Annotated in this window: 53 protein-coding genes and 1 tRNA gene (2 of these 54 running past the window's edge); 16 read left to right on the forward strand and 38 right to left on the reverse strand. The window is 67.3% G+C overall.

The annotated features are described in order from the left end of the window. The 22 genes from C1876_RS08270 to C1876_RS08370 form a co-directional block, all read right to left on the reverse strand. Positions 1–1,100, reverse strand: the 5' portion of a protein-coding gene (locus tag C1876_RS08270) for a helix-turn-helix domain-containing protein (protein ID WP_114546251.1). 337 nt of this gene lie to the left of the window's left edge; 1,100 of the gene's 1,437 nt are visible here — the first part of the coding sequence; its start codon is at positions 1,098–1,100; the stop codon falls past the left edge of the window. 181 nt (positions 1,101–1,281) lie between these two features. After that, positions 1,282–2,538, reverse strand: coding sequence for an MFS transporter (locus C1876_RS08275; RefSeq protein WP_114546252.1), 1,257 nt, complete (start codon positions 2,536–2,538; stop codon positions 1,282–1,284). A gap of 174 nt (positions 2,539–2,712) precedes the next feature. Beyond that, positions 2,713–3,186, reverse strand: a complete 474-nt coding sequence (locus tag C1876_RS08280; RefSeq protein WP_114546253.1) for a MarR family transcriptional regulator — start codon at positions 3,184–3,186, stop codon at positions 2,713–2,715. Positions 3,187–3,198: 12 nt separating this feature from the next. Then, complete coding sequence (gene gluQRS / locus C1876_RS08285; RefSeq protein WP_114546254.1) at positions 3,199–4,137, reverse strand: tRNA glutamyl-Q(34) synthetase GluQRS; 939 nt, start codon at positions 4,135–4,137, stop codon at positions 3,199–3,201. 20 nt (positions 4,138–4,157) lie between these two features. Then, the gene (locus C1876_RS08290; RefSeq protein WP_114546255.1) at positions 4,158–5,528 is read right to left on the reverse strand and encodes a phenylacetate--CoA ligase family protein; all 1,371 of its coding nucleotides are present in this window, start codon (positions 5,526–5,528) and stop codon (positions 4,158–4,160) included. Between the two features lie 5 nt (positions 5,529–5,533). Continuing rightward, entirely contained in the window at positions 5,534–5,968 is a 435-nt protein-coding gene (locus tag C1876_RS08295) for an ACT domain-containing protein (protein WP_114546256.1), read from the reverse strand. Beyond that, positions 5,965–6,600 (reverse strand): indolepyruvate oxidoreductase subunit beta, encoded by a 636-nt coding sequence (locus C1876_RS08300; RefSeq protein ID WP_114546257.1) that lies wholly within the window; start codon positions 6,598–6,600, stop codon positions 5,965–5,967. The genes C1876_RS08295 and C1876_RS08300 overlap by 4 nt, the downstream gene beginning before the upstream one ends. Further along, positions 6,593–8,356: a thiamine pyrophosphate-dependent enzyme gene (locus tag C1876_RS08305; RefSeq protein ID WP_114546258.1), complete on the reverse strand. Its 1,764-nt coding sequence runs from the start codon at positions 8,354–8,356 to the stop codon at positions 6,593–6,595. Before C1876_RS08305 ends, C1876_RS08300 begins: the two co-directional genes overlap by 8 nt. A 125-nt stretch (positions 8,357–8,481) precedes the next feature. Beyond that, on the reverse strand, positions 8,482–8,922 hold the full coding sequence (locus C1876_RS08310) for an FHA domain-containing protein (RefSeq protein ID WP_114546259.1): 441 nt from the start codon (positions 8,920–8,922) through the stop codon (positions 8,482–8,484). Positions 8,923–8,946: 24 nt separating this feature from the next. Beyond that, on the reverse strand, positions 8,947–10,347 hold the full coding sequence (locus tag C1876_RS08315) for a D-alanyl-D-alanine carboxypeptidase family protein (RefSeq protein WP_114546260.1): 1,401 nt from the start codon (positions 10,345–10,347) through the stop codon (positions 8,947–8,949). Further along, complete coding sequence (locus C1876_RS08320) at positions 10,340–10,768, reverse strand: ACT domain-containing protein (RefSeq protein WP_114546261.1); 429 nt, start codon at positions 10,766–10,768, stop codon at positions 10,340–10,342. The genes C1876_RS08315 and C1876_RS08320 overlap by 8 nt, the downstream gene beginning before the upstream one ends. Continuing rightward, on the reverse strand, positions 10,765–12,075 hold the full coding sequence (locus C1876_RS08325) for a phenylacetate--CoA ligase family protein (RefSeq protein WP_114546305.1): 1,311 nt from the start codon (positions 12,073–12,075) through the stop codon (positions 10,765–10,767). The genes C1876_RS08320 and C1876_RS08325 overlap by 4 nt, the downstream gene beginning before the upstream one ends. An 8-nt stretch (positions 12,076–12,083) precedes the next feature. After that, positions 12,084–14,135, reverse strand: a complete 2,052-nt coding sequence (locus C1876_RS08330) for a VanW family protein (RefSeq protein WP_244910087.1) — start codon at positions 14,133–14,135, stop codon at positions 12,084–12,086. 243 nt (positions 14,136–14,378) lie between these two features. Next, positions 14,379–15,032: a CDP-alcohol phosphatidyltransferase family protein gene (locus tag C1876_RS08335; protein WP_114546263.1), complete on the reverse strand. Its 654-nt coding sequence runs from the start codon at positions 15,030–15,032 to the stop codon at positions 14,379–14,381. Positions 15,033–15,263: 231 nt separating this feature from the next. Beyond that, positions 15,264–15,620 (reverse strand): 4Fe-4S binding protein, encoded by a 357-nt coding sequence (locus C1876_RS08340; RefSeq protein ID WP_114546264.1) that lies wholly within the window; start codon positions 15,618–15,620, stop codon positions 15,264–15,266. A gap of 7 nt (positions 15,621–15,627) precedes the next feature. Further along, positions 15,628–16,716: a hydrogenase large subunit gene (locus tag C1876_RS08345; protein ID WP_114546265.1), complete on the reverse strand. Its 1,089-nt coding sequence runs from the start codon at positions 16,714–16,716 to the stop codon at positions 15,628–15,630. Position 16,717: 1 nt separating this feature from the next. Continuing rightward, on the reverse strand, positions 16,718–17,404 hold the full coding sequence (locus tag C1876_RS08350; RefSeq protein WP_114546266.1) for an NADH-quinone oxidoreductase subunit C: 687 nt from the start codon (positions 17,402–17,404) through the stop codon (positions 16,718–16,720). A gap of 3 nt (positions 17,405–17,407) precedes the next feature. Next, positions 17,408–17,851 (reverse strand): NADH-quinone oxidoreductase subunit B family protein, encoded by a 444-nt coding sequence (locus C1876_RS08355; protein WP_114546267.1) that lies wholly within the window; start codon positions 17,849–17,851, stop codon positions 17,408–17,410. Between the two features lie 13 nt (positions 17,852–17,864). Beyond that, complete coding sequence (locus tag C1876_RS17965; protein ID WP_244910088.1) at positions 17,865–18,734, reverse strand: complex I subunit 1 family protein; 870 nt, start codon at positions 18,732–18,734, stop codon at positions 17,865–17,867. An 18-nt stretch (positions 18,735–18,752) separates the two neighbouring features. Beyond that, entirely contained in the window at positions 18,753–20,666 is a 1,914-nt protein-coding gene (locus tag C1876_RS08360; RefSeq protein WP_244910091.1) for an NADH-quinone oxidoreductase subunit 5 family protein, read from the reverse strand. 283 nt (positions 20,667–20,949) lie between these two features. Further along, positions 20,950–22,470: an MATE family efflux transporter gene (locus C1876_RS08365; RefSeq protein WP_114546268.1), complete on the reverse strand. Its 1,521-nt coding sequence runs from the start codon at positions 22,468–22,470 to the stop codon at positions 20,950–20,952. 246 nt (positions 22,471–22,716) lie between these two features. Next, entirely contained in the window at positions 22,717–24,303 is a 1,587-nt protein-coding gene (locus tag C1876_RS08370; protein ID WP_114546269.1) for a YfcC family protein, read from the reverse strand. Positions 24,304–24,490: 187 nt separating this feature from the next. Here C1876_RS08370 and C1876_RS08375 point away from each other — a divergent pair, with 187 nt between their 5' ends. The 3 genes from C1876_RS08375 (at position 24,491) to C1876_RS08385 (ending at position 27,082) form a co-directional block, all read left to right on the forward strand. After that, positions 24,491–25,462 (forward strand): helix-turn-helix transcriptional regulator, encoded by a 972-nt coding sequence (locus C1876_RS08375; protein WP_114546270.1) that lies wholly within the window; start codon positions 24,491–24,493, stop codon positions 25,460–25,462. A gap of 98 nt (positions 25,463–25,560) precedes the next feature. Beyond that, positions 25,561–26,061, forward strand: a complete 501-nt coding sequence (locus tag C1876_RS08380) for an RNA polymerase sigma factor (protein ID WP_114546271.1) — start codon at positions 25,561–25,563, stop codon at positions 26,059–26,061. Beyond that, positions 26,045–27,082 (forward strand): DUF4179 domain-containing protein, encoded by a 1,038-nt coding sequence (locus C1876_RS08385; protein WP_114546272.1) that lies wholly within the window; start codon positions 26,045–26,047, stop codon positions 27,080–27,082. Before C1876_RS08380 ends, C1876_RS08385 begins: the two co-directional genes overlap by 17 nt. Before the next feature lie 61 nt (positions 27,083–27,143). On the opposite strand, the gene C1876_RS08390 is transcribed toward C1876_RS08385, so the two are convergent. The 5 genes from C1876_RS08390 to hemH form a co-directional block, all read right to left on the reverse strand. Continuing rightward, positions 27,144–27,395: a GlsB/YeaQ/YmgE family stress response membrane protein gene (locus tag C1876_RS08390; RefSeq protein ID WP_114546273.1), complete on the reverse strand. Its 252-nt coding sequence runs from the start codon at positions 27,393–27,395 to the stop codon at positions 27,144–27,146. A gap of 154 nt (positions 27,396–27,549) precedes the next feature. After that, complete coding sequence (locus C1876_RS08395) at positions 27,550–27,996, reverse strand: hypothetical protein (RefSeq protein WP_148044549.1); 447 nt, start codon at positions 27,994–27,996, stop codon at positions 27,550–27,552. Between the two features lie 92 nt (positions 27,997–28,088). Continuing rightward, positions 28,089–28,165, reverse strand: a tRNA-Pro gene (locus tag C1876_RS08400). 132 nt (positions 28,166–28,297) lie between these two features. Beyond that, positions 28,298–29,521, reverse strand: a complete 1,224-nt coding sequence (gene coaBC, locus C1876_RS08405) for a bifunctional phosphopantothenoylcysteine decarboxylase/phosphopantothenate--cysteine ligase CoaBC (protein ID WP_114546275.1) — start codon at positions 29,519–29,521, stop codon at positions 28,298–28,300. Beyond that, a complete protein-coding gene (hemH, locus tag C1876_RS08410; RefSeq protein WP_227112709.1) occupies positions 29,514–30,566 on the reverse strand; it encodes a ferrochelatase in 1,053 nt (350 codons plus the stop codon). Before hemH ends, coaBC begins: the two co-directional genes overlap by 8 nt. 113 nt (positions 30,567–30,679) lie before the next feature. Between hemH and C1876_RS08415 the strand changes: the two genes are divergently transcribed. Further along, positions 30,680–31,498: a putative ABC transporter permease gene (locus C1876_RS08415; protein WP_114546276.1), complete on the forward strand. Its 819-nt coding sequence runs from the start codon at positions 30,680–30,682 to the stop codon at positions 31,496–31,498. Positions 31,499–31,645: 147 nt separating this feature from the next. On the opposite strand, the gene C1876_RS08420 is transcribed toward C1876_RS08415, so the two are convergent. The 3 genes from C1876_RS08420 to ileS are packed head-to-tail and all read right to left on the reverse strand — an operon-like array spanning position 31,646 to position 36,134. Continuing rightward, positions 31,646–32,680 carry an RluA family pseudouridine synthase gene (locus C1876_RS08420; protein ID WP_114546277.1) on the reverse strand — a complete coding sequence of 345 codons (1,035 nt, stop codon included), beginning with the start codon at positions 32,678–32,680 and terminating at the stop codon, positions 31,646–31,648. Next, positions 32,677–33,276 (reverse strand): signal peptidase II, encoded by a 600-nt coding sequence (lspA, locus tag C1876_RS08425; RefSeq protein ID WP_114546278.1) that lies wholly within the window; start codon positions 33,274–33,276, stop codon positions 32,677–32,679. The genes C1876_RS08420 and lspA overlap by 4 nt, the downstream gene beginning before the upstream one ends. 5 nt (positions 33,277–33,281) lie before the next feature. Further along, entirely contained in the window at positions 33,282–36,134 is a 2,853-nt protein-coding gene (gene ileS / locus C1876_RS08430) for an isoleucine--tRNA ligase (protein ID WP_114546279.1), read from the reverse strand. A gap of 211 nt (positions 36,135–36,345) precedes the next feature. On the opposite strand from ileS, the gene C1876_RS08435 reads away from it, so the two are divergent. After that, entirely contained in the window at positions 36,346–37,218 is an 873-nt protein-coding gene (locus tag C1876_RS08435; protein WP_114546280.1) for a DegV family protein, read from the forward strand. Between the two features lie 43 nt (positions 37,219–37,261). On the opposite strand, the gene C1876_RS17970 is transcribed toward C1876_RS08435, so the two are convergent. Further along, positions 37,262–38,683 carry a response regulator transcription factor gene (locus C1876_RS17970; protein ID WP_244910089.1) on the reverse strand — a complete coding sequence of 474 codons (1,422 nt, stop codon included), beginning with the start codon at positions 38,681–38,683 and terminating at the stop codon, positions 37,262–37,264. 342 nt (positions 38,684–39,025) lie between these two features. On the opposite strand from C1876_RS17970, the gene C1876_RS08445 reads away from it, so the two are divergent. Both C1876_RS08445 and C1876_RS08450 read left to right on the forward strand, forming a co-directional pair. Further along, positions 39,026–40,279 carry an MFS transporter gene (locus C1876_RS08445; protein WP_158544651.1) on the forward strand — a complete coding sequence of 418 codons (1,254 nt, stop codon included), beginning with the start codon at positions 39,026–39,028 and terminating at the stop codon, positions 40,277–40,279. 48 nt (positions 40,280–40,327) lie between these two features. Further along, the gene (locus C1876_RS08450) at positions 40,328–41,260 is read left to right on the forward strand and encodes an amidohydrolase family protein (protein WP_158544652.1); all 933 of its coding nucleotides are present in this window, start codon (positions 40,328–40,330) and stop codon (positions 41,258–41,260) included. Positions 41,261–41,308: 48 nt separating this feature from the next. Here C1876_RS08450 and C1876_RS08455 read toward each other — a convergent pair whose 3' ends face one another. Beyond that, the gene (locus C1876_RS08455; protein WP_158544653.1) at positions 41,309–42,064 is read right to left on the reverse strand and encodes a class I SAM-dependent methyltransferase; all 756 of its coding nucleotides are present in this window, start codon (positions 42,062–42,064) and stop codon (positions 41,309–41,311) included. Positions 42,065–42,087: 23 nt separating this feature from the next. Continuing rightward, positions 42,088–43,356, reverse strand: a complete 1,269-nt coding sequence (gene dinB, locus C1876_RS08460) for a DNA polymerase IV (RefSeq protein ID WP_114546285.1) — start codon at positions 43,354–43,356, stop codon at positions 42,088–42,090. A gap of 170 nt (positions 43,357–43,526) precedes the next feature. Between dinB and C1876_RS08465 the strand changes: the two genes are divergently transcribed. Continuing rightward, entirely contained in the window at positions 43,527–44,657 is a 1,131-nt protein-coding gene (locus C1876_RS08465) for a pyridoxal phosphate-dependent aminotransferase (RefSeq protein WP_114546286.1), read from the forward strand. 5 nt (positions 44,658–44,662) lie between these two features. Here C1876_RS08465 and C1876_RS08470 read toward each other — a convergent pair whose 3' ends face one another. Further along, positions 44,663–47,269 carry a heavy metal translocating P-type ATPase gene (locus tag C1876_RS08470; RefSeq protein ID WP_114546287.1) on the reverse strand — a complete coding sequence of 869 codons (2,607 nt, stop codon included), beginning with the start codon at positions 47,267–47,269 and terminating at the stop codon, positions 44,663–44,665. A gap of 79 nt (positions 47,270–47,348) precedes the next feature. Beyond that, positions 47,349–47,672, reverse strand: a complete 324-nt coding sequence (locus tag C1876_RS08475) for a metal-sensing transcriptional repressor (protein WP_114546288.1) — start codon at positions 47,670–47,672, stop codon at positions 47,349–47,351. A gap of 164 nt (positions 47,673–47,836) precedes the next feature. Here C1876_RS08475 and C1876_RS08480 point away from each other — a divergent pair, with 164 nt between their 5' ends. From C1876_RS08480 to C1876_RS08490, 3 genes are all read left to right on the forward strand, one after another. Then, a complete protein-coding gene (locus C1876_RS08480; RefSeq protein ID WP_244910090.1) occupies positions 47,837–48,397 on the forward strand; it encodes a DUF308 domain-containing protein in 561 nt (186 codons plus the stop codon). Positions 48,398–48,531: 134 nt separating this feature from the next. After that, a complete protein-coding gene (locus tag C1876_RS08485) occupies positions 48,532–49,281 on the forward strand; it encodes an SOS response-associated peptidase family protein (protein WP_114546289.1) in 750 nt (249 codons plus the stop codon). An 11-nt stretch (positions 49,282–49,292) separates the two neighbouring features. Then, positions 49,293–50,285 (forward strand): CPBP family intramembrane glutamic endopeptidase, encoded by a 993-nt coding sequence (locus tag C1876_RS08490; protein ID WP_158544654.1) that lies wholly within the window; start codon positions 49,293–49,295, stop codon positions 50,283–50,285. 18 nt (positions 50,286–50,303) lie between these two features. On the opposite strand, the gene C1876_RS08495 is transcribed toward C1876_RS08490, so the two are convergent. The 3 genes from C1876_RS08495 to C1876_RS08505 all read right to left on the reverse strand — a co-directional run bounded on the left by C1876_RS08495 (position 50,304) and on the right by C1876_RS08505 (position 53,019). After that, on the reverse strand, positions 50,304–51,269 hold the full coding sequence (locus tag C1876_RS08495; RefSeq protein WP_114546291.1) for a DMT family transporter: 966 nt from the start codon (positions 51,267–51,269) through the stop codon (positions 50,304–50,306). Continuing rightward, entirely contained in the window at positions 51,266–52,204 is a 939-nt protein-coding gene (locus tag C1876_RS08500; RefSeq protein ID WP_114546292.1) for an AraC family transcriptional regulator, read from the reverse strand. Before C1876_RS08500 ends, C1876_RS08495 begins: the two co-directional genes overlap by 4 nt. A 176-nt stretch (positions 52,205–52,380) precedes the next feature. Then, the gene (locus C1876_RS08505) at positions 52,381–53,019 is read right to left on the reverse strand and encodes an ATP-binding protein (protein WP_114546293.1); all 639 of its coding nucleotides are present in this window, start codon (positions 53,017–53,019) and stop codon (positions 52,381–52,383) included. 190 nt (positions 53,020–53,209) lie between these two features. Between C1876_RS08505 and C1876_RS08510 the strand changes: the two genes are divergently transcribed. From C1876_RS08510 to C1876_RS08530, 5 genes are all read left to right on the forward strand, one after another. After that, the gene (locus C1876_RS08510) at positions 53,210–53,584 is read left to right on the forward strand and encodes an ArsR/SmtB family transcription factor (RefSeq protein ID WP_114546294.1); all 375 of its coding nucleotides are present in this window, start codon (positions 53,210–53,212) and stop codon (positions 53,582–53,584) included. Between the two features lie 34 nt (positions 53,585–53,618). Next, positions 53,619–53,837 carry a cation transporter gene (locus C1876_RS08515; RefSeq protein WP_092196918.1) on the forward strand — a complete coding sequence of 73 codons (219 nt, stop codon included), beginning with the start codon at positions 53,619–53,621 and terminating at the stop codon, positions 53,835–53,837. Positions 53,838–53,945: 108 nt separating this feature from the next. Continuing rightward, a complete protein-coding gene (locus C1876_RS08520; RefSeq protein ID WP_114546295.1) occupies positions 53,946–55,868 on the forward strand; it encodes a heavy metal translocating P-type ATPase in 1,923 nt (640 codons plus the stop codon). Between the two features lie 147 nt (positions 55,869–56,015). Continuing rightward, complete coding sequence (locus C1876_RS08525) at positions 56,016–56,498, forward strand: MarR family winged helix-turn-helix transcriptional regulator (protein WP_114546296.1); 483 nt, start codon at positions 56,016–56,018, stop codon at positions 56,496–56,498. Next, positions 56,495–57,671, forward strand: the 5' portion of a protein-coding gene (locus C1876_RS08530; RefSeq protein ID WP_114546297.1) for an acyl-CoA thioester hydrolase/BAAT C-terminal domain-containing protein. Its footprint extends 125 nt past the window's final position; 1,177 of the gene's 1,302 nt are visible here — the first part of the coding sequence; its start codon is at positions 56,495–56,497; the stop codon falls past the right edge of the window. The genes C1876_RS08525 and C1876_RS08530 overlap by 4 nt, the downstream gene beginning before the upstream one ends.

The following is a 57,671-nucleotide window of genomic DNA, read 5'->3' on the forward strand; positions in this document are numbered from 1 at the left end:
AGCAGCAGAAACACGATGAACGCCGGGGGCAGCAGCGTCGGGTCGGCCGCCTGGCCGAAGAAGTGGAACAGCATGAGGCCGATGAAGCTGCCCATCATGGCGCCGATCACCACGCCCAGGCTGAGCAGGTAGTAGTCGGAGTCCTGATAGCGAATGAGGTACACGACGAGCGCGAGGATAGTGGCGGCGAACAGCTGCCGGCCGATGAGGAACAGCAGCGAGCCGCCGTTGAGCGCATGGTTGCCCTCGAGCACGAACAGCGCGATGCCGGCCGCCATGACGGGCAGGCACATCCGGAACAACGCGCTGTTGAAGCTGCCCCGCAGGTGCAGCAGGATGGCGAAGATGAGCACGGCCGACACGACGAAGGCGAGCGAGAAGATGACCATCTTCACGTCCGAGGGCATCTTCGCGTCGTCCACGGCGGCCACGACGCCCTCCATCACGCCCGCCATGAGGATGGTGAGCAGCAGGATCTTCGGCACCTTCTGACCGGGCACCGCCTTGATGCGCGCCGCCCTGCTCGCCGGCTCCGACAGGCGGAAGTACACCAACATGAGCAGCGGGATGAGGCTCATGAACGCGATGAACACCTCGAGCGGCACGAGGCTCGACAGCGGCGCCACGACGAGCAGCTCGATGCAGCAGGCGATGCTGCAGCGCACCGAGCAGGTGACGCCCGCGGCAGCCAGGCGCCGCACCACTTCGGGCAGGAAGCACACGCATCCTCCCGACGTGAAGATGACGCACGGCAGGATGAGCCACACCTGATGCAGCATGTGCACCGCCACGAGCTGCACGAGCGGGGCCACGGAGGCGCACACGGCCGCCGCCACGAGCACGCGGTCGTTCTCGATGCGCTTGCCGAACAGCACCGAGGCACCCAACATCACGATGCAGGCCACGAGCGCGACGAACACCGCGATGAAACTGCCCAGCATAGGCAGCGTGATCTGCTCGAGCGCGCGGGCGGGTATGCGGAAGTTCCGGTAGATGAAGAACACCTCGCACGCCGAAAGGCAGAACACGGCGATGGTGAACGCCTCGTTGTGCGCCGCGAAGAACGATTGCGCGCGCTTGCGCGCTTTGCCAGCTTCCATGGCTCTCCCCCTGTGGGCTGCGTCCCGCCCCCTCGAGGCAGGTTCCCTCCACCGCAGCCGCTCGTTAGTATAGCCCAAGCGCGCTATACGATGAGCCGCAAGCGCACCGATATCCCGCGTTTCAAGAAAACGAGGGGCTATCGGGCGCGGGGGTTACCGGGCGCGGGAGCGGGCCGTGCGCCTACCGTGCGCCGGCGCGCACGGCCGCGCTCGTGCGGGCGCCGGCACGCAGCACGGGGATGGCGCACGCCACGAGCAGCGCGCCCATGCAGGCGGGCGCGGCGGGGCCCAGCAGCACGTACAGCTGGCCGCCGGCGAGGGGGCCGACGATGCGTGCAAGCGACTGCAGGGACTGGCTCGCGCCGAGCGTCCGGCCCTGATCGGCTTCGTCGGCCGCCTTCGACAGCATGCCGTTGCACGACGGGCCGAAGATGGAATCGCCGAAACCGTAGGCGAAGACGGCGGCCACGAACAGCGGCGGCTGCACCGCAAGCGCCGACGCGGCGATGAGGGCGTACCCGGCCACCTCCGCGCTCATGCCCACGACGGCGATCTGCACGTCGCTCAGCCGTCGCAGCAAGCGCGGCATGACGAGGCCCTGCGCCACGATGTCCTGCACGCCCAGGATGGAGAACACGAGCCCGATGACGGCGGGGTCCCAAGCGAACACGTCGAGGCAGAACGGCGAGAAGATGCCCTGCAGCGACCCGGACGCCGTCCACACCAGCAGCGCCCCGCACAGCAGCAGCCCGATGGTGCCGAGGGACAGCACGCCCTTCAACTGGGTGAACGGGTTGAGCCGCGCGAGGGGCACGGCGGGGATGCGCGCGGATGCGGCCAGGCTCTCGGGCATGCAGAAGAAGCCGAAGATGCAGTTGAGCAGCGTGATGCCCGCGCCGAAGAACAGGGGCGTCGAAGCGCCGAACTGCGCGAGCAGACCGCCCATGGCAGGGCCGATGATCACGCCCGCGCCCGACAGCGCGCTCACCCATCCGAAGTACTTCGTGCGCTCGTCGCGCGGCGTGATGTCGGCGAAGTACGCGAAGATGGTGCCGATGCTGCCGCCCGTGAGACCTTCGATGATGCGGCCGACGAACAGCACGCCGAGCGCGCCCCCGATGCCGAGCACGAGGTAGCCCGCGGCGGAACCCAGCAGGCAGACGAGCAGCAGCGGGCGGCGGCCGAAGCGGTCGCTCAGCGCGCCGAGGCCGGGGGCGACGAGGAACACGCAGGCGGCGTACACCGATACGAGCAGCGTGACCACGGTGGCCTGCTGCGCCGGGTCGCTCACATAGGGCTGCACGAGAAACGGCAGGACCGGCATGATGATGCTGAAGCCGATGCCACAGAGAAACGTCGACGCGAGACCGAACGCGAGGGCTTTCGGGTCGACGGAGTGCCCGGCGCCGCGAGGCGCGCGAGAAGAAGGTGGGAACATGGGAATACCTCGAACCTTGATCGTGTGAAGGGATGCAGCGAATCTGCTGCGATGATTGTTTCCTAGGACACACGTACTCTAGCACATTATTGATTCCTTGGAAACATTTATTTTGGTAGAACTACCGGGCGGGGTGCTGCGGGGGATTTCGGCAGGTTCGGGGCGGCGCGGGCGCTACGCGGAGGGGGCTCCGTCGTCGAGCGCGCGCAGCTCGGCCTCGAGATGGGCGCGGTAGGCATCGGCGAACGCGAGCACGCGTTCGAACTCCTCGTCGCTGAACTGCTGGAACACCGCTTCGTCGCGTCGACCGAACGCCTCGTGGGCCGCATCGTGCACGGCAGCCACGTCCCGGCCCTTCGCGGTGAGGGCGACGTAGACTTCCTTCTTATTGTCGGGCTTGCGGTAGGTTTCGACGAGCCCCTTCTCCATGAGCTTCTTAGTCACTTTGCTGAGCGCGCTCCGCGTCATGCAGAACGCGTCGGCGAGCCTCGTCACGTTGCAGTCATCGTGCTTCGCGAGGTACTCCACGGCGTGCACCTCCGAGGACGTGTAGCCCCCGAGCCGCTCCTCCATGGTGTGCTTGTTGAGCAGCACGAGCTTGTTCACGAGATCGCTGAAGCTGGTCAGCACGAGTTCTTCCCTGTTCACGATGGCCCTCCCCTAGCGCCAGGTCACTTGGACGAGATCGTCGAACCGCGCGCCGAACGTCGCCACGTCGAAGCCGGCGAGCAGCTCTTCGGGCGTGGCGGGGTCGCTGGTGGGCGCGAGGCCCGTGATGCCGGCGATGTGGCCGACGACGCCCGCAGGCGTCTTGAAGCGCGCGAGCAAGGCGTCGAGCGCCGCGTCGCGGTCGCGCTTGGACAGCCGCCGGTCGCGTTCGGCGACGAGCAGCGGGATGTGCGCGTAGACGGGATGCGGCAGGCCGAGCAGCGTTTGCAGGTGGATTTGCTGCGGCGTGGAGCACAGCAGGTCGACGCCGCGCACGACCGAGTTCACGCCCTGCGCCGCATCGTCCACCACGACGGCAAGCTGGTAGGCGAAGGCGCCGTCGGAGCGCTGCACGAGGAAGTCGCCGCAGTCCGTGGCGAGGTTCTGCGCGTAGCGGCCCTGCACGAGGTCGTCGAAGGCGACGGCGGCGTCGGGCACGATGAGGCGCTGCGCCGGCGTGCGCTCCGCCGCGCGGCGGGCGCGCTCGCCCTCCGAGAGGCTGCGGCAGGTGCCGGGATACACGGGCTTCTCGCCCCGATGCGGGGCCGACGCCGCGTGCAGGTCGGCGCGCGTGCAGAAGCAGGGGTACACGAGCCCGCGCTCGCGCAGCTCGTCGAAGGCCGCCCGATAGGCTTCCGTGCGGTCGTGCTGGAAGTACGGCCCCTCGTCCCACGTGAGCCCGAGCGCCTCGAAATCGCGCTGCACCGCGTCGACGTACTGCGGCTTCGAGCGCTCGGCGTCGAGGTCCTCGATGCGCAGGACGATGCGACCGCCCTGCGACTTCGCCACGAGCCACGCGGCAAGCGCCGCGAACACGTTGCCCGCATGCATCCGCCCCGTAGGCGAAGGAGCAAACCGCCCCACGACGGGAGCGGGAGCTGCGACTGGCATGTACGTCCTCCGATCCGGTCCTACCGCAGATCTTCCACGTGCTTGGCTTTGCCGGTGGTGCGCTCGATGCCGCCGGGCTCGACGAGCTTCACTTTGACGCCGACGAGCAGCACGCCCTTGAGCTTTTCGGCGATGGACGCGCGCAGGGCCTCCATGTCCTCGAAGGAGTCGCTGAACGCTTCGGGCTTGAGCTCGACGTGCACGGTCATGCGGTCGAGGCCGTTCGCGTTCTCCACGACGATGCGGTAGTGGGGCGTCACGCCGTCGATGCCGGCCAGCACGTCCTCCACCTGCGAGGGGAACACGTTCGTGCCGCGGATGATGAGCATGTCGTCCGAACGGGCGCGCACCTTCTGCATGCGGGCCGTCGTGCGGCCGCAGGCGCAGGGCTCGGTGATGACGCGCGTCAGGTCGTGCGTGCGGTAGCGCAGCACGGGGATGGCCTGCTTGCCGAGCGGCGTGAGCACGAGCTCGCCCGTCTCACCCTCGCCCACCGGCTCGCCGGTGTCGGGGTCGACGACCTCCCACAGGAAGTGGTCTTCGGCGATGTGCTGCATGTCGCGCGCGGCCAGGCATTCGCCCGACACGCCCGGGCCCATGACCTCGGTCAGGCCGTAGTTGTCGGTGCACACGATGTGCATGCGGCTCTCGATCTCGGCTTTGAGGCCCGGTGGGCACGGCTCGCCGCCGAACAGGCCCACGCGCAACGGCGAGCGCTCCCAGTCGTAGCCCATCTTCTCCCCCACCTCGCACACGTGCAGGGCGTAGGACGGCGTGGCCACGAGCACGGTGGTGCCGTAATCCTCGATCATGGCGATGTGCCGCTCGGTGTTGCCCGACCCGGCGGGAATCATCATGCAGCCCAGCTTCTGCAGCCCGTAGTGCAGGCCGAAGCCGCCGGTGAACATGCCGTAGCCGAACGCCATCTGCGCGCGGTCTCCGGGCACGACGCCCGCCATCTGCACGAGACGCATGATGCAGTCGGCCCACATGTCCATGTCGCTGGCGTTGTAGCCCACCACGATGGGCTTGCCCGTGGTGCCCGAGGACGCGTGCAGCTCCACCACCTCGTCGAGCGGCACGGCGAACAGGCCGTACGGGAACGTGTCGCGCAGCGCGGACTTGTCCGTGAACGGCAGTTTCCGCACGTCGTCGAGGGTCTTGATGTCGGCAGGCGTCACGCCCAGCTCGTCCATGCGGGCGCGGTACCAGGGCACGCGCTCGTACGTCCACGCCACCTGCGCGATGAGCTTCTCCAGCTGGATGGCGCGGATGCGCTCGCGCGGGGCGCACTCGACGGCGGGGTTGTGGATGGGCAGGTTGGAGAAGTCGCCCGCCGCGGCGGCGGCGAGCGCCGCCCCCTTCACGGTCATGTCGATCGTATCGGCCATATCGCTCACCGACCCTCGCCGGTGACGGGGCGCGCGAGATCGTCCTGCCCGATGAGCTCCACCGGCTTAGCCGCCAGCAGCTCCTCGGCGCGGGCCAGGTCCTTCACGGACAGCGCGATGTAGGTGGAGATGAGCGAATAGCTGTACGTCACGTTGATGCCGCAGTCGGCCATGATGCCCATGACGCGCGCGAGCTCGCCCGGCGTGTCGTCGAGGCGCGCGCACAGCACGTCCGAGCTCGTGGCGGCGGCGCCCATGTCGCGCAGCACGGCGAGCGCCTTGTCGGGCGCGTCCACGATGAACCGCACGATGCCGTAATCGCCCGTGTCCGAGGCGCTGTAGCCGCGCACGCTCACGCCGGCCTCCTCGAACGCGTCGAGCACGCGACGCAGATGACCGGGACGGCTTTCCAGGAACACGCTGATCTGCTGGACGCTCATGCCCTCTGCGCCCCTTCCCCGTCGCTGCCGGCGGCCGCACGCTGCGACGCCGCGCCCTGCGCGAAGGCGAGGCCCGCGCGGAACGCCGCCTGGTTGGCTTCGACCGTCTTCGGCGGCACGCGGCGCGCGATGACGCGCTCCCACGCATCCTGCGCGAAGTCGAGGCGCGTGGCAAGCGCGCCCAGCAGCACGACGTTCACCGACTTCGGCGAACCCACCTCAGTTGCGATCTGGCTCGCCGGAATGAGCGTGGCGCCGGCCTCGGCCAGGCGCTCGCAGGCGCCCTCGGGCATGGAGGCGCGCCCGATGAGCACGGGCAGCGGCTGGATGGACTCGTCGGCCACCAGCAGGTAGCCGCCCTCGCGCACGTTGGGCAGGTTGCGCAGGGCCTCGGTGGTCTCGAACGACACGACGCAGTCGGCGCATCCCTCGTCGGACACCATGGAGCGCACGGGGTCCTTGCCGAAGCGCACGACGGTGGTCACCGCGCCGCCGCGCTGCGACATGCCGTGGATTTCGGACACCTTCGCATCGTAGCCCGATTCCAACGCGGCATGCGCCAGCAGGTCGGCCGCGAGAATGGTGCCCTGGCCGCCCACGCCGCACAGAAGCACGGTAGTCGCGTTACTCATGGGAGCCTCCTTCCGACGAAGATCCGGATGCGGGTTGCACGATGGCGCCGTAGGCGCAGTACTGGGCGCACTGGCCGCAGCCGATGCACTGCGCGGCGTCGATGAGCGCGTGGTCGTTCGCCGGATCCTTCGCGATGGCCGGGCAGCCCAGCGTCGAGCACACGCCGCACGCCGTGCAGCTCTCGCTCACCGCGTAGGGGGTCTCGCGGATGCGGTCGATGAGCACGCAGGGGCTGCGGAACACGAGCACGGACAGCTCGTCGGAGGCGACGGCCTCCTTGAGCGCGCGGCGCACGGCTTTCGCATCGTTCGGGTCGATGGTGCGCACGTCCTCCACGCCGATGGCGCGCACGACGCCCTCGAGATCGAGCTCGCGCGAGGGGCGCTTCTGCAGCGTCTCGCCGTTGAAGGGGTTGCCCTGGCGGCCCGTCATGGCCGTCGTGCGGTTGTCGAGCACGCAGACGGTGCCCGCGCCCTGGTTGTACACGGTGGAGATGAGCGCCGACAGGCCCGAGTGCGCGAACGTAGAGTCGCCGATGACGCCCACGACGGGGCGATGGTCGGTGCCCGCCCACGCCAGCTCGAAGCCGTGCGACATGCTCACCGAAGCGCCCATGTCGATGGTGGTGTCCATGGCCGACAGCGGCGGCAGCGCGCCGAGCGTGTAGCAGCCGATGTCGCCCGTGACGACGGCCTTCATGCGCGCGAGCTCCTTGAACACGAGACGGTGCGGGCATCCTGCGCACAGCGCCGGCGGGCGGCCGGGGATGCCGGCCGGCATGTCCGCATGCGCGGGCGCGTCGTAGCCGAACGCCGCGCGCACGAGGCCCGGCGTGAGCTCGCCGTCGCGCGGCAGCGGCGCGGCGAACGGCGCCACCTCGATGCCGAGCGCCCGCACGCTCTCGTTCAGGTACTCGGACGCCTCCTCCACCACGTAGAGCGCATCCACGCTGTCGGCGAAGGCGCGCAGCGCGTGTTCGGGCAAAGGCCACGTGCACCCCAGCTTGAACACGGACGCGTCGGGCAGCGCCTCGGTCACGTGCATGAACGTCGCGCCGGCGCACACCACGCCCACGGCGCTGCCGCCGCGCTTCACCTCGTTGTAGGGGCAGTCCTCAACCCAGGCGCGCAGCGCGTCGATGCGCTCGAGCTGCACCTTGCGGCGCGGCTTCGCGAACGCGGGCATCATGACCCACTTCGCCGGGTTGCTCTCGTAGGCCTTGAGCGCCACGTCTTCGCGCGCTCCGGGCTCCACCGGGGTCTTCGTGTGCGACACGCGCACCGTGGAGCGGATGAACACCGGCACGTCGAAGCGCTCGGACAGCTCGAAGGCTTCGCGCGTGTAGCGCAGCGCCTCGGCCGAATCGGCCGGGTCGAGCATGGGAATGTGCGCCGCGCGGGCGTACCAGTGGGAATCCTGCTCGTTCTGCGACGAGTACATGCCCGGATCGTCGGCGGCCAGCACCACCAAGCCGCCTCCGACGCCCGAATACGCGGCGGTGAACAGCGGGTCGGCGGCCACGTTCACGCCGACGTGCTTCATCGTGGTCAGCACGCGCGCGCCGGCGGCCGACGCCCCGATGCCCACCTCCACGGCCACTTTCTCGTTGACGGCCCATTCGGCGTACACGCCGTCCTTCTTCGCGAACGCTTCGAGCGTTTCGGTCGACGGAGTGCCGGGGTAGGCCACGCCGATATGCGCCCCCGCCTCCCATGCCCCCTGGGCAATTGCCTCGTTGCCTGACATCAATTCCATGAGCGAACCCTTCTCATCTGATAACCCACGGGAAATTATACGGCAACGCGCGCCGCCCGCCCCGGTCAAACGATCAAAACCGGGCCGAACGGCGCGCGTTGCGCACCGATGCTCTCAAGCGAGCGCTACTCTTCTTTGTAGACGAGGCAGAACGCGCCGATTTGGATGACGTCGCCCGAGGCGAGACGGCGCGCTTCCACGCTGTCGTTGTTCACCCACACGCCGTTGAACGAGTTGGCGTCGCGGATGACGTAGCCGCCCTCCGAGGGCTCCACCGCGGCATGCTCGCGCGACACGGTCATGTCGTTGAGGAACACGTCGCACTGCGGGCTGCGGCCGATGGACAGCGGCTCGTCGCCCAGCTGGTAGGTCACGCCGGTCTGCGGCCCGCGTACCACATGGAGCGCTGCGGCGGCCTGGGGCGCGCTGTCCACGGGCAGCGCGTCGTCGCCGAGCGACACGGGCTCGAAGCGCTGCGTCGAACCGAGCAGCTTGAACCCGCAACGCGGGCAGGCGGCCGCCTGCGGATCGATGGGGTTGTTGCATACGGGGCACATGGTGCTCATGGCGTATCCTCTCTGCTATCCGGCTCAGACGGCGGAAGCGGTCTTGTCGATGACGAGCGGCGTCTCGTTCAGGGTGACGGACTGCGCCTCTTTCGGCTGGCCCGAGAACCCGCGGAACAGGCGATCCCACCACACGCCCACGCCTTCGAAGAAGTCGGGCGCGCTCACATCTTCGCACGCCACGAGGTCCATGGTGGCTATGGTGGCGTTGCGTTGCTTAAAGGTGATCGTGCCCACCTTGTCGCCTTCCTTCACGTTGCCGGACAGCTCGTCGAATTCGAGCGACTGGCTCACGTTGCCGTTGAGGTCGAAGATGGTGACGGCCGCCTGCGGGTCGCGCAGCGTCGCCTTCACCGTCTTGTCGATCCAACCCGTGTGCGCCACTTCGGCCACGACGGGCACCTCGGTGCCGTTCATCGTGGTGGTTTGCGGGCTGTTGGCCAGCTGGTAGGATATCTCGTGCTGGTACACCCACTCGCACAGGGCCTTCGCGTCGGCGAAGCGCTGCGCCTCGGACGATGAGTTGATGACGATGGCGTACAGCTCGCGGCCGTCCTTGTTGGCAGCGCCCGCGAACGACGGCCCGGCCAGCAGCGTCACGCCGGTCTTCACGCCGATGGCGTACTCGTAGAGGTCGAAGAACCCGTCGGTGGTCTCCAGGTAGATGTCCACCTTCTCGCCGCCGCGCGTCACGAGGATGTCGGTGCTGCCGCCGCCCACGATGGCGCGGAACGTGTCGTTGGTCATGGCGTACTGCACCACCTTGGCCACGTCGGCCGCGGTGCTGTGCAGGTTGCCCTCGTAGGCGTCGAAGTCGAGCCCGTGCGGGTTCTCGTAGACGGTGTCGGTGCAGCCGAGCGCCGCCGCCTTGTCGTTCATGGCCTGCACGAACACGGCCTCCGGATCGGATGCGCCCGCGTCCATCGCACGGCCGATGGTCTCGGCGATGGCCACGGCGGCGTCGTTGCCCGACGGCACGAGCAGCGCCTTGAGCGCCGTCTCGAGGTCCATGACGTCGCCTTCTTGCAGGTCGGCGGACGATTCGCCCACGCTTGCGGCCGCAGCCGACACCGTGACGGGCGTGTCGAGCGACACGAGCCCGCTTGCCACGGCGTCGAGCGCCACGACGCCCGTCATGATCTTCGTGATGGACGCGATCTGCGTGGGGCTCGAGGCGTTGCGCTCGAAGTACACCGTGCCGTCGGAGCCCATGACCATGGCGTACTCGGCGTCGATGCTCGGGCACTGCGCCACGGCCAGGCCGCGCGCGTCGACGGTTTGGCCGTAGACGACGTCGGCCTTGCGCACGTCGGCGAAGGCGGTGGCGGGCGCGACGATGCCGGTGCAGGCAAGCGCGCAGGCGAGCACGCACGCCAGGAGCCGGGCGCGCGTGCGGTTGAGGGTATGGGTCAGCGTATTAGTCAATGCGATAGATATCCTCCGGTCGTACCGGCTCGAAGCCGGCGGCGGTCAACTTCTCTTCGAGATCGTCCGTGCCCTCCACCTTCAGCACGTCGACGGCCGTCTCCGCGTTCACGGAGAAGCAGTACCCGTACTCGATGTTGGCGTTCTGCTCGTCCATGAACTCGAGGAGCGAGGCGAGCCCGCCCGGCACGTTCGGCACGCGCACGCCGAGCACCGGCGTGACGGTGGCGCGGTAACCCTGCGCGCGCAGGGCCTCGGCCGCGGCGTCGGGGGTGTCCGTCAGCATGCGGGCCACGCCGAAGTCGGCCGTGTCGGCCAGGTTGAGCGCATGCATGTTGATGCCCGCGTCGGAAACGGCGCGGCAGGCCGCCGCGAGACGGCCCTTCTCGTTCTCGAGGAATACGGTCAGCTGCGAAATCATGCCTTCTTCCCTTCTCTCAGGTCGATGATGCGCTTCGCCTTGCCCTCGCTGCGCTCGATGGTCTTCGGCTCGACGATCTTGATGTCGACGGCGATCTGCAGGTTGCTCTTGAGCTCGCCCGCCAGGCAGCGCTTGAGGTCCTCGAGCTTGCGGATCTCGTCGAACGGGAACTCGGGGACCGTCTCCACGTCGAGCTCGACGTGATCGAGCGGGCCCTTGGACGTGAGGATGATCTGGTACTGCGCCGCGATCTCGGGGAAGCTGACGATGACCTGCTCGATCTGCGACGGGAACACGTTGACGCCGCGCAGGATGAGCATGTCGTCGGTGCGGCCCACGATGCGGTCGATCTTGCGGTGGGTGCGCCCGCACGCGCAGGGCTCGGCGATGATGCGCGTGACGTCGCGGGTGCGGTAGCGCACGAGCGGGCAGCACGCGCGGGTGAGCGTGGTGAACACGAGCTCGCCGTACGTGCCGTCGGGCACCGGCTCGAGCGTGTCGGGATCGACGATTTCGGCGTAGAAGTGGTCCTCGGCCACGTGCAGGCCGTTCGACTCGGCGCACTCCATGGCCACACCCGGGCCCATGACCTCGGACAGGCCGTACACGTCGCAGTACTGGATGCCCAGCTTCTTGCGGATATCGTCGCGCATGCTCTCGGAGGCGGGCTCGGCGCCGAAGATGCCGGCCGAGATCTTGAACTCGGTGGCCGGGTCGTAGCCCATTTCGATGGCCGTGTCGGCGATGAGCAGCGCGTAGGACGGCGTGCACGCGAGGATGTCGGTGCCGAGGTCCTTCATCATCTGGATCTGGCGCTTCGTGTTGCCCGACGACGTGGGGATGACCGAGCAGCCCACGGCCTCGCCGCCGGCATGCGCGCCCAAACCGCCCGTGAACAGGCCGTAGCCGTACGACACCTGGATGGTGGAGTCGGCGTCGCCGTTCACCATGTAGATGCCGCGGGCGAAGCAGTCGCCCCAGTTCTTGAGGTCTTCGGCGGTGTGGCCCACCACGGTGGCTTGCCCCGTCGTGCCGGAGGATGCGTGGATGCGCGCCACGTCCTTGCGCGGCACGGCGAACAGCCCGAACGGGTAGGCGTCGCGCATGTCCTGCTTGACGACGAACGGGAAGTCCGTCAGATCTTCGAGGGTTTTGAGGTCGCCGGGCTCAACGCCCGCTGCCTTGAACGACTCCTGGTAGAACGCCACGTTGTCGTAGGCGTGCTGCACGGTTTGCTTCATGCGCTCCAGCTGCAGATCGCGCAGCTGCTCTCGGGGCATGGTCTCGATGTCTGGCTGGTAGTACACCTCGGAAATCACCTCTCATTGCTCGGGACGTCGGATGATCCACCCGCCGTCGCAGCGTCGCCCTTGTCGTCCTCCGTGGATTTCGGCCCCTCGACCACCACTTCCGTCACCGGATCGTACACGGAGCCGAATGCGTCCTCGTGCAGAATGGATCCGTCCTCGCCTTTCACCGTGCGAACGACCGTGATGCTGCGTCCGTCGGTGCCGCGGGTCTTGACGTAGCTTGAACCGGGTGCGAGCGTCTCGTCGACCGTGGTCTTGGTCGCATAGTGCTCGCCTTCGCTCCACGCTCCGGTGTCCGTTGATACCCGATACCCGGGATCGACTCCGTACAGTGTAGCGGTTACGGCCCCGTCCACACAAGAAAGACGCACCAAAACATCGCTGGCGGAATCGTTTTCCCACACGAGGTCGAGATCGGGCCAACTGACCGCGGCGTCGCGCCCCGTGGGGTAGCTGCCGATGTAGAGCGAGTGGTTGTGGCGCGTGACCACGGGGAAGCCCGATTCGTACACGGCGTTGAACATGGTGGTGGCCACCTGGCAGATGCCGCCGCCCACGGCGTCGTCGTACTCGCCGTCGATGATGGCGCCCGCGCCCTTGAAGCCGCGCTCCTCGTTGCACTCCCCCGCCGTGCCGTTGAACGACCAGGTGTCGTTCGGCTTCACCACCGAGTTGCTGAGCAGCTCGGAGACGAGCGCGATGTTGTGGTTGCGGTTCTCGGTGCCGGCGCCGACGGTGAACTCGGTGGTGTAGCTGGCGATGGTGCCGATGATGCCGAGGTCCATGGCCTCGTCGAACGGCAGCTCGGAGGGCGCGGGGCCCGCGCCGATGCTCACCTCCACCGGCGCGTCCCCGCCCGAGAAGGCCTTGCCGCCCTCCCCGAACAGCGCGGCGTCGAAGGCCGCCACGGCTTCGGCGGCGAGCGGGATGGTGCCCGTGCCGTCGGTGCGCACGGTCACGTCGGCGTCGTTTGCCTCGAAGGTGGCGTGGATGGGATCGCCCTTGCTCACCTGCGCCACGTGCGCGAGCAGAGCCGGCTTCGCCTTCGCCTCGTCCACGAACGGAACGAGCGACGAGCCTTCCACGCGCGTGCCCACCCAGGCGCCGATGTCGGACGCCGAGGCGCTCCAGGCGGCGCCGTCGTAGGCGAACTGCGCGCCGTCGGAAATAGCGGCGTTCACGGCATCGCAGGTGGCGCGCGCGGCGGCCTCGTCCACGCGCAGGGGCGCGTACTCGGCATGGGCCACGAACGAGCCGCGGCCGTCGCCGGCGAGGAATATCCCGTCGAGCGTGCGCTTGAGCGCGTCGCGGTCGAGCATGGTGCCGTCATGGCCCTCGGTGACGGATGCCACACCGTCGGTCACCTCGATGCCGTAATCGACACGCGGGTTGCCGATGGCGGCGTCGATGTCGGCCGCGAGCGTCTCGAGCGCCTCGTCGTCGTAGACGGCGCGCGGCTCGAGCGCGCGCCCCGCGAAGAGCGCCCCCAGACGCGCGAGCACGCCGCCCTCCTCGCGCCCCACGGCGAGCGCTTCGGCGGCAAGGTCGGCGGCGGGCACGCGCGCCTCGAGCGTGGAGGCGTCGGCCGTCCACGCCAGCTTGTTCGCGCGTGCCTCTTCCACGGCCAGCTGCTCGGCGAGCGCGGCGTCCTGCGCCGCGGCGGTTTCGTCGGCGATGCGGGATTCGGCCTCGTCGTTCGCGTACACGGTCACGCCGCCCTCAGCGAGCCGCGTCCCGTAGGTTGCATCGATGAGGGCGGTCAGCTCGTCGGCCGTCTTGCCGGCGGCGTCGATCTCGCCCACGCGCACGCCCGGATAGGCCTTGCCCGCGTTCATGCCGAAGTCCACGGCGCCGCCCACCAGCACCACGGCCGCGAGCACCACCGCCGCGAGCGCGATGCGGCTGCGCGACACGAGGCGGGCGAGGGCGCGCAGCAGCGCGCCGAGGCCCTTGCCGACGAGCAGGAGCACGGACAGCAGCGCCCCGCCGACGGCGGCGAGCACGCGGCGCACCGGGCCGCCGGACGCCTTCGAGCGCGGAGGTTCCTTCGTCCACACGGAGGGCGCGTTGTACGCGCGGGAGTCGCGCGGGCGCTGCGCGTTCGCGCGCTTCGAGCCCGCGGAAGCGGAGCGGCCGGAGGGCGTCGACGTGGGAGCGGAGCTGGAACGGCGAGCGGGCGCATGCGCCGCGCTCGGGCGGCGTGCCGGAGCTCCCGACGGACGCGCGCGTCCGTACGAGTCGCGCTGGGAGGCGGGAGCGCGCCGTGCGTCCGGGTCTCTCGGCGTCCGATCGGCCATACGCTACCCGACGCTCTCCGACGACGCGTCCTTGAGGGCGCGCACCTTGCGCACGGCCACCACCACGTAGTAGACCGTCGTGGCCAGGGCCAGCACGAGGCCGGCGTACACGAACCAGATGCCCCACGAGCAGGCGGCCGCGTTGAAGCCCGGCAGCCATGCCGCGTCGACGATGCCGAGGCCGCCGATAAGCGGCCAGTTCAGCAGCAGGCCGGCGAAGCCCACGAACAGCAGCGTCGTGGCAACCTTGCCGGGATAGATGACGGGCACGCGCACGCGGAAGCGCTTGAGCAGGCAGGCGCCGCCCACGAGCAGCAGCAGATCGCGCACGAGCACCACGAGGATGATCCAGAGCGGCAGGCGCCCCACGAGGAACAGCCCGCACACGCCGGAGATCATGAGGATGCGGTCGACGGCCGGGTCGAGCAGCTGCCCGAGCTTCGACACCGCGTTCGTGCGGCGGGCGATCTGCCCGTCGATCCAGTCGGTGCCCGCGGCGAGCGCGTAGAGGAACGTGGCCATGACGTCGTAGCCGTTGAACAGCAGCACGAGGAAGATGGGCACGAGGCACAGGCGGATGAACGAGATGAGGTTGGGCACGGTGAAGATGCGGTCGCTCACCTGTTCGGCTCCGCTGTTCGCATCCTTGTTCGTCATTCGGCTGCCCTTTCTTCCGCTCGTCCCTCGACGCAAAAACCGGGCCTGGTTCTCAGACCCGGTGGCGCATGCTTGTATGGTGCACCATTTTAGCAGGTTTCCCTGAAACCCCGCCGCCCTTTCTTGCTTCAACAGGTTTTCCATCCATCTTAAGAAACCGTGACGGAGCGGGCGGCCCGAAACGAGAAAACCCCGCTAAGGCGGGGTTTTCTCACGCGGAGGAGCGAATTCCTACGCGGTCTTCTTGGTGTCGGGGACCTCGAAGGTGTCCTCGTACTTCTCGGCCGCAGGCGGCGTGTACGTGGGCTCCATGGTCAGGCAGTCCTTCGGGCACTCGCGCACGCAGCTGCCGCACTGCACGCAGCGGAAGCGGTTGATGGACCACGTGCGGGCCGCCTTGTCCACCGTGATGGCGGAGCACGGGCAGCGCTTCATGCAGATGCCGCACAGGATGCACCGATCGACGTCGTTCACCACGTGGCCCTTGAGGCCCGCAGGAGGCGTCTTCGTCTGAACGGGGTACAGCAGCGTCTCCGGCTTTTTGAACAGCGACCCGAAGGTCATCTTTCCCAGCTTGAAGCTTCCCATGGTCCTCCTACCTTTCCGTGCAGCTGATGCAGGGGTCGATGGTGAGCACGATCATGTTGACGTCGGCCAGGTCGCAGCCCGCAAGCGCCGTGGCCATGCCGGCCAGGTTCTGCGACGTGGGCGTGCGCATGCGCATGCGCTCCAGGTACTTCGACCCGTTGCCGCGCGCGTAGTAGTAGCACTCGCCGCGGGGCTGCTCCACCACGTTGGCGGCTTCGGCGCCCGCCGCGGGCGAGCCCTTCACGTCGACGGCGATGTCGCCGGCGGGGATCTTCGCGATCATCTCCTCGATGATGTCGATGGACTGCAGCACCTCGAGCGCGCGCACCTTGACGCGGGCGTAGCAGTCGCCCTGGCCGTCGAGGATGGGCTGGAAGTCGTCGAGGAAGCCGTAGCCGCCGTTGCCCAGCATGCGCACGTCGTAGTTCACGTTGGAGGCGCGGGCGAACGGGCCCACCATGCTCTGCGCCAGCGCGTCCTCGTGGCTGATGTAGCCCACGCCCACGGTGCGGTTCTTCACCGAGGAGTCCTTGAGGAAGGCGTTGCACAGCTGGCGGTAGTCGTCCTTGATGCCCTCGAGCACGCGCTTCATCTCGGCGAACTGCGCGTCGTCGATGTCGCGGACCACGCCGCCCACCTTGACGACGGAGAAGATGACGCGGCCGCCCGTGGTCTTCTCGAAGATGTGGAGCACGCGCTCGCGCAAACGCCAGCAGTGCATGAACAGGCTCTCGAAGCCGAAGGCGTCGGCGGCGAGGCCCATCCACAGCACGTGGGAGTGGATACGGGAAAGCTCGTGCCAGATGACGCGCAGGTACTCGGCGCGCGTGGGGATCTCGACGCCCATGAGCTTCTCGACGGTCTCGGCGTAGCCCATGGAGTGCCCGAAGGCGCAGATGCCGCAGATGCGCTCGGCCACGTAGATGAACTGGTTGTAGTCGCGCGTCTCGACGAGCTTCTCGAGGCCGCGGTGGATGAAGCCGATCTGCGGGACCGCTTCGATGACGGTCTCGTCCTCGACCACGAGGTCGAGGTGCAAAGGCTCGGGCAGCACCGGGTGCTGGGGGCCGAACGGGATGACGGTCGCCTTTCCCATGCTACTCACCTTCCTTTTCTGCCTTCGCGGCCTCACGGGCGGCCTTGGCTTCGAGCGCCGCCTTCACCTTGGCGGCCTTCTCGGGGTCGAGGTTCGCAATCTTGTCGTCGGCGGCCGCCTGCTTCGCCGCGGCCTCCTTCTTGGCCTTGGCCTCCATGGCGGCGCGCACCTTCGCGGCCTTCTCGGGATCCATGCCGGCCAGCTTGGCCTCCATGGCGGCGGCGTCGTCGGCGGGCTTGGCGGCCGCTTCGGCGCCCTCCCCTGCCGCGGCGGCCTGCTCCTTGGCAGCCTTGGCGGCGGCGATCTTCGCCGCCTTGTCGCGGGCGGCCTTCTGCGCGGGCGAGATGACGGTCATGGGCTCTTTCTGCGCGAGCGCGTAGAAGTTGCCGCCGAAGTCGATGGCGATGCCGTGCACGTCCACGCCGAACAGGTCGTGCGCCTCGTTCTCGAACACGAACGCGGCGATGAACTGGTCGGTGACGCTCGGCACGGGGGTGCCCTTCTTCACGCCTTTGATCTCATGGTTGACCAGCACGCCGTCTTTCATGAACGAGTAGATGAGGTCGATGCCGTCCTCGGTGTTCACGCACAGCATCTGTACGAAACGCCATCCGTCGGCTTTCTTCTCGGCCGCGAGTGCGGGCAGGCCCTCGAGGGTCAAGGGAACGAACTCGGTTTTCAGCGTCATACGTCAGGCCCCTTTCTTCTGCGCCTGCAGGGCTTTCGACTTCTCTTCCAAGATGCCGAGCCCCTGCACGACCGCGTCGATGATGGCCTCGGGGCGCACGGCGCAGCCGGGCGCGTACACGTCCACCGGGATGGCCTGGTCGACGCCGCCGATCACGTTGTAGCAGTCGTGGAAGATGCCGGCGGAGCACGCGCAGATACCGCACGCGATGACCACCTTCGGCTCGACCATCTGGTTGTAGATCTCTTGCACCACGCTGATGTTCTGCTCGTTCACGCTGCCCGTGACGAGGAAGATGTCGGCGTGCTTGGGGTTGCCCGTGTTGATGATGCCGAAACGCTCGACATCGAACCCGGGGCACAGCGCGGCCAGCACTTCGATGTCGCAGCCGTTGCAGCTGGAACCGTCGTAGTGGATGACCCACGGTGATTTGGTTGCATACGTCATAGCTGTGAGCTCCTTACAGGTACGCCATAAACGCGATGTTCACGCCGCCCGCCACGAGGGCCACGACCCACGCCGAGGCGAGCAGGGCCTGCCACTTCACGCGGGCGAAGTTGTTGTCGATCCAGATCTCCAGGAAGTACACGAGCGCCACCACCACGAAGGCGAGCACGATGGAGACGGGGTTGCCCCAGATGAAGAACAGCGCCGTCCAGCCGAGGAACAGGATGTTCTCGCACCAGTGCATGATCTCCACCTTCGCAAGCGTCTTGCCGCTCATCTCGGTGGTGATGCCCTTGACGATTTCCTGGTGCGCGTGGTGCGAGTACGACAGGTCGAACGGCGACTTGCGCAGCTTGATGGTGAGCACGAACAGGAAGCCCAGGAACACGAGCCAGATGTTCGTCACCACAGGCGCGTCGAGGAAGAACACGCCGGCGGAGTTGAACGTGCCCGCCGCCATGTAGAAGGCCACGGCCATGAACAGCACCATGGGCTCGTACGCCATGACCTGCAGCGTCTCGCGGTTCGCGCCGATCTCGGAGTACGGCGAGCGCGTGGAGTACGCGGCCACGATGAAGAACAGCGCCGACAGCGTGATCACGAACACGCTCATCAGCAGGTTTCCGCCGGAGAAGAAGATGCCGCCGGCGATGAGGGTGAACACGAGGGCGCACGTGACGTAGGTGCCCTCGGTGGAGTTCACCGACACGTTGTCCTTCTCGATGAGCTTGCGCACGTCGTAGTACGGCTGGAGCAGCGGGGGTCCCACGCGACCCTGCATGCGGGCCGAGATCTTACGGTCGAGGCCGGCAAGCAGGCAACCCAGAACCGGGGCCACAATGGCGAACACCAGGGTGCCGATGAGAGCGAATAGCAACGTCATATCAAATCACACCCTTTCTTAGAACAGTCCCGGAACGCCCACGGCCGCTGCCGCAAACGCGATGACGATGACGATGGTGCAGCAGGCGGTGCCGAAGGGCGAAATGCGCTTCTCGCCGAACAGCCCCTCGAGGTACCAGTTGCGCGCCGAGGCGGTGGACTCGCCGGACAGCGAGTTCGAGAACGTGCGCTCGGCGTTGTCGCGGCTGACGCCGGCCAGGTAGATGTCCACCTTCTTGGCCTTGTTGCGCCCGAGGCCCGCGAACAGCACGACCGCGATGAACGCCGACAGCAGCGAGGCGATCCAGAGGTTGGACGACGCGATGTCCTGGCCCACGGTGCCGTACACGCTGTACACGTAGGGCTCCACCACCATCCAGGAGATGACGGGCAAGCCGATGCAGCACAGGATGACGAGCACGGCCATCACCATGATGGCGATCCACTCGCTCGTGTGCACCTTGGTCTCTACGTTCTCGGGACGAGCGGCGATGCCGGAGAGCTTGCCGAGCCACTTCGCCCAGAACATGAACGTGGCGGCCGAGCCGAACGCAAGCAGCACGATGAGCGCTACCTGGCCGGTGTCGGCGAAGGAGACGAGCGTGGCCCACTTGGCCAGCAGCATGCCGAACGGAGCGATGAACATGCACATGATGCCCAGCATCATGAAGCGCGCGAGACGCGGCATGCGCTCGAACAGGAGGTCCATGTCCTCGATGTCGCGGCTGCCGATGTGGTGCTCGGCGGTGCCGACGCAGAGGAACAGCAGGGACTTCGCGATGGCATGGAACAGCACGAGGAACGTGGCCGCCCACACGGCTTCAGGCGTGCCGACGCCGGCGCAGGCCACGATCAGGCCGAGGTTCGCGATGGTCGAGTACGCCAGCACGCGCTTCGCGTTGGACTGCGAGATGGCCATGAACGAGCAGAAGAGGAACGTGAGCCCGCCCACGAGGATGACCATGACCGAGGGCACGGGGCACGCGAGCATGATGGGGGCCAGCTTGACGAGCAGGAACACGCCCGCCTTCACCATCGTGGAGGAGTGCAGCAACGCCGAGGTGGGCGTCGGCGCCACCATGGCGCCGAGCAGCCACGTGTGGAACGGCATCTGCGCGGCTTTCGTGAGGCCGGCGAACGCGAGCGCCGTCACCGGCAGCACCACGACGCCGGGGTTCGCGATGCCGATCTGCAGGAACTCGAGGAACGACAGCGTGTTGAACTGGATGGCCATGACGTACAAGGCCAAAAGGAAGGCGATGCCGCCCAGGATGTTCATGATGATCTGGCGGAACGCGTTCTTGATGGCCTCTTCGGTACGGGTGTAGCCGATGAGCAGGAACGAGCACACCGTGGTGATCTCCCAGCCCGTGAACATCCACATCATGTTGTTGGAGAAGATGATGAGGAACATCGCGGCCAAGAAGACGAACATGAGGGCGAAGAACGTCGGGCGACGGTCCTTCGCGCCCTCGGGCTCGTGCGCCTGGAAGTCCTCCATGTAGCCGAGCGCGTACACGCAGATGCCGGAGCCGATGACGCCGATGATGAACGCCATGAGCAGCGACAGCGAGTCGAGGTACAGGCCTTCGGTCACGAGGATGTCGTGGGCGAAGCCGAACTCGAACACGAGCGAGCCGACCACCTGCACGGCGGCGAGCACGCAGGCCCACACGTTCTTGTACTTGATGCCGAAGAACAGGATGGCGATGGCGATGAGCACGCTGACGGCCATACAGATGTAGTCGACTACCGGGGAGTAGAACTCATACGTAATCCACGGAGCTCCCAGATAGGACACCACCAGCCACACCGATGCCAGCCCAATGACGAGAGCGGAGGCTCCCACAATCACATTTCGCGCTCGGTTGTTGCGCACGACAAGCAGAATGCCGGCAACAACCAGCGGGAAAAGGATTAAAAACCCGAGCATAGCCACGTAGCTTCCCCCTTTACCTTTACCGATTGCACTTGAACAATGAAAGCGAGCAAGAATGCCCGCGCCGCCACTCTACCAGAGAAAAGCGAGCCGTCGAACGGCACGGCAACTCCGGAGGTTATTGCTCGGTAAAAGGGTGCAAACGGTGAATGCGGACAGGCCCAACGGTCTTTTGCGTTGGGCTAACGGCTCATTGTTTCCCGTTTGTTGCAGGATCGTTTCCGATGGCCTACGTTATTGTGCACGTGCATAACTTGAATGGTGCAATAGGCTGCCCCTATGGCTGTTGCAGGGCTTTCATCTCCTCTTTCGCCTCGAGCTTGCGCAGCCGCCGCCATTCAAGTGCAAGAAAACCCGCCACGAGCAACGTGGACGTGATGTCGGAGATGGACGGCGCGAGCCACACGCTTTCAAGCGCCGTGATGGGCAGCAGGTGCGGCAGCACCACGGGGCAGAAGATGAGCAGCGGGATGAGGAAGAGGATCTGGCGCGTGAGCGTGAGCACCGTGGCCTTCACCGCCTGGCCCGTGGCGTCGAAGTAGTTCGAGCCGATGGTTTGGATGGGCAGGATGGGGATGAACATGAGGTACAGCACGAGCGCCCACGCCGTCTCGCCCATGTACTGCTCGGGCAGGCCGAAGAGGTGCGCGTACATATCGGGCGCGAGGATGACCGTGGCCCACAGGGGCGTGGTGATGGCGATGCCCAGCGCGATGGCCTGCATGAGCACGCGCTTCATGCGGTCGAATTTTCGCGCGCCGTAGTTGTAGCCGATGATGGGCTGCGCGCCCATGGCGATGCCCATGGCCGGCATGAACGTGAACAGCCCCACGGCCGACAGCACGCGCATGACCGCGAGCGCGCCGTCCACGCCCAGCACGTCGGCCGCGCCGTAGAGCACCAGCAGGTTGTTCTCGATCATCGACGAGACGGCGTAGCCCAGCTCCATGATGGAGGGCGCGATGCCGAGCGCGCAGATGCGCAGCGCCGTGCGCGGGTCGATGACGAGCGAGGGGCGGCGCAGGGGCATGGGCGAGTTCTTCTTGAGGAAGAACTGCATGACGAACGCGGCCGACAGCGCCCACGAGCACACGGTGGCCAGGCCGGCCCCGCGCATGCCGCCGTCGAGCACGATGATGAACAGGTAGCCCAGCACCACGTTCGCGCCCGTGCCGATGAGCATGGAGCCGAGCGCGCGGTTGGGATGGCCCGCCGTGCGGATGAAGTTGTTCATGCCGAAGGCGATGAACTGCAAGGGACAGCCCGCGATGATCACCGTCATGAAGTCCGACGCGAGCGGCAGCACGGCGTCGTCGGCGCCCGAGTAGCGCAGGATGGGCTCGAGCGCGAAGACCGCGACCGCCCACAGCAGCACCGTGGCGATGAGGAGCAGCACGAAGCTGTTGCCCACGACGCGCTCGGCCACCTCCTTCTTGCGCTCCCCCAGCTTGATGGCGGCCAGCGCGTTGCCGCCCACGCCCACGAGCATGGCCACGGCCACCATGGCCGTCATCATAGGGTTCGCCACCGTGGTGGCGGCCAGGCCGTCGGCGCCCACCGCATGCCCCACGTACACCGCGTCGATGACGTTGTACAGCATCTGCACGAGCACGCCCACCACCGCCGGGATGGAGAACTCGAGCAGCAGCTTGAACGTGCTCTCGGTGCCCATGCGGTCGATCTTCTGGTCGCCCTTATCGCCCTTGGCGGGGGCGGCGGACGCCGCCGGCTCCCTGCCGACGAGGTCGGGCTGCTCGGGTTGCTCGGTGAGCTCGGTTTTCGTTTCGTTTCTCCGCATGGCTCGTTTCGCTCCAAAGTGCAGAACATGCGGCCCGCGAACCCTCGCGCCGAAGCGCGCCGTTCGCCGGTCGCATGCTCGTTGGTCTTCCGGTTTGTCCTGGCAGCCAGTATACGTGAGCGCCGAGCCGATCACAAGCCGCAGGAAACGCGACGGGGAGCGCATGGCGAACAGCGCTCCCCGAGAGGGTGGGCGTCCGCTGTTGTCCGACAGGGGGACGCCCCGAATATGGCATGGGAAAAGCTGCTAGGCGGCGCCGTACACGAGCACCTGCGCCACGAGCAGGATGCCGCCGAAGATGAGCACGAACAATACCATGGGCCAGACGAACTTGAGCCACTTCGAGTACTTCATGTCCAACATGGTGAGCGTCGCGAGCACGAGGCCCGTCGGCGCGAGGTACAGCATGGCGTACTGGCCCCACTGGTAGGCGCACACCACCACCGAGCGCGGGATGCCCACGGTGTCGGCCAGCGGCGCCATGATGGGCATGGACAGCACGGCCAAGCCCGACGACGACGGCACCACGAAGCCCAGCAGGAAGAAGATGAACATCATGACGATGATGAAGACGGGGCCGGTCATACCCTGCACGAGGCCCGACGACCAGTACAGCAGCGTGTCGGAGATGAGCCCCTGCTCCATGATGAGGTTGATGCCGCGGGCCAGCCCGATGATGAGCGACACGCCCACGAGGCTCGACGCGCCGTGGATGAACGCGTCCACCACCTTCTTCTCGGCGATGCCCGACAGGAACATGATGATGATGGCGATGGCCAAGAACGATGCGGCCATCTGCGGGAACCACCAGCCCTGGCTCACGACGCCCCACACCATGATGGGGAACGCCGCCACGAACAGCACGAGGATGGCCTTCTTCTTGAGGGTGAAGCCGGTCCGCTTCGCCTCCTTGGTCTCCCCCGTCTCCACGTTGTAGAGCTTGGCGAACTTCTCGCGGTCCTCGTAGGTGTAGGAGAACGCCGGGTTCGCCTTGATCTTGCGGCTGTACCAGTACAGGTACGCGATGACCACGATGGCGCCCACGATGCAGCCCGCGATACGCCATTCGATGCCCTGCGTGAAGTTCACGCCCGCGGCGTTCGAGGCGATGACCACCGAGAACGGGTTGATGGTTGAGAACGTCGTGCCCATGGAGCCGGCCAGGAAGATGGCGCCGACGCAGATGATGGAGTCGTAGCCGAGGGCCAGGAATATGGGCACGAGGATGGGATAGAACGCCACGGCCTCCTCCTCGAGGCCGCAGGTGGTGCCGCCGAGCACCATGAGGGCGCTCACGAGGAATACGAGCAGGAACTCATGCCCCTTCGTCTTCTTCGTAAGCGCCATGAGGCCCGACTCGAACGCGCCGCTCGCGTTCACCACGCCGATGAGACCGCCCAGCACGAGGATGAACACCATGATGTCGGCCGCTTCCACCGTGCCCGACACCATGCTCACCGTGATGTCGGCGATGCCCTTGGGCTGCTGCTCGAGGCGCTCGTAGGTGTTGGGGACGGAGATGGGCTTCGACAGCGCGCCCGAGGTGAACTGGTCGATGCCGATGTTCACGCCGATGGCGTCGAGCGTCTCCTGCGTGGCGGGCTCTTCGCTCACCGCGCCCTGGGGGCTCGTGATCTGCAGCGTGCCCGCGTCGGCGTTGTAGGCGAGCTTCGCGTACTGGCCCGCCGGCACGAACCACGTGGCGATGACGGCGATGATGGTGAGGGCGAACAGGATGGTGAACGCGGTGGGGAAACTGAGCTTTCGCTTCTTCTTGGGAGGCTCCTCCTTGGGCAGTGCGGTGGTGGTTGGCAGTGTTGCTTCCGTCGTCATGCGCGGTCCCCTTTCGTGTGGCGCGGCGTTGAACGTTGGGGCCATCGTGTCGCGTGGGTGGGGTGCGCGCCCAGTCCTATCCCGGTGGTAGAGGTGGGTGTATTTCGGGTGTAGGGGCGTTTGAGCTGGCATTCTGCGCACAATCGCCTATACTGGTCGAGGTGCTGGCGGCGACTGCGAGGTGCTTATGGATATAGGGTTCGGGCTTTTCTACTACACGCTCATCGTGCTGTTGGCCGTCATTCTGACGGCGGCCACGTGCCTCGCCTCCTACCTTGTCACGCGCAACCGCACCTACGCCTGCGCCTTCGCCGGCTTCCTGTTCTACTTCTTCGACGTGGCCCTCGTGTTCCAGGACGACTTCCTCATGCAGCGCGCGGCCGAGCTGTCCTCCATGCCGTTCTTCATCGGCAGCCCCGTGGCCTCCATCGTCATCGGCGGCGGCACGCTCGTGTCGTTCTGGCTGGCGATTTGCGAGTATATCAAGGAGCAGCGGCTCGCCATGCGCCTCGTGCCCGGCGCGGCATTCGTGGCGGGCAGCGTCGCGGTGCTCCTGTTCGCGGAGCCCGGCAGCCTGCAGATGTTTCTGTTCTACAGCATGCGCGCGCTGCTGCTGTACTGGATGCTCGCCTACATCGCCGTCAACTACATCGGCACGCGCGACGACGTGAAGCGGCTGCGCATGCGGCGCCATCGCGTGCTGTACGTGGCGCTGTGGGTGCTCGTGACGCTCGTGCTCATGGAGAACGTCGTGCTCCTACTCGTGGTGGGCCCGCAGCTGGCCGGCTCGTCTCCGCTGCCGTTCTTCCCCGAGCGCAACTTCGCCGAGAACCTGCTCGTGCTATGCTGCGCCTTCGCCGCGTGCATGAGCGCCTGGAAGAGCCTGTCGCTGCGCCGCGCCGAGCCTCCCACGCAGGGCGGCCCGTCGCTCGAGACGTTCATCGACCAGAACCTCGTGCCGTACGGCGCCGCGCGGCAGCTGTCGAAGCGCGAGGCCGAGGTGCTGCGCCTCGTGCTGCTGGGCAAGGACAACCAGAACATCGCCACCGCCATGCACCTTGCGCCGAGCACCGTGAAGGTGCACATGCACCACATCCTGCAGAAGGCCGAGCGGTCGAACCGCAAGGAGCTCATCCAGGATTTCTGGGAATTCTCGTAGAAGATTTCGCCCGGCGTGTCAGGATTCGGCACGCTCGTTCGTATTGTTGGTGACGCGGCGAACAACGGCGGGCCGCGGACGACGGAAACGGACACCCTATGCGCAGAACGCGATCGGACACCTCGCACGCCGATGGGCTCGTGCACGCCTACGCCGACCTCATCCTGCGGCTCAGCTACACCTACCTTGCGTCCACGCACGACGCCGAGGACATCTGCCAGAACGTGCTCATCAAGCTGCTGAAGCGCGAGGCGCCGTTCGAGAGCGCCGAACATGAGCGCGCGTGGGTGATCCGCGCGACGGCGAACGCCTGCAAGGACGTGCTGCGCAGCGGGTGGCGGCGCACGACGGTGGAGCTCGAGGCCGCGCCCGAGCCGACAGCCCCCGAGCCGCCCGACAGCCCCGTGCTCGAGGCCGTGATGGGCTTGCCGGAGGCGTACCGCGCCGCGCTCTACCTCCACTATTACGAAGGCTACACCGCGCGCGAGATCGCGGCCATGACCGAGAGCACCGAGGACGCCGTGGCGGCGCGCCTGAGCCGCGGACGCAAGAAGCTGCGCGCGACGCTGGAAGGAGCTGACGATGGACAGGGACTATAGGGACGCGCTCGACGAGCTGCAGTTCTCCCCCGAGGCGAAGCGGCGGCTCGCGCGCGCCGTGGCGGCTGCAGGCGGGAGCGCGCGGGGGCGCCGCAGGAGCTACGCGCTCGTGGCCGCCGCCGCGGCGACGCTCGCCCTCGTAGCCGGCTGCACCGCATACGCGACAGGCTTCGTCGAAGTGGGCGAATTCGTGGACGATCTGTTCGCCGGAGCTCCCGCGCAAACCGAGGTCATCGACAAGATCGGTCGCCCCGTCGGCGCGCGCTCCACCTCCAACGGCGTCACGATCACGGCCGACGCGATCATCGGCGACCAGGCGCACTGCGCCGTGGTGTTCAGCATCGCGCGAGACGACGGGAAAGCGTTCGAGAACATCGACGTCTTTCTGAACGAACCGTACCGGCTTGCCTTCGACGGAGCGCATCCGTTCCGCGCGGGAAACTCAAAGTATGCCCCCGAGTACTATTTCTACGATGCCGATCCATCCGACAACGCCATTCAATGCGTCGTCAAGAAGCAGTTGGGCATGCAGAGCGGCTCGCTCATCGGCAAAACCATGCATGCCGATCTGCACGACCTCTTGGCCGACAAGCTGGAGTTCAACGGAACGCCGAACCCGACTCACACGGTTGCCGAAGGGACGTGGGAGATGAGCTTCGTCATCGACTACGAGGATACGTCGGTGAGCCTGCCAGCCGGGCAGACGACGAGCGTCGACGGCTCGACGGTATCCATCCAGGCCGTGACCATTTCCCCCATCTCGGTCGTGGTCGAGTACACCGTGGACGCGACGTTCGTGCAAGAGGACGAGAAAACCGGAGAGCTCAAAGGCACGCCCTCTCCGACCGTTCCAACCAAGGTGAACCTGCGCGACGGCACCATCATCGAGGTGCCGTCCGGAGGGGCCGTGAACGACCACGGGGCAACCCTCGTGCAAGCCGATCTCATGTTCGATCGCGTGATCGACCTTGATTCCGTGGTCTCGGTTACCGTGGGGGACGTGGAGATACCCATGCCCTAGACGCACGGAGGCCGGGAGCTCACCGCTCCCGGCCTCCGTCGTGCAGTACCGAGCGCTGCGCTTAGGCGCGCTTGCCCGTCAGCACGTTGATGACGGCGATCAAGATCACCGAGCCGATGAGCGCCACGAGGAACGACCACAGGTTGAATCCCGTGAAGCCCGCCGCGCCGAAGAAGCTCATGACGAACCCGCCGATGAGCGCGCCGACGATGCCCGTCACGATGTTCTTGATGAGGCTGCCGTCCGTCTTCATGATCATGTTCGCAATCCAACCGGCCAAGCCGCCGATGATGATCCATACGATGATGCTCATATTCGTTCCTTTCCGCAAGAACCAATGGTTGATGCACCCAAGGATAGACGAGCGGACGGCTCAGCACACCTCATCCCGACAACCCGTATGCCCCCTGTTGGCGGGTTGTTTCGCATGAAACCGAGCGGATGCCTCCCCGAAAGGTTGCCGCCGCTCAGAACGCCATCGACACCGCGCCCTTAAGCCGGAAGCGAGTCACGAGCCCCGCGTTCTCGAAGCGCACGCCGTCGCCGTCCTCGCCCGATCCCATGGCGATCAGAACGTCGTACGGAGGAGGGGCATCGTCGACGAGCGGCGTGTCCACGACGACATCGGTCCCGAACGCGTACAAGCGGCCGGTCTCCCCCGACCCCACCATGAACGCCATGCCCACCGCGTTTCCGAGCCACACGCCGTCCGCCCCGTAAAGGTCGTACACCACGAGAAAGTTCGCCTCCTTACCGCTCCAGTTCTTCAAGTCCCCCTCGATGAGCAGATGGTCGCCGTTCACCGTCATGGTTTCGTTCGAAGTCGTGCACGAGGGCCCAAACCAGTGCAGCAAGAGCGCCACCGCCACGGCAGCCAAGACCGCCGCCCCGCCCCTCTTCAGCCTCGAATCCACGGACCCGCACCCCCTCGCTCGCACCGTTTGCGCACGCTCCCATCATAAACGCAAAACGGGCCGGAAGCATCCGCTTCCGGCCCGCGTGTTTGTGGTCGGGTTGACAGGATTTGAACCTGCGACCCCTTGACCCCCAGTCAAGTGCGCTACCAAACTGCGCCACAACCCGTTATGCTTGCTCGGTCGCTCAGGCGAGCTTCCCAAACAGCGTTGACTATCTTAACGGTAACCCGTCAGCTTTGCAAGAAGAAATTGAAGCTCGCTCGGGAAAAATTCTAGCGCCTCTGCGAAGCGCCTCCCCCTACTGCAGAAACTGCATGGCTTTGTTGAGGATCTCGTCGGCGAGGCGGGTTTTGGACATGCGGGGAAGCTCCTCGATGTCCTCGTCGTCGACGAACCACACCTCGTTGTCGTCGGCGCCGAACGCGCGGCCGCCGCCCACTTCGTTGGCCACCACGAGGTCGGCGTGCTTCGAGACGAGCTTCTTCTCGGCGTTCGCCACCACGTCGTTCGTCTCGGCGGCGAAGCCCACCACCACCTGATGCTCCTTACGCGCGCCCAACGTGGCCAGGATGTCGGGGTTCTCCACGAGGTCGATGGTGCCCAGCTCGGCGTCGGCGATGCCCTTCTTCAGCTTGTGCTCGGCCGCCTCGCGCGGGCGCATGTCGGCCACGGCGGCGGCGAAGATGGCGATGTCGGCCTGTCCGAAGGCCTCCTCGGCCGCGGCGAACATGTCGCGGGCCGTGCGCACGTGCACCATGTGCACGCCCTGCGGCGCGGGCAGCGACACGGGGCCCGAGATGAGCGTCACGTCGGCGCCGCGCAGGGCGGCCGCGCGCGCGATGGCGTAGCCCGTCTTGCCCGACGAGTGGTTCGAGATGTAGCGCACCGGGTCGATGGGCTCCACCGTGGGACCCGCCGTGATCATGACGCTGCGGCCGGCCAGGTCGCGCTTCACGCCCAGCTCGTCGAGCGTGGCCGACACGATGTCGTCCACTTCGGCCAGGCGTCCCTTGCCCACGTCGCCGCAGGCCAGATAGCCGTCGCCCGCATCGATGAAGCGCGCGCCGCGGATGTGCAGCTTGCCGATGTTGTAGCGCGTGGCGCCGTTCTCGTACATGTTCACGTTCATGGCCGGCGCGATGACGAGCGGCGCCGTGGTGGCGAGCGCCGTGGTGGTCAGCAGGTCGTCGGCGATGCCGTTCGCTATCTTGGCGATGACGTTCGCCGTGCAGGGCGCGATGAGGAACACGTCGGCCTCCTGCGCGAGCGACACGTGGTGGATGGGGTCGGACGGGTCGTCGAACAGCCCGACGGCCACCGGCTCGTGCGTGAGCGCGCGGAACGTCACGGGCCCGACGAACTGGGTGGCGTGCTCGGTCATGACCACCTTCACGCGCACGCCCGCCTTCTGCAGGCCGCGCACGATCTCGCACGACTTGTAGGCGGCGATGCACCCGGTGACGCCCAGCAGCACCGTTTTCTGTGCGGATTCCGCCAGATTGTCGTTGGCTACGTTATCCACGAGGGACCTCCTCTAGGTGCGGCCGCAGCACGTCGGCGAGCACGCGCAGGTGCGCGCGGCTGCGGTCGAGGCAGGGCACGTAGGTGAAGGCTTCTCCACCGGGCACGCGGCCCGCCTGGTTGATCTGGTCGAAGTAGAACGGCTTGAGCTCGTAGTCGATGTCGTAGAGCGTCTCAAGGCAATCGACCGCGAAGTTCGGGCAGATGAAGAACACGCGCCCCACGTCGGCCTCGGCCCAACGGGTGAGCACGTCGCGCGTGAAGGGCGTGAGCCACTCGCGCCCCTTGTCGAAGCGGCACTGGTAGCCGATGGTCCAGCGGTTGCGGTCGATGCCCAGCTCGCTGGCCACCTGCAGGCTCGTGGCGCCCGTCTGCAGCTCGTAGGTGTCCCCCGCCTCGATGTCCACGAGCGGGATGGAGTGGAACGAGAACAGCACCTTGTCGTCCGAGTCCACCTTGAAGCCCGCATGCTCGATGGAGGCCGCGATGGCGCGGATGTAAGTGGGATTGTCGTGGTAGTTGTCGATGAAGTCGCACGGCACGTTCCAGTGCGCTTTCTTGAGCGCCGCCTCCACGCTGTCGGACACCGAGCCCGTAGTGGAATAGGCGCTCTGCGGGTACAGCGGCAGCGCGACGAGGCGCGTGCAGCCCGCCTCCTTGAACGCGCGCACGCACGAGAGCACCGACGGGTCGCTGTAGCTCATGGCGCAGCGCACCATGGCGTTCAGCCCCTCGTCGTCGAAGGCGGCGCCCAGTCCGGCGGCCAGCTTCTCGTGCGCGATGGTGAACGGCGATCCCTCGTCGGTCCATATCTTCGCGTACTTCTCGGCCGACGCGACGCCGCGCTTCGGCAGAATGAACAGATGGAGGACGAACCACCATCCGATGCGGTTCATGGGCGCGATGCGCTTGTCCATGAGAAACTTGGCAAGATATTTCCGCACGGCGCGGGGCCGCGGCACGGCGGGCGTGCCTGTGTTCACCAGGAGCACCCCGGTGCGTTCCCCTTCAGCCACCTTGTCCATCACCTTCCCGCTGTATTCCATCGGCGCCCCTTGCGCGGAGCGACCTGCAAGCCAACCATCAAGAGAACGTTGCTCAAACCGCCCCTTGAAATCTGATATAGTTTAGCCCATTGGCTATTCGATAGGGCAGGTGAATGGAGAAAGAACCGAAAAAATCGGCTGCGGAATTACCGTCGCGACAGGCCGTAACACCGAATCGCGAACGCAGCGCCGGTTCCCCCTCCTCCCCCGAGGCGAGCGCGCCGCATCCCGGCATCCTGCGCGAGATCGGCAAAGAGGCGCGCGAGCAGGTGCGCCCGAACCTCGGCTTCCTCAAAATCGACTACTTCACGCTGTTCTGGTTGTTCATAGCCGGCTGCGTGTTCGGGTTGGTGGTGGAGACGGTGTTCCACGCCATCGTGTACGGCGGCTACGAGAGCCGCGCAGGGCTCGTGTGGGGGCCGTTCTCGCCCATCTACGGCGTGGGCGCGGTGGTGCTCACGGCCTCGCTCAACCGCTTCTACCACTCGCACAACCTCATCATCTTCATCATCGCCATGCTGCTGGGCTCGGTGCTGGAATACTCGACGAGCTGGCTCATGGAGATCCTCTGGGGCGCCATCGCCTGGGACTACAGCGGCACGTTCGGCAGCATCGGCGGGCGCACGAACTTCGCGTTCGGCGTGATGTGGGGCCTGCTCGGCCTCGTGTGGGTGCGCGTGATCCTGCCGTTCATCAAGCGGGTGTTCTCGCACGTGAACGCCAAGACCGCGGCCGCGCGCATCATCACCGCGGCGCTCAGCGTCTTTCTGGCGGTGGACATCGCCGTCACCGTGCTCGCGCTCGACCGCGAAGGCCAGCGCGCCGCCGGCATCCCTGCCACCACCTGGGAGCAGCAGTTCTTCGACGACCACTTCCCCGACAGCTTCCTGCAAGCCCGGATGCAGAACATGAGCGTGTACGGGAAGGGGTAAGAAGCCCGCTTCCTTCGTACATTTCCTCCATGGCGCGGCCCCTCGCACCCCCCCCCTATCTGCGCGCTCGACGGTCAACAGGTGAGGCTCTTTGTCGGCGCGCAGGGCTCGGACGATGCGCAGGTTGGAGGGCGCGCCAGAAAAAAACTACAACAGCGGCTTCGGCGCGCTCTTCAGCAGCTCGAGCACTTCTTCCCCGGCGGTTGTGCGGCCGGCGCTGCGGGCGCTCAGCTCGTCCAGGGCATCCTGCAGGTCTTCGGGGAGGTTGTCGGCGAAGCGGAGGCTCTCGCCGGTGACGGGGTGCTCGAAGGACAGCTGGAACGAGTGGAGGAACTGGCGGTCGAGGCCGAGGTCGGCGGCCGGGGCGCTCGGGGAGCCCGCGGTGTACACCGGGTCGCCCACGAGGGGGTGCTTCGCGTACTCCATGTGCACGCGGATCTGGTGCGTGCGTCCCGTGAACAGCTTGCAGTCGATGAGCGTGTAACCGTCGTCGCGCGGCCCGTGCTCGAAGCGCTCGAGCACGCGAAACGTCGTCACCGACTCGCGGGCCGACGGGGTGTCGCGGATGGCCATGCGCGTGCGGTCCTTCTCGCCGCGGGCGATGGGCGCGTCGATCATGCCCGTGTCGTGGGCGATCACGCCGTGCACGAGCGCCAGGTAGCGGCGGTCCACCGCGCGGTCGCGGATGTCGGACATGAGCGCGTAGCCCACCTCGTCGGTCTTCGCTGCCAGCATGAGGCCGCTCGTGTCGCGGTCGAGGCGGTGCACGATGCCCAGACGGTCGTCCTCGCCCTGCACGTTGCACAGGTTCTCGGCGCCGCAGTGGTAGATGAGGGCGTTCACCAGCGTGCCGTCGTCGTGGTCGACCGACGGATGGCACACGAGCCCCACCTGCTTCGACAGCACGATGAGGCTGTCGTCCTCGAAACGGATGTCCAAATCGATGGGCTGGCCGCTCAGAGGGCCCGGCTCGATCGCGTCCTCCACCTGGTAGACGATCGTGTCGCCCGTCGCCACGGCGTGCTTCTTCGCCACGGCGGCGCCGTTCACGAACACGAGGCCGTCGTCCACCGCCCGCGCTGCGGCGCTGCGGCTCGGATACAGCCCGCGCGCCGCCAGCAGCGCGTCGAGGCGCTGCCCCGCGTCCCCGGCGGCAACGTTGTAGCTCAGCATGCGGCTCATCGGGCGTCCGGCCCCTCGTCGACGCTCCCCACGCGCTCGGCGCGCGCGGCAAGCTCGGCGGCGGCGCGATCCTCGCGACGCCACAGGGTGACCACCCCGATGAGGAAGATGACGAACCCGCACGTCACGCCGATGTCGGCCACGTTGAACACGGGGAAGTCGATGAACGTGGGCTCGATGAAGTCCACGACGTAGCCCAGCGTGAAGCGGTCGAGCACGTTGCCGAGGCCGCCCGCCACCACGAGCGCGATGCCCACGGTTTCGATGACGCCCGCCTTCGGCGAGAGCGCGAACAGGTACACGACGAGGGCCGCGCACACCACGAGCGACATGACGCCCAGCAAAAACGTCGAATCGCCGAACATGCCCCAGGCGGCGCCCGTGTTGTGCACGAGATGGAAGCGCACGAGGCCGAGGATGGGCTCGGTGATGACCTCGCCCTGCGCGTAGTTGCCGGCCACCCAGCCCTTCGTCAGCACGTCGAGCGCCAGCCACACGAGGGCCACCGCGCCGAACACGAGCGCGTTGCGCGTGCGGTTGGAGTGCTTGGATGCAGGGGCCTCCGCCGAAGCGGAGGCCGTCGTCTGCTCGTTCAAAAGCCCTACTCCCCCTCGGTGAAGCCGATGGCGTCGAGCACGTCGCCGCAGCGCTCGCACACGTCCGGATGGTTCGGGTTGCCGCCGAGCGTGCGGTAGTTCCAGCAGCGCGGGCACTTCTCGCCCGACGCCGGCGTCACCGCACAAGCCAGTTCCTCGCCCTCGGCGAACGACACCTCCGACACGATGAACAGCTCTTCGAACACCGCCGCGTCGTAGGCGCTCGCCACGGCCAGCATATCGGCCGGCAGCGTCACGGAAATGGCCGCTTCCTGGCTCTTCTTCACGAGCCCCGCGCCGCGCGCCTCTTCGAGCGCCTTCGTCACGACCTCGCGCACCTCGAGCAGCACCGCGAAATCATCGGCGAGGGCCTTCGCCGACGCAGCGTCGGGCAGGGCGGGCAAAAAGTCGCTCTTCTCGGGCCAGCCGGCCAGCTGCACGTTCGCCGGACGACCGGCACGGTTGCGGATGGCCTCCGGGTAGTGCTCCCACACCTCGTCGGTCGTGAACGAGAGCACCGGCGCGAGCACGCGCACGAGCACCTCGATGATGTTCATGAGCACCGTCTGCGCGGCGCGGCGGCGCGGCGAATCGGGCGCCTCGGCATACACGCGGTCCTTCGTGGCATCCATGTACACCGCGGACAGATCGTTCACCACGTAGTCGTACACCGTGCGATACACCACGTGGAACTTGTACTCGTCGTAGGCGTGCTCCACGTCGCCGAGCAGCTGCCACAGGCGCACCATGGCCCACTGGTCGATGGGCTCGAGCGCGTCCCATTCCTTCACGCTGTGCTCGAGGTCGTTGAAATCGCTCAGGCTCCCCAGGATGAAGCGCATCGTGTTGCGGATGCGACGGTACGCCTCGGACGTACGGTCGAGGATCTCGTCGCCGATGTTCACGTCCTGCGAGTAATCCACGCTCGCCACCCACAGGCGCAGCACGTCGGCGCCGCTCTTCGCCATGACGTCGGCGGGGTCGATGCCGTTGCCGGCCGACTTCGACATCTTCTTGCCCTCGGCGTCCATCGTGAAGCCGCAGTGCATGACGGACTTGTACGGCGGCACGCCGTAGGCGCCCATGCTGGTGAGCAGGGAGGACTGGAACCAGCCGCGGTGCTGGTCGGAGCCCTCGAGGTACATGTCGGCCGGGAAGCGCAGGCCCTCGTCGGCGCGGTGCTTCAGCACGGAGGTGTGCGACACGCCGCTCTCCCACCACACGTCGAGGATGTCCTTCTCGGGGATGAGCTCGGAGCAGCCGCAGGTCTCGCACTTCACGCCGCGCGGCAGGTACTCGGACGGCTCGTGCGTGAACCACGCGTCGGCGCCCTCGCGGTAGAACAGGTCGATCACCGCGTCGAACGTCTCGGCGGTGGCCACCGTGTTGCCGCACTTGGCGCACTTGAACACGGGGATGGGCACGCCCCACGAGCGCTGGCGCGAGATGCACCAGTCGGGACGGTCGGCCACCATGCTTCCGATGCGGTTCTTCGCCCACGCGGGAATCCACTCCACCTCGCGGTCGATGGCGTTGAGCGCGTTCTCGCGCAGGGAGTTCTTGTCCATGGACACGAACCACTGGTCGGTGGCGCGGAAGATGACCGGCTCGTGGCAGCGCCAGCAGTGCGGGTAGCTGTGCAGGATCTTCTTCTCGGCCACGAGCGTGCCGCGCTCGCGCAGCCACTCGATGATGACCGGGTTCGCCTCGTCCACGTCGAGGCCCGCGAAGGGGCCCGCCTCGTCGGTGAGCACGCCGTTGTCGTCCACCGGCATGAGCAGCGGCACGTCGAACTCGAGGGCGACGAGGTAGTCGTCCTGGCCGTGTCCGGGAGCCGTGTGCACCGCGCCCGTGCCCGAGTCGAGCGTCACGTGGTCGCCGTAGATGATGGTGCCCTTGAGGTCCTGGCGGATGGGGCATGTGTAGGTGAGGCCCGTGAACTCGCGGCCCTTGAGCGCGACGGGCTCGCCGTCGGCGCCGCGCACGAGGTCGTAGGACTCCCAGCCCGCGATCTCGGCCACCTGCTCCACCAGCTCGCGCGCCATGATCATGTTGGAGCCGTCGGCCACCACCATGACGTAGTCGGCGTCGGGGGCCAGCGACACGGCCGTGTTCGCCGGCAGCGTCCAGGGCGTGGTGGTCCAGATGAGCACGTTGGCGTCGCCCGTCGCGCCGGCGGCTTCGAACATGCCGGGCATGAGGTCCATCTTGAACTTCACGAAGATGGACGGCGACGTCTCGTCGGAGTATTCGATTTCCGCCTCGGCGAGCGCGGTGTGGCAGCGCTTGCACCAGTGGATGGGCTTGCGGCCGCGGTACACCGAGCCGTCGAGGTACATCTGCTTGAACACCTCGACGTTGCCCGCCTCGTAGTTCGGGGTGAACGTGAGGTACGGGTGCTCCCAATCGGCGTTCACGCCGAGGCGCTTGAAGCCCTCGCGCTGCACGTCGACGTACTTCTCGGCCCACTCGCGGCACAAACGGCGCAGCGTGGGCTGGTCGATCTTCGCCATCTTGTCGGGACCGAGCGTCTTCTCCACCATGTGCTCGATGGGCTGGCCGTGGCAGTCCCAGCCGGGCACGTACGGCGTGAAGAAGCCGCGCTGCGCATGGGACTTGTTGACGAAGTCCTTGAGGATCTTGTTGAAGGCGTGCCCGATGTGGATGGGGCCGTTCGCGTACGGCGGGCCGTCATGCAGGATGAAGGGCTTGCCGTCCTTGTTCTTCTCGAGCACCTGCTCGTAGATATGCTCTTCCTCCCATTTGGCCAGCCGCTTCGGCTCGTTCTCGGGCAGGTTCGCCCGCATCGCGAAGTCGGTCTGGGGAAGGTTCATCGTCTCTTTGTACGTGTTCGCCACGGCTTTCCGTACCTTTCCTCGGTGCATATGCGCGTTTATTCGCTACAAACCGCTATAGTATAGTGGAACGAGCGCGTAATGCACGCACATTCCCCTTCGGCTTCATCACATTTCAGAAATGTGACACAGGATATTGTATTGGTAATAGGTATACTTTAACGGATAAACCACGGTGCCGTTTTGCGGCGGTCACGCACATCGGAGGAACGACATGGAATTTGAAATCGTCACGGACTCGAGCTGCAACCTCGTCGAGGACATGATCGACGACTTCGGCCTGCACATCCTGCCCCTCACCTTCATGGTGGACGACGAGCAGTACCAAAGCTACCTCAAGGGCCAGCACACCGACCTCAAGCAGTTCTACACGATGATGCGCGAGGGCAAGGTCATCACGACGTCGCTGCCGAACCTGGCCGATTCCGAAGCGCTCATGCGCGACCTGCTCGAACAGGGCCGCGACATCCTGTACCTGGGCTTCTCGAGCGGCCTGTCGGGCACGTTCGAGGCCACCGAGCTCTTGGTGAAGCAGCTGAGCGCGGAATTCCCCGACCGCACGATGTACGCCGTGGACACGCTGGCGGCCTCGGGCGGCGAGGGCCTGCTCATCTGGCACGCCGTGCAGCGCGCCCGCGCCGGCGCCTCCATCGAGGAAGTGCGCGACTGGGTGGAGCAGAACAAGCTGCACCTGGCGCACTGGTTCACCGTGGACGACCTCATGTTCCTGTTCCGCGGCGGGCGCGTGTCGAAGACGGCGGCCTGGGCGGGCACCATGCTCAACATCAAGCCCGTCATGCACGTGGACGACGAAGGGCACCTCATCCCGCTCGAGAAGGTGCGCGGGCGCAAGAAGTCGCTCAACGCGCTGGTGGACCACATGGAGAAGACGGCCATCGCCCCCATCGACGAGCAGATGGTGTTCATCACCCACGGCGACTGCATCGAGGAGGCCGAATACGTGGCCGAGCAGGTGAAGGAGCGCTTCGGCGTGAAGGAGGTCGTCATCAACTACGTCGACCCCGTCATCGGCGCCCACTCCGGCCCGGGAACCATGGCCCTGTTCTTCTTGGCCGACAAGCGCTAGGACGTTTCGCGCCCGGCCTGCGAATCGCGGGACCGGGCGCCTCTCAGCGGGACTCCAGGAGCTTGAGACGGCTCTCCACCACGCGCAGCAGCTCTTTGCGCGAATGGACGCCCAGCTTGTTGTAGATGTTCTGGATATGCGACTTCACCGTGTTGGGCGAAATGTACAGACGCCCCGCGATGTCCTGCGCATCGTCGCCCTGGACGAGCGGCTTGAGCACCTCCAGCTCGCGCGGGGTGAGCAGGTACTCCTTCGCCACGACTTCGCACGTGGCGCTCAAATCGACCTGCGACCGGGAATCCCCCGGGCAGATGAAGCCCCACCCCGTCCTGATGTTGCGCTCGTTCGACAGCAGCAGCGAGGCCAGCACGATCGCGAACGCCCCGACGCACCAGGCCGTCTGCCCGTCGGGGCCGCCCACCGCCCCTCCCGCCGCGATGCCGACGGCCCTGCCGATCATGAGCATGGCCGTCGGGCAGGAAGCCACCCACGTCGAAGGCTGGTCGCAGTCCTTGATCAGGTACGATCCCAGGGCCCACAGCGCCAAGTCGAGATAGAGGAACCCCGTCACCTGGCAGGCGACCCACATCGTCGGAAACGCGACGACCAAGCTCGAACAGAGCATGCTGACGGCGATGAGCGGGAACCCGACCTGGTAGATAGCGCGGTTGAAGTCCACATGGGCGACCAGGAAGACGAGCGCCGTCAGCAGCGCTGAGCCGAGCAGCCCGGCCAGCTCGACGCCTTGCCACGCCTCCCCGTCCGAGAACGCAAGGGCCCCGTACAGGAAGCCGAACGACAGGCCCTGGAGCAGCGACGTCGACATGAACCGGTACGGCACCTGCAGATCCTCCTCGAATTTCCGACCGTAGATGACGGCCTTGCCCATCGCGCGGCGCGCCCGCGAGAACGAGCCTACGATGACGACGGCGTACAGCGCGACCGCGAGCCAGGCAAACGGCCCTTCGAGGATGCCGGCCGCGAAGTAGAGCGCGCCGCCGATGCACGAGCAGGCGACGCCGAACGCGAGCGTCCTCGCCATGCCGAGGTGCCCGAACACCCGCCCGAACTCGATATGGACCCCCATGAAACCGAGCGCCAGGCACCCGATTCCCAAATACAAGCACATATCCTGGGAAAAGACGTCCTGAGCGTCGGCGTTCGCGCGCAGGAACAGAAGCAGCATCCCCACGAGCATCGACAGCAGCATGAGCCAGGCGTACCAGTCTTGGGCGAACAGGGCGCTGCTCTTCCGCAGGAACACCGCAACGACGATGCACACCGTCGCGCACGCCAGGAAGAACACGATCTGCGGATCGACGACGGTCGGCGCGATCTGCCGCGCCGAAGGGAACAGGAACGACTCGGTGCACACGATGATGGCGAGCGCCTTGTAGAACGAGAACGAGCAGAGCAGCGCGACGCCGCCCGGCGTCGACGAGAACATAGTGCGTAGTGTGTGCATGATCGGACCCGAGCGCATTGAGACCTCCCCGCCTTCGCCTGCCCCTCCACGTGCCGGGTGCAATTATATCCACGCCCCCGAACTCGTCAGTGGTCATCGGAGGTTGAAATGCTCGTCCCGGCCCTCTCATCACGAAATGATGAGAGGGCCCTCCCCCATCCTTTCGTGATGAGGTCGCCGGATCGCGACAACCATCCTCCCGAGATGTTCCCGCAGACGAAGCCGCTCCGTAAGGTGCGTGCCGCGCAGGTCTTCCGAGTCACGCCGCACGACGTCGAGAGGAGGTACCGCAGCGGCATCGGGACTGCGCGGCAACGTACACGAAACGTAAGGGGGTTCACCATGAGCGTGACAAGAACCACGAGCGCGAAGGGCTGGGCGGTATGCCTCGTCGCCATATTCGGCGGCATATCGCTTGCCCTCGTGCAGAACAAGGTCTCGCCCATCATCACCGTCCTCATGGACGTATTCGGCATCAGCATGGGCACGGCAGGCTTGCTCAGCACCATCTTCACCTTCGTCGGCATCATCATGGCGCTGCCCGCCGCGATGATCATCAAGCGGTTCGGGCCGAAGAAGGCGGGCGTGGCCGCCCTCGCCTTCGCCATCGTCGGCTCGCTGATAGGCCTCGCCACCGACAACGTCGGCGTGCTCATCGTCAGCCGCGTCGTCGAGGGGACGGGTATCGGCATCATCGCGGTGCTGGCGCCGACGCTCATCTCCATGTGGTTCCCGCCCGAGAAGCGCGGCCTGCCCATGGGGCTCTGGGGCTCGTGGATGATGGTTTCGCAAACGATCCTCTTCTTCTGCGCCGCCCCGCTGTCGGGAGCGTTCGGATGGCAGGGGATGTGGATGCTCGGCCTGGTCGCATGCGTGCTGACCGCCGTGCTGTTCCTGGTGTTCGTCGAGAGCCCCGCGCCCGGCGAGAGCTTCGCGGACGTCGAGAGCAGCGAGGTGTCCATCCGCGAGGGACTGAAGTCGCGCGCATCGTTCACGCTCGCCATCGCCGCGGCCTGCTTCACGTTCTGCTCGTTCACGTTCGTCAGCTGGGTGTCGGCATACTGGGGCGTGGCTACGTCCTGGTCGCTTGAGGAGATCGGCCGCTGGGTGGCCATCCTGTACCTCGTCGAGATGGTGTACGCCTGGATCATCGGCGGCATCTTGAACCGCGTGAAGAACCGCAAGCGCCTCGGCGTCGTGAGCTTCTTCGCGTACGGCCTCATCGGCCTGGCCGCCTTCCTCATCACCGGCGAGCCGCTCGTCGTCGCGTTCGTGTTCGTGTTCCCGATCTTCGACGCGCTCATTCCCTGCATCTGCTGGACGATCGGGCCCGAGACCGCCTCCAAGCCGATGTACGCGGGCATCGCGCTCGGCGTGCTGAACATCGGCTTGAACACGGGCACCCTCTTGAGCGCGCCCGTGTCCGGAGCGCTCGTCGAATCGTTCGGGTGGGTCGCCGCCGGCGCGTGCTTCCTGATCGCCGCCCTCGTCGGAGCGGCTGCCATGGCGGCCACCAAGCTGAGTTCCGCGGCGCCGTCGTCCGAAACGCCCGACGATGCGCCCGCGTGCGCGGCCGGCGCCGCGAACCCGTCGTAAGACCGTCGTTCTACCCCATCGAAAACCATGAGAGAAACGAGGAGCATCATGCACCAGATCATCGACTGCCATTCCCACCTCGGCGACATCTTCGCATACGAGAAGAACGTCGTGTACAAAGGCGACGTCCCCATCGACCCCTCCCAGCACGATCCGTTCGCTTCCTATTCCGAAGGCGGCTTCAAGGGTGCGTTCCTCGACCCCGACAACCCCGAGCAGGTGAAGAACGTCATCGACATGACGGCCGCCGTCAGCTACGCCAACACGTTGAGCAAGCTGTCGCGCGACCTCGACGAATCGCACGTCGACTACGTCTGCCTGTATCCGGTGGCGCCCTTCATCACGTTCGAAGACTACCGGGTGGCCGCGCTCGTCGAGCCGCGCATCATCCCCTTCACCTCGGCCGACTGGCGCATCGAGGACGGGCGCGCCATCGGGTCGCAGCTGCTCGCCGACGCCGCGCAAGGAGCGCGCGGCCTCAAGATCCACCCCATACTGCAGAACGTCTCGCTGCGCGACCCGCGCGTGGAGGAGGCGGTTGCCCTGTGGGCCGAGACGGGCCTGCCCGTGGTGAGCCACTGCGGCGTGAACTCCTACTATCCCGACGACTCTCCGGAAGCGGCCACCCAGAACCCCGCCTACGGCAACCTCGAGGACTTCATGTACCTCGTGGAACGCTTGCCCCAGGTCAAGTTCATCGCTGCGCATGCCGGCGGCCTGACCGGCGGCGAGGCGGAAACGCTCGCCGCGCACCTTGGGGGCGCCGAGAACCTCTGGGTGGACACGACCTTCCGCTCGGCCGAGGAGATGCGCATGCTCGTCGAGCTGTTCGGCGAGGACCGTGTGCTCTTCGGCGTCGACCGCCCCTTCGGAGGCACCCGGGCAGCCGTCAAAACCGCCTTCGAGGCCTTCGGGGAGGGCACGGAGCTGTCCGAGAAGGTCATGTACGCGAATATGGCGAAACTCATCGGCATGGCCTAGCGAAGCGCGTGCGCACCTTCCCCCGGAGGTTCGGGGGAAGGTGCTCCCCTACGCCACTTCGCCGAGGTAGGCCACGGTGCTGTTGGGCATCACGAGGGTGCCGGCCTGCGCGTGCTCGTCGAACAGGCGCTCGAAGTCGGCGACGTATGCGGCGCGAGCCGCGTCGTCGCGATCAGGTGCGTAGGAGGCCGACAGCATCCGATCGACGAAGCCGCGACGGTCGTACGCCAGGTCGTGAGGGAACGAGACCGTCCGGTACTCCCCGTCGAAGAAGCGCGCGACGGCATCGCCGTCGAAGTCCATGCCCCCGCTGAATCCCGTGAACCGCGGACAATGCCGCGCGCATACGGCGGCGCTCGCGCGGACGAGCGGCGAAGTCGGATCGCGGAAGTTCCACACGAGCGCGACGACGCCTCCCGGGCGCAGCACGCGCAGACACTCGCGCCGAAACGCCTGCGCATCCATCCAATGGAAAGCCTGGGCGGCGCACACGCGGTCGACCGACGCGTCGGCGAGGCCCGTTCGCTCCGCCGAGCCCGCCGTCGAGAAGTACCCGGGATGCTCCCCGAGACGCGCTTCTGCCACGGCCCTCATCTGGTCGTTCGGCTCGACGCCCGTCACGATGCAGCCGAGATCCAACAGCTGTCGGGAGAACCTTCCCGTGCCCGATCCGACGTCGGCCACCGCAGCGCCCGGAACGAACCCCTCCTTGGCCGCAAGGTAGGTCAGAAGCGCGGGCGCATAGCCGGGGCGCGCCGTCTCGTAGACATCCGCTTTGCCGTCGAAGCGGCGCTCGTTTCCCACGGAACCTCCCCCTTTGAGTTTCGTCACTTGTAGTCCGCCGGGTTCTTGCTGGCGGAGCCGGTGGTGTTTTCCTCGCCCCGCAATTCGCGGCCGAAGCGTACGGCGGATTCTCCGAACTTGTCCTTCACGAGGTCGGTGGCCTCGATCAGGCCCCGGCGCTTGCCCTCGTCCTTTATGACGGGCTGCACGTCGTCCTCGTTGGGAGCGGCCTCGGCGAGGTCGAACAGGCTTTGTTGCACGCCCTCGCCCTCCGCGAACCCCGTCATGGCCACGCCGATGAGGCGCACGGGCGTGCCCGGATGCCACAGCTCGTCCATCATGCGGTAGAGCAGCGGGGTGTAGGCGAACTCGTCGTCGCTCGGCTTCGGCAGCAGGCGCTGCACCGAGCGGACGCTGCGGTCGTCGTAGCGCACGCGCAGGCTGACGGTGCGGCCGCGCAGGCCCTTGCGGCGCAGGCGGCGCCCCACCTTCGCGGCGATGGTGGCGATGGCTCCCTCCACCTCCTCGCGCGTGGTGAGATCGACGGCGAACGTCATCTCGTTCGACACCGACTTCACCGCGTCGTCCTGCTCGACGGGCGCGTCGTCGCCGCCGTTCGCGCGCACGTGCATGACGTGGCCGTTCTTGCCGAACACGCGCAGCAGCAGGCCCTCGTCCGCGTCGGCCAGCTGGCCGAGCGTGCGGATGCCGTACGAGTGCAGCTTGGCCTCGGCCGACGCGCCGATGCCGCTCATCGTGCGAATGGGCAGGGGCGCAAGGAAATCCCGCTCGCCGCCCGGGTACACCACGGTCAGGCCGCGCGGCTTGTCCATGTCCGAGGCGATCTTCGCCACGGTCTTCGAGGTGCCCACGCCGATGGAGCAGGTGACGCCCAGCTTCTCGACGCGGTTCTGGATGCGCTGCGCGATGCGCACCGGATGCTCGCGGTTCACCGCGGTGGGCGTGACGTCCATGAACGCCTCGTCGATGCTCACCTGCTGCACGTGCGGCGTCTCGGCGTGGAGGATGTCCATGATGGCGTTCGACATCTCGCGGTAGCGGTCGAAATGGCCGTGCGTCCAGATGGCGTGGGGGCACAGGCGCTTCGCCGTCGAGGAGGGCATGGCGCTGTGCACGCCGAAGGGGCGCGCCTCGTAGGACGCCGTGGACACCACGCCGTGCTTGTCGGCGTCGCCGCCCACGATGACGGGCTTGCCGCGCCAGGCGGGATGGTCGAGCTGCTCGACCGAGGCGAAGAACGCGTCGAGGTCGACGAGCAGGATGGCCGGCCCCCGCCATGCCTCGAGCGGCATCGAGGACGGGCCGTCATCGACGGTTTCTCGAACATCGGTCTGTGGGGAGTCGTCTCGCATAACGCGAATAAGTCTACCATGCCGCACCCGCGTGTCATGAACTTGTGCTAGGATATTCATTCCTTGCCTCGAACCACGAGGCAAAACGCACGGCAGGGAGAGGAGAGACGATGACGCAGCGATCCACCGACGCGCGTCCCGGCGTGCGCGACTGCGTGACCGCGCTGCCCGAACAGCTGCTCTCGCCTCCGTACGAGATGCGTTCCGAGATGAACTGGATCGACTTTTCCGGAACGGCGAACCCGTTGGGCACGCCTCCCTCGTTCATCCGCGCCATGGAGACCGCGCTCGCCGCCGGCGAGCTGAACTATCCGCCCGACCGCGAGGCCCACACGCTGCGCAGCGTGCTCGCGCGCAAGTTCGGGCTGCCCGTCGAGTCATTCCTCGTGGGTTCCACCGTGGGCGACATGGTGCGCGCCGTCGCTCAGACCTACCAGCCCTGCACCGTGGGCGTGGCCGTTCCCGGCCCCGTGGAGTACGCGCTGGCGGCGGGCAACGCCGGCCATCGCGTCGTGGAAATCGCGAGCCCCGCCGGCTTCGTCGTGCCCGACCCGGCCGCGGCCGAGCGCCACGGCATCGTGTTCGACGCCGCCGTGCTGGCGAACCCCGGCTACCCCACGAGCCGCCTGCTGCCGAAGCCGACGCTGCTCGCCTACCTCGAGGCCTGCACGTGGGTGGTGGTGGACGAGCGCTCCATCGAGCTCACGCTGGGCGGCGAGAGCATGGTGCCGCTCGTCACCGAGCACCGCAACCTCGTGGTGGTGCGCTCGCTGTGCGAGCCCTTCGCCATGCCGGGCATCCCCATCAGCTACTGCATCGCGCACCCCGACACCATCGCGCAGATCACGCGCTTCTACGACAGCTCGTGCGTGCCCATGTTCGCCGAGGTGATCGGGGAGCTGGCCCTCACCGAGACGGAGCACCTCGAGCGCACGCGCGAGTTTCTGGACTCCGAGATTCCCTGGCTGCAGTGCATGCTCAACCTCATCCCCGGCATCGACATCTTCCCCGCCGAGGCGAACTACGTCATGTGCACCTTCGACGGCGGTCCCGACCTGGCCCTCGGCGTAGCGAACACCGAAGAGCTGGCGCGCCGCCTCCAGCTGGCGGGCTTTTTGATCCGCAAGCTGGAAGGGACGCCGGCGCTCGATGACAGCCGCTACTTCTGCGTGGCCGTGCGCACCCGCGAGGACAACGAGAAGCTGGTGGCCGCGCTGCGCGAGATCATCGTGGGGTGCTAGGGGAGCTACCCCTTCACCTCGTACCCCGCCTCGACCACGGCTTGCGCCAGCTGCTCGTCGGGAACGTCGTGCCCCAGCTTGGCGGTGGCGGTGCCGGCTTCGAGGTCGACGACGGCTTCCTCGACGCCTTCCACCCCTTCGAGGGCCTTCTTCACGTGCGCGACGCAGTGCTGGCACATCATGCCTTCAACCTGCAGGGTCTTCTCCATGGCGATCTCCTTCTTCTCGGGCGGCGCGGGGGTTTCCGCTGCCGCCAGTTCGCTGTACGTAACGGGCGCCGACGCGTCCGACGATACCGTTTTCCCGACGGCCGACGCCGCCGACAGGTTGGGCTTCCAGCCGCGCAGGCGCAGGGCGTTCGACACCACGCACACCGAGCTCAGGCTCATGGCCGCAGCGGCTATCATGGGGTTGAGGTTCACGCCCATGAACGAGAGCGCGCCGGCCGCGACGGGGATGCACACGGCGTTGTAGACGAGCGCCCAGAACAGATTCTGCTTGATGTTGCGCAGCGTCGCGCGCGACAGCTGGATGGAGGCGGGCACGTCGAGCAGGTCGCTCTTCATGAGCACGATGTCGGCGCTCTCGATGGCCACGTCGGTGCCGGCCCCGATGGCGATGCCGATGTCGGCGCGCGCGAGCGCCGGGGCGTCGTTGATGCCGTCGCCCACCATGGCCACGCGGCCCTGCTCGGACAGGCGGCGGATCTCGCGCTCCTTGCCCTCGGGCAACACGCCGGCGATCACCTCGTCGGCGCCCACCTCGCGCTGGATGGCGGCGGCGGTGCGCTCGTTGTCGCCCGTGAGCATGACCGTGCGGATGCCCATGGCCTTGAGCTCGGCAAGGGCGCCCGCGCTCGACGGCTTCACCGTGTCGGCCACGGCGATGAGGCCCTCCAGCTTGCCGTCCTGCGCGAAGAACAGCGGCGTCTTGCCCTCGTCGGCCAGCGCGTGGGCCGCGGCGGCGAACCCGCCGACGGCGATGCCGCGCGCCTCCATCATGCGCAGGTTGCCGGCGCACGAGGGGCGGTCGTCGACGAGCGCGGCCACGCCTTCGCCCGGCACCTGCTTGAAGTCCTCCACGAGCAGCGGGTACGCCTTTTGCTCGCGCGCATAGGCGCACACGGCGCGGGCAAGCGGGTGCTCCGAGCGCCCTTCGATGGACACCGCCAGCTCGAGCAGGCGCTCGGGTCCCACGCCCGCCGCCGCGACCACGTCGGTCACGCTCGGCGTGCCCTGGGTGACGGTGCCGGTTTTGTCGAGTACGACCGTCTTCACGTCGTGCGCCGTTTCCAGCGCCTCGGCCGACTTGATGAGGATGCCGTTGGTCGCGCCGCGCCCCGTGCCCACCATGATGGCCGTGGGCGTGGCCAGGCCGAGCGCGCACGGGCACGAGATGACGAGCACCGAGATGGCATGCGACAGCGCCACCTCGAGCGTCGAGCCGCCGAACATCCACACGGCGAACGTGACCACGGCGATGACGATGACCACCGGCACGAACACGCCCGAGATCTTGTCGGCGATCTTCTCGATGGGCGCCTTGCTCGACGTGGCATCGTCCACGAGCCGGATGATGCCGGCCAGCGTCGTGTCGTCGCCCACGCGGTCGGCCCGCATGGTGAACCATCCCGTGCTGTTCACGGTGGCGCCCGTCAAGCCGTCGCCCGGACGCTTGTCCACCGGCACGCTCTCGCCCGTGATCACCGACTCGTCCACGGTGCCGGTGCCCTCGAGCAGGGTGCCGTCAACGGGCACGCCTTCGCCCGCACGCACCACGAGCACGTCGCCCACGCGCACGGCCTCGACGGGCACGCGCTCCTCGACGCCGTCCACGAGGCGCGTGGCCTCCTTCGGCGTGAGGTCCATGAGCTTCGCGATGGCGTCGGTGGTCTTGCCTTTCGCCCGGGCCTCGAAGTACTTGCCCAGGGTGATGAGCGTGAGGATCATGGCCGCCGACTCGAAGTACAGGTCCATCGCCGCCATGTGCGAGGCGTGCAGATCGCCCGCGCCCAACGCGATGCCGATCTTGTAGATGGCGTAGACGCCGTACGCGGTGGCCGCGGTGGAGCCGAGCGCGATGAGCGAGTCCATGTTCGGCGCGCCGTGGAACAGCGTTTTGAAGCCCACGCGGAAGAACTTGAAGTTGACGAACACGACGGGCAGAAGCAGCAGGAACTGCGTGAACGCGAACGTCATCACGTTCTCGTCGCCCAGGAAGAAGCCGGGCAGCGGCCAGCCGAACATGTGCCCCATGGACAGGTAGAACAGCGGCACCGTGAATATGGTGGACACGATAAGGCGCATGCGCACGCGCTTCGCCTCGGCGGCCGCATCGGCCACGGGACGCGCCTGCGCCGCACGGCTTCCCGCGCCCGCGCCGCCGCCCTGCGTGCCAGCCGGCACGCGCGCCGTCGCGCCGTAGCCCGCCTTCTCCACGGCCGCCTCCACGGCGCCCACCGTGTCGGGCGCGCCGTCGAAGGTCACCTCCATGCTGTTCTTCAGCAGGTTCACCGCGACGTCTTCCACGCCCGGCACCCCGCGCGTCGCCTTCTCCACGCGCGCCGAGCACGCCGCGCACGTCATGCCGGTTATATCGAACGCTTGCTTCACCTTTCGCTCCTTACTCGAACCATGCGCTTGCACGTACAAATGTTTCACGTGAAACATGCGGGCGAGCCCGCGGACGCGTCTAGCGCGAGAACTTCTTCATGAGCTGCATGACCTCGTCGATGACTTCGAGGTTGCCTTGCTCGATCTGCTCGACCACGCACGTTTCCAGGTGGTTCTGCAGCATGAGGGCCGACACGCTGTGCACGGCGCTCTCGGCTGCGGCGAGCTGCGTGAGCACGTCGCCGCAGTAGCGGTTGTCGTCGATCATCGTCTTGATGCCGCCGAGCTGCCCGATGATGCGGTTCAGGCGCTTATGCAGGTCGGCCTGCAGCTCCTGCGAGCGGGGCGTCTCCTTGCGACGGCAGCCGCAGCCGGTCTCTTCGGCGGTGTTCTCCTCGGCCATGATGACTCCTCGCTTCCTCGTTCGCCTATACCCCTGCTGGGTATCTAGCGGTGAGTATATACCCCTGGCGGGTATTGTCAACCCCGAAGTTTCCGAGCGGCATCCGGGCGTCGACGCGGCGGTGCTACAATGGTGATTCCCTCGATCATCGCGAAAGGACCTCCGTGTCGACCATCCATTCCGTCAAGGATCTCAAGGAGAGCAAGGCGAGCGTCAAACTGGCCGTCATCTCCATGCTCGTGCTGCCCGTCGTGGGCGTGGGCTGCCTGCTGTTTCCCGACGTAGGCGAGGAGGTGCTCCCCTATTTCCTCGGCGTGCCCATGGTGCTGTCGGGCGTGGGCAGCATCGTGGCCGTGGCGCGCGAGCGCGACGTGGAAGCGGGCGCGACGAGCGTGGGCGCCGCCATCGTGCTGGTGGTGCTGGGCCTCGTCACCGCCGTGCACGGGTCGAATTCCACCACGTTCATCGGCATCATCTGGGGCCTGCTGGGCCTCGTGAAGGCCGCGGGCGAATTCGACGAGATCATCGCCGACATCAAGCGCAAGGAGCCCTTCGTCTTCTCGCTCGCGCTGTGCGTGTTCGAGCTCGTGCTGGCCGTGCTGCTCATCCTCAACCCGTTCGCGAACATCGAGCACCATCTGCTGCTGCTCGGTCTCGAGCTGATCGTGTACCCCTTCAAGCTGCATCGCGAGCGCGGCAAGTTCGTGCTGGAAGCCGAGGCGTAAACCCCTCGGGAACCGGCCGCCTGCCCGCGTCGGCAACGGCGAAGCGACAGCGGGCGCGCCGTCGGCCGCACGTCGCGGGCGATGCGCTATGCTGCGCGGTGGCAGCATCGTTTGGAAGCGGAAAGGAGCCGTCCATGTGCCGTCGTTTCATACCGATCGATCGCGACGAAGTCGCCCGCATCGCCGCGGAAATCGAGCGCGACCTGGCCGAGCACGTCGGCGAGCTCGGCTCGCTCGACCCGCTCGAGGCGTACGAGGAGTTCCTGGCCGCCGAGGCCGACGTCGCCCGCCCGGCGGCGCCGCAGCGTTCGACCTCGCAGCTGTCACTGTTCGACGAGACGCCGGCAAGCCCGGATTCCGCACCTGCACCTGCGCCTGCGCGTGTCGAGGCGCTGCCCTCGTCGGTGGTGCCGCTCATCGTGCCGAGCGGCTCGGGGTGCGGGCTCGCCGTCGCGCACATGGCCTGGGGCTACGAGGTTCCCTGGAAGAACGGGCCCGTGTTCAACACGCGCATCGAGACGGCGCTGCGCGACGACGGCAGCATGTGGCGCGAATCGTTCGCGCGGCGGCGCTGCCTCATACCCGCCTGGGGCTTCTACGAGTCGCACGCGTCGGAGACGGTGCCGAGCGCGCGCACCGGCCGCCCCGTCAAGCGCCAGTACGCCTTCGAGCACGCGGACGGCGCTCCCCTGCTGCTGGCGGGCATCCACGACAAGGGGCGCTTCTCGCTCGTCACCACCGAGCCGAACGCGGCCGTGGCGCCGGTGCACAACCGCATGCCGCTTGTGCTGGGGCCGGGCGAGCCCGCCTTGTGGCTCACCGGCGTGTACGAGCCGCTGCTCGACCGCGGGGCCGTGGCCCTGCGCGTCGCGCCCGAGCGCTGAGGATGTTTCACGTGAAACATCCGTTCGCATCATCGACCGCAGCCAACGCGGCCAACGAAGGAGGACAGGCGCTCTCGAAGGAAGGACGCCGCGAGGTGCGGCGCGCCATGGGGCGGCAGAGCCGGTTCGTGTTCGTCTACACGCTCATCTTCACGCTGGCGGGCTACGCGCTGGCCCTGGCCCTCGAAGCCGCCGGGTTCGCGGGCGCGAGCACGTTCTTCAGCGACCATCTGGGCGAGATGAGCATCGCCGGCTTGGCGGCGGGCATGCTGTTCGTGCTGCTCAAGCTGCGCGGCCGGTTCCTGCCCAGCCTCCGGCGCGCCGACCCCGAGCCGCACCGCATGAACGCGCGCATGCTCGGCACGTTCCTGCTGCTGCTCGTGGGCGCGCAGGCCGTCTTCTCGGTGATCACGCTGTGCCTCGGCGCGCTGGCCGACGCGCTCGGCTACCGCGTGTTCTCCACGATGGACAGCCTCGACGCGGCCGCACCCACCGTGTGGATGATCCTGTACGCCGGCGTGCTCGCGCCTATCGTCGAGGAGATCGTGTTCCGCGGCGTGGTTCTGGGCGCGCTCGCGAAGTTCGGGCAGACGTTCGCCATCGTGGCGTCTGCGGTGCTGTTCGGCCTGTTCCACGGCGATTTCGCGCAGGGCGGCTTCGCGTTCTGCACGGGGATCGTCCTGGGGTTCGCGGCGACGCGCTATTCGCTCGGCTGGGCCATCGGGCTGCACATCTTCAACAATCTCGTCCTGTCGGATTGGCTCGGGCAGCTCGTGGGGTTGCTGCCGGAACTCGGGCAGAGCATCTTCGCCGAGCTGTTCTTCCTCACGGGCATCCTGGGCACCGTCTGGGTGCTCGGGCGCAACCGCGACGGCATCAAGCGGTGGCTCGCCGCGCACCGCGCCCCGGCGAAAACGGCGCTCGCGGCCTTCACGGCGCCGTCGTTTCTGCTGTTCGCCGCGTTGCAGACAGCCCTGAGCGTCATGGCGTTCGCGCCGCTGTAGGGCCTGCCGCAGCCGCCGCTACTTGCCGCGCTCGGACAGGAACAGCCCCGCGATGGTGAGCAGCACGCCGGCGATGACCGGGGGCGTGAGCGGGTCGCCGAGCACGGCGGCCGAGGCCATCACGGTGAGCGCGGGCACGAGGTAGATGTAGAGGCTCGTCTTCACCGGCCCGAGCTCCTTCACCGCCATGTTCCACGTCACGAAGCACAGCGCGCTTGCGCCCAGGCCGAGGAACACGAGGTTGCCCCACATCTCGGGAGCCGCGAGCGAGGCCCAATCGGGCGAGAAGCCTAGGATGGGCAGCGTGGGAAGCATGAACGCGAGGCCCCAGGCGAACGTGCGGCGCGTCACGAGGATGCTGTCGTAGCCGAACGTCGAGAGCTTCTTCGTGACGATGGAGTACACGGCCCACGTGCCGGCCGCCGCCAGCGCGAGCCCCACGCCCACGAGCCCCGCCTGGCCGATGCCCTCGCCCGCGAGCGCGCCCGCCGCGCCGCCCGCGAAGCTCACGAGACACACGCCGGCCATGGCCACGGCGAAGCCGACGAAGAACGGCGCGCGCAGGCGCTCCTTGAGCACCGCGGCCGAGGCCAGCCCCGTGAACAGGGGCGCCGCCGCCACGACCACGCCCACGATGGACGCCGTGGTGAACGTGAGCGCGATGTTCTCCAGCAGGTAGTACAGCGTCACGCCCGTCGCGCCCGCCAACATGAACCAGCGCTCCTCCTTGAAGTCCTGCACGCGCAGGATGCGCGGGCGCAGCAGCGCGAGCGCCGCGAAGCCGATGACGAAGCGGAAGAAGAGGATCTCGATGGGCGCGAGGTGCACGAGCAGCACCTTCGTCGACACGAAGGTCACGGCCCACACGAGCACGGTGACGAGCGCCAGCACGTGCCCGCGCACGGCGGGGCGCTGCTGCGCGGCGGGCGCGGCGGATGCAGTAGGCGCGGCGGCGTCGATCGTTTCAGCTGACGGTTCGGTCATGCGAGCTTCCCCTCCTGCGCGCGCGTGCGCGCCGCCGCCCGGTAGCGTCCGGGCGTGATTCCGTAGAACGACTTGTACACGCGCGTCATATGGGCCTGGTCCGAGAAGCCGGACTGCGCCGCCGCCTCGGAGGGTTCGACGCCAGCCGCCAGCAGGTCGCGGGCGCGGTTCGCGCGCACCGCCTGCAGGTAGCGATGGGGCGTGAGGCCCGTCTCGTCGGAGAACACGCGGATGAGATGGTAGCGCGACACGCCGGCGGCGCGCGCGAGGTCGTCGAGCGTGACGGCCGAGGCGAAGCGCTCGTCGAGGAAGCGGCGCGCCCGGGCCACGTTCGCCGCGGACGGCGCCTCGGGGGACGCCTGCGCATCGGGCGCGCCCTCGCAGTACGTGGCCACCCGCGCGAGGAAGGCCCACAGCGCCTCTTCCTCCTCGAGCGCGTCGTGCGCGACGTCGTCGGAGGCGAACGCGTACAGGCGCGCCATGCACGCCGACAGCACGACGTCGCGCACCACCACGGGCGCGAACCGGCAGGTCGGGGTTGCGGCCTCGGCGGGCGCAAGGCCCAACGACTCGCCGTAGGCCTGCGCGAACAGCTCCACGGGCACCACGATGCTGCGGTACACGAGCGGTGTGTCGTTCATCGGCTTGCAGCCGTGCACCTCGCCCGGCCCGAACAGCACGAAGTCCTCGGGGCCCAGGTCGTGCACCTCGCCGCGACACGTCATGCGGCGGTTGCCCTGCACCATCTGCCCGATGGTCCAGAAATCGTGGAAGTGGAGCGGAAACGGCTGCACGATGCCCTCGAGCGTGACGAACTCCACGCCCGGGCAGGGGCCGAACGGCGCGATGCGCCGGTTCTCGGCGCCCATGTCGCTGTCGGCGAGCCGCGCCCCGCGCACGTCGGCGCGCGCGTTCCATGCTTCGATCGTTTCCATTGCCTCCACCCCGCACCTTTCATCCGAGCAGGCAACGATACCACGAACGCTCCGCGCCCGCTTGAACGAAATTGCGCTCCGGTCGGTTGCCGGGGCCTTCGTCGCACGCGAACGGATGTTTCACGTGAAACATTTTGGCGCGCGAAGGGGCGGGATGCCGGGTGGGCGTCCCGCGCCTAGCGGCGTTCGAGCAGCGAGCCGGCCGTGGAGATGACGGCCACCTCGAAGGGCACGTCCTTGCCGCTGCGCTCGAGCGCCGTGCGCGCCGCGTGCTCGAGGCCGCCGCAGCACGGCACCTGCATGCGCGCGACGGTAACCGAGGCGATGTCGTTGCCCGCGAAGATCTCCTCGAGCTTCCGGCTGTAGTCCACGCCGTCGAGCTTCGGGCAGCCGATGAGCGTGACGCGGCCGGACATGAAGTCGCGATGGAAGTCCGCGTAGGCGAAGGCGGTGCAGTCGGCGGCCAGCAGCAGGTGCGCGCCGGCGAAGTACGGCGCCTGCACAGGCACGAGCTTGATCTCGATCGGCCACGACGCGATGGCCGAAGGCGTCGGGCCGGAGGGTGCTTTCGCGGCCTTCCCGTCCTTCGCCGCGAGCACCGCCTGTTCGTCGTACGCTTCGGCCTCGCGCTCCACGAAGGTTATGGCGCCGGTCGGGCACGCAGGCAGGCAGTCGCCCAAACCGTCGCAGTAATCGTCGCGCAGCAGGCGCGCCTTGCCGTTCACCAGGCCTATCGCGCCCTCATGGCACGCCGTCACGCACAGCCCGCACCCGTTGCACGCGCGCTCGTCAATCTCGATGATCTTCCGTATCATGCTGTTCCTCCCGCAGGCATCCTCGTCGAACCTCGTCGAATCATGCCGCGAGGATAGCACAGCGCCCGTCCGCATTCCGTTGGAAATGCAACAAGCGGGGAATTCCCCTTTCTTCCCTTCTCCCCCTTGACATCGCCCCGTCACCTTCTATACTTATGAACAGTTGATCATATGTTGAGAGGTTGAGCGAATGAAGAGCAAGACGAACGACGAGAGCGCGCACGACAACGGCTGCTCGTGCGGCTGCGCCGAACACGCGGGGGCGTCGGGCCCCGAGGGCATGCCCGACGAGGAGATACTGTACGACCTCGCCGACCTGTTCAAGGTGTTCGGCGACACGACGCGCATCAAGATTCTGTATGCGCTCATGGGCCAGGAGCTGTGCGTCGCCGACCTCGCCGAGCTCATCGGCGCCACGCAGAGCGCCGTATCGCACCAGCTGCGCACGCTCAAGCAGGCCCGCCTCGTGAAGTTCCAGCGCGACGGCAAGAACGTCATCTACTCGCTGTCGGACGACCACGTATACACCGTGCTCGCCCAGGGCATGACCCACATCTGCGAATAAACGACCAGGACAACGGCTCGAAAGGACTACCACCATGCGCAAGGCTTTCAAACTCCAGGACCTCGATTGCGCGAACTGCGCCGCGAAGATGGAGAACGGCATCAAGAACATCGACGGCGTGAAGAGCGCCACGGTCAGCTTCATGACGCAGAAGCTCGTGATCGAAGCCGACGACGACCGCTTCGACGCCGTGCTCGACGAGGCCGAGCGCGTATGCCGGAAGATCGAGCCCGACTGCGTCATTTTGCGCTAACCATTTCAAACTCCGAGGGGAACCGCTCGCCGCACGAACGAATGTTTCACGTGAAACATTCGCATGCCGGCGCGCGCCCTCCCCTCCCCGATTCCAAGGTTGGAGACCATGAATAAGAAGCAGAAACGTACGAGGAATCGCATCCTCCTCGCTATCGCGCTGTTCGTCGTCGTCTACGTGATCGCCGAGCTGTTGCCGCTCGCCACGTGGCTCGGCAGCGAGACGGCCGCGCTGTGGGTGGAGTTCGCGCTCTTCCTCGTCCCTTACCTCATCGCCGGCTACGACGTGCTGCTGCGCGCGGCGAAGAACATCGGCCACGGCCAGGTGTTCGACGAGAACTTCCTCATGACGGTGGCCACCATCGGCGCGTTCGCGCTCGTGCTGTTCCCCGACAGCGATCCGCATATGGCCGAAGGCGCCGCCGTCATGCTGTTCTACCAGGTGGGCGAGCTGTTCCAAAGCTACGCCGTAGGCAAGAGCCGTAAATCCATCGCCGACATGATGGACATCGCGCCCGATTTCGCCAACGTGGAGCGCGACGGCGAGCTCGTGCAGGTGGACCCCTACGAGGTTACCGTGGGCGACGAGATCGTGGTGAAGGCCGGCGAGCGCGTGCCGCTCGACGGCGTCGTGATCGCCGGGACCTCGCAGCTCGACACCGCGGCCCTCACGGGCGAGTCGGTGCCGCGCGAGGTGCGCGAGGGCGACGAGATCATCTCGGGCTGCGTCAACATGACCGGCCTCATCACCGTGCGCGTGACGAAGCCGTTCGGCGAGTCCACCGTGTCGCGCATCCTCGAGCTCGTGGAGAACGCGGCCGAGAAGAAGGCCAAGACCGAGAACTTCATCACCCGTTTCGCCCGCTACTACACGCCGGCCGTCGTGGGCATCGCGGTGCTGCTGGCCGTCGTGCCGCCCCTGCTGCTTGGCGGCGGCTGGTCGGACTGGGTGCAGCGCGGCCTCATCTTCCTCGTAGTGTCGTGCCCCTGCGCCCTCGTCATCAGCGTGCCGCTGTCGTTCTTCGGCGGCATCGGCGGCGCCTCGCGCCTCGGCATCCTCGTGAAGGGCAGCAACTACCTCGAGACGCTCGCAGCCGCGGAGACCGTCGTGTTCGACAAGACGGGCACGCTCACGGACGGCTCGTTCAACGTGGTGGCCATCCATCCGGAGGCCGACATCGACCCCGATCGCCTGCTGTCCATCGCGGCGCACGCGGAGGCGTACTCGAACCACCCCATCGCGCTCTCGGTGAAGCAGGCCTACGCGGGGCCCATCGATCAGCAGCGCATCGACGACGTGCAGGAGCAGAGCGGTCACGGCGTGCGCGCGCGCATCGACGAGCACGTGGTGCTCGTGGGCAACGACAAGCTCATGAGCGAGTGCGGCGTGGGCTGCCACGAGTGCGAGCTCACCGGCACCATCCTCCACGTGTCGCTTGACGGCGAATACATCGGCCACATCGTCATCGCCGACGTCATCAAGCCCGACGCCGCCGAGGCCATCGTCGCGCTGCGGGCCGCGGGCGTGAGGAAGACCGTCATGCTCACGGGTGACCGCGCCGACGTGGCCGCCGCGGTGGCGAAGGAGCTGGGCATCGACGAGTTCCGCGCGCAGCTGCTGCCGCAGGACAAGGTCGCCGAAGTGGAGAAGCTGCTCGAGGAGACGCACGCGCACGGCGCCGGGAAGGGCAAGTTGGCCTTCGTGGGCGACGGCATCAACGACGCCCCGGTGCTCACGCGCGCCGACATCGGCATCGCCATGGGCGCGATGGGCTCGGACGCGGCCATCGAGGCGGCCGACGTCGTGCTCATGGACGACAAGCCGTCGAACATCGCGCGGGCCATCGGCATCGCCCGCAAGACCATGGGCATCGTGTGGCAGAACATCGTGTTCGCCCTCGGCGTGAAGTTCCTCGTGCTGATACTGGCCGCCGTCGGCATCGCGAACATGTGGCTGGCCGTGTTCGCCGACGTGGGCGTGGCCGTCATCGCCATCCTCAACGCCATGAGGGCGATGAACGTGAAGAAGTAGCGCGGCGCTGCGTCGTGCGTGCCGAAGCGCCGCCCCTCCCGGGCGGCGCTTTTTGTTGGGAGGAGCGGCTTTCCCCCTTTCCATTTTCTTCCGGTTGCCCTATAGTCAATATATTGTCTTTATAGGTGGATCGAGGAAGGGGAGCGCATGGAATCAGGGCGGTTTGACGAATTCCAGCAGGTGGTGGCGCTCGTCTTCCATTTGGCGAACGTGGCGCAGGCGCAGGGCGACCGGCTGGACGAGCGCATCACGACGAAGCAGTGGATGGCGCTGATCAGCGTGTTCCATCTGGAAGACGGACGGGCGACGTGCAGCGAGGCGGCGCGGCTCATGGGCTGCACGAAGCAGAACGCCAAGCAGCTGGTGGACGCGCTCGTGCGCAAGGGCTACCTGACGACGGCGGCGAACCCGGCCGACCGGCGCGCCGTGCTGCTGCAGCCGACGCAGGCGGGCGCGACGGTGGCGTCCGAGCTGTACGCGCGGCGCGCCGATGCGCTCGGCGAGGCGGCGGGCATCCTCGACGGCGACGAGACGCGCGAGCTCCATCGCCTGCTGCGCAAGCTGGCCGACGGCCTCACGCCCGGCTGGGACGGTTACGAGCGCGCTGCCGCCTGGGAGGCCCGCGCATGAGCGCCGCGTCCCTCGTCGTCGCGCCGGTTGGAGCGCTGGCCGACGAGCCGCTGTCGGTGCGCCTCGAGGGGCTTGCAGCCGGCGAGCGCGTGACCCTGCGCGCCGAGACGGACGACCTCTTCTGCGTCAACGGCGATCCGCGCCGCTCCTACGACCTGCGACGATGGACCTCAGGCGCAACCTTCGCGGCCGCGGCCGACGGCTCGGTCGACCTCGACCGGGACGTGCCCCTCGCGGGCGACTGGCACGCCGCCTGCGGCTCCGCGCCGCTCTACGCCCTCCGTCCCCGCGACGAGCCCCGCCGTGCGAGCCCCCGCGCCCCGCACGTCCTCGGCGCCGTCCCCGTCCCCGACGGCTACGCGGTGCGCATCATCGCCGTGCGCGCCGACGGCAGCGAGCTCGCCGCGTGCTGCACGCGCCGCTACGCCGTTGCGGGCACTACCGTGCGCGACGTGGCAGGCGAAGGGTTCGTGGCGCGGTACTTCTCCCCCGCCCCCGACGAGCCGCATCCCGCTGTCATCGTGCTGAGCGGCAGCGACGGGCGCATCGAGAAGGCCCAGATCATCGCGAGCCTGTTCGCCGCGCACGGCTTCCGCGCCCTGGCCGTGTGCTACTTCGGGCTGAACGGCACCGCGCGCTTCCTCGACCGCATCCCGCTCGAAATCGTCGAGCGCGCCTGCGCTTGGCTCAGCGAGCGACCCGAGGTTGACGCGCGCCGCATCGGCGTGTTCGGCCGCTCGAAGGGCGGCGAGCTCGCCCTGGCCGCGGCATCGCGCATCCCCGCGCTGGCCTGCGTGGCGGCGAACGCCGCAAGCCCGCTGTGCTACGAGGGGCTGCGCGGATCGCTGCCGAGCCGCCACGCATCGTGGACCTGGCGCGGCACCGAGCTGCCCTGCGCGAAGATCCCGCTGGCAGCCCTCGCCCGCACGCCCTTCGTGCGCGCGCGGCGCCCCGACAGCTTCACCGCGTGGCTCTACGGCGAGACACTCGGCCGCGTTGCCTTCGACGAAGTGCGCTTTCCTCTCGAGCACATCAGCGGCCCCGTGCTGCTCACCTCGTCCGTCGGCGACGAGGTATGGCCCGCGAGCCTCCACGGCGACCTCGCGATGGGCGCCCTCGACGCCGCCGGCTTCCCGCACGTCCACGAGCACCGCCGCTACGAGGGCGGCTGCC

The organism is Eggerthella sinensis, from assembly GCF_003339815.1.
Lineage (GTDB): Bacteria > Actinomycetota > Coriobacteriia > Coriobacteriales > Eggerthellaceae > Eggerthella > Eggerthella sinensis.

Coding starts and splice junctions, on each gene's coding strand:
- C1876_RS08275 (WP_114546252.1), bottom strand. CDS start 2,538: ATGTTCCCACCTTCTTCTCGCGCGCCTCGCGGCGCCGGGCACTCCGTC.
- gluQRS (WP_114546254.1), bottom strand. CDS start 4,137: ATGCCAGTCGCAGCTCCCGCTCCCGTCGTGGGGCGGTTTGCTCCTTCG.
- C1876_RS08290 (WP_114546255.1), bottom strand. CDS start 5,528: ATGGCCGATACGATCGACATGACCGTGAAGGGGGCGGCGCTCGCCGCC.
- C1876_RS08295 (WP_114546256.1), bottom strand. CDS start 5,968: ATGAGCGTCCAGCAGATCAGCGTGTTCCTGGAAAGCCGTCCCGGTCAT.
- C1876_RS08300 (WP_114546257.1), bottom strand. CDS start 6,600: ATGAGTAACGCGACTACCGTGCTTCTGTGCGGCGTGGGCGGCCAGGGC.
- C1876_RS08305 (WP_114546258.1), bottom strand. CDS start 8,356: ATGGAATTGATGTCAGGCAACGAGGCAATTGCCCAGGGGGCATGGGAG.
- C1876_RS08310 (WP_114546259.1), bottom strand. CDS start 8,922: ATGAGCACCATGTGCCCCGTATGCAACAACCCCATCGATCCGCAGGCG.
- C1876_RS08320 (WP_114546261.1), bottom strand. CDS start 10,768: ATGATTTCGCAGCTGACCGTATTCCTCGAGAACGAGAAGGGCCGTCTC.
- C1876_RS08335 (WP_114546263.1), bottom strand. CDS start 15,032: ATGACGAACAAGGATGCGAACAGCGGAGCCGAACAGGTGAGCGACCGC.
- C1876_RS08340 (WP_114546264.1), bottom strand. CDS start 15,620: ATGGGAAGCTTCAAGCTGGGAAAGATGACCTTCGGGTCGCTGTTCAAA.
- C1876_RS08345 (WP_114546265.1), bottom strand. CDS start 16,716: ATGGGAAAGGCGACCGTCATCCCGTTCGGCCCCCAGCACCCGGTGCTG.
- C1876_RS08350 (WP_114546266.1), bottom strand. CDS start 17,404: ATGACGCTGAAAACCGAGTTCGTTCCCTTGACCCTCGAGGGCCTGCCC.
- C1876_RS08355 (WP_114546267.1), bottom strand. CDS start 17,851: ATGACGTATGCAACCAAATCACCGTGGGTCATCCACTACGACGGTTCC.
- C1876_RS17965 (WP_244910088.1), bottom strand. CDS start 18,734: ATGACGTTGCTATTCGCTCTCATCGGCACCCTGGTGTTCGCCATTGTG.
- C1876_RS08360 (WP_244910091.1), bottom strand. CDS start 20,666: ATGCTCGGGTTTTTAATCCTTTTCCCGCTGGTTGTTGCCGGCATTCTG.
- C1876_RS08365 (WP_114546268.1), bottom strand. CDS start 22,470: ATGCGGAGAAACGAAACGAAAACCGAGCTCACCGAGCAACCCGAGCAG.
- C1876_RS08370 (WP_114546269.1), bottom strand. CDS start 24,303: ATGACGACGGAAGCAACACTGCCAACCACCACCGCACTGCCCAAGGAG.
- C1876_RS08375 (WP_114546270.1), top strand. CDS start 24,491: ATGGATATAGGGTTCGGGCTTTTCTACTACACGCTCATCGTGCTGTTG.
- C1876_RS08380 (WP_114546271.1), top strand. CDS start 25,561: ATGCGCAGAACGCGATCGGACACCTCGCACGCCGATGGGCTCGTGCAC.
- C1876_RS08385 (WP_114546272.1), top strand. CDS start 26,045: ATGGACAGGGACTATAGGGACGCGCTCGACGAGCTGCAGTTCTCCCCC.
- C1876_RS08390 (WP_114546273.1), bottom strand. CDS start 27,395: ATGAGCATCATCGTATGGATCATCATCGGCGGCTTGGCCGGTTGGATT.
- hemH (WP_227112709.1), bottom strand. CDS start 30,566: ATGGAATACAGCGGGAAGGTGATGGACAAGGTGGCTGAAGGGGAACGC.
- C1876_RS08415 (WP_114546276.1), top strand. CDS start 30,680: ATGGAGAAAGAACCGAAAAAATCGGCTGCGGAATTACCGTCGCGACAG.
- C1876_RS08420 (WP_114546277.1), bottom strand. CDS start 32,680: ATGAGCCGCATGCTGAGCTACAACGTTGCCGCCGGGGACGCGGGGCAG.
- C1876_RS08435 (WP_114546280.1), top strand. CDS start 36,346: ATGGAATTTGAAATCGTCACGGACTCGAGCTGCAACCTCGTCGAGGAC.
- C1876_RS17970 (WP_244910089.1), bottom strand. CDS start 38,683: ATGCACACACTACGCACTATGTTCTCGTCGACGCCGGGCGGCGTCGCG.
- C1876_RS08445 (WP_158544651.1), top strand. CDS start 39,026: ATGAGCGTGACAAGAACCACGAGCGCGAAGGGCTGGGCGGTATGCCTC.
- C1876_RS08450 (WP_158544652.1), top strand. CDS start 40,328: ATGCACCAGATCATCGACTGCCATTCCCACCTCGGCGACATCTTCGCA.
- dinB (WP_114546285.1), bottom strand. CDS start 43,356: ATGCCGCTCGAGGCATGGCGGGGGCCGGCCATCCTGCTCGTCGACCTC.
- C1876_RS08465 (WP_114546286.1), top strand. CDS start 43,527: ATGACGCAGCGATCCACCGACGCGCGTCCCGGCGTGCGCGACTGCGTG.
- C1876_RS08475 (WP_114546288.1), bottom strand. CDS start 47,672: ATGGCCGAGGAGAACACCGCCGAAGAGACCGGCTGCGGCTGCCGTCGC.
- C1876_RS08485 (WP_114546289.1), top strand. CDS start 48,532: ATGTGCCGTCGTTTCATACCGATCGATCGCGACGAAGTCGCCCGCATC.
- C1876_RS08495 (WP_114546291.1), bottom strand. CDS start 51,269: ATGACCGAACCGTCAGCTGAAACGATCGACGCCGCCGCGCCTACTGCA.
- C1876_RS08500 (WP_114546292.1), bottom strand. CDS start 52,204: ATGGAAACGATCGAAGCATGGAACGCGCGCGCCGACGTGCGCGGGGCG.
- C1876_RS08505 (WP_114546293.1), bottom strand. CDS start 53,019: ATGATACGGAAGATCATCGAGATTGACGAGCGCGCGTGCAACGGGTGC.
- C1876_RS08510 (WP_114546294.1), top strand. CDS start 53,210: ATGAAGAGCAAGACGAACGACGAGAGCGCGCACGACAACGGCTGCTCG.
- C1876_RS08515 (WP_092196918.1), top strand. CDS start 53,619: ATGCGCAAGGCTTTCAAACTCCAGGACCTCGATTGCGCGAACTGCGCC.
- C1876_RS08520 (WP_114546295.1), top strand. CDS start 53,946: ATGAATAAGAAGCAGAAACGTACGAGGAATCGCATCCTCCTCGCTATC.
- C1876_RS08525 (WP_114546296.1), top strand. CDS start 56,016: ATGGAATCAGGGCGGTTTGACGAATTCCAGCAGGTGGTGGCGCTCGTC.